The 56438-nt window shown below is 71.2% G+C and carries 53 protein-coding genes (1 of these 53 cut by a window edge); 37 read left to right on the top strand and 16 right to left on the bottom strand.

Going from position 1 to position 56438, the window contains the following annotated elements:
- The 10 genes from yvcK to pgi all read left to right on the top strand — a co-directional run.
- Positions 1-618, top strand: the 3' portion of a protein-coding gene (gene yvcK, locus ABZ937_RS15030) for a uridine diphosphate-N-acetylglucosamine-binding protein YvcK (protein WP_361691209.1). The gene continues 450 nt to the left of window position 1, outside the view; the window shows 618 of its 1068 coding nt (coding positions 451-1068); the start codon falls outside the window, past its left edge; it ends in the stop codon at positions 616-618.
- Complete coding sequence (gene whiA, locus ABZ937_RS15025; protein WP_014672011.1) at positions 609-1598, top strand: DNA-binding protein WhiA; 990 nt, start codon at positions 609-611, stop codon at positions 1596-1598. The genes yvcK and whiA overlap by 10 nt, the downstream gene beginning before the upstream one ends.
- Before the next feature lie 152 nt (positions 1599-1750).
- Positions 1751-4705, top strand: coding sequence for a M14 family zinc carboxypeptidase (locus ABZ937_RS15020; RefSeq protein WP_361691206.1), 2955 nt, complete (start codon positions 1751-1753; stop codon positions 4703-4705).
- A 298-nt stretch (positions 4706-5003) separates the two neighbouring features.
- The gene (gene gap, locus ABZ937_RS15015; protein ID WP_361691203.1) at positions 5004-6011 is read left to right on the top strand and encodes a type I glyceraldehyde-3-phosphate dehydrogenase; all 1008 of its coding nucleotides are present in this window, start codon (positions 5004-5006) and stop codon (positions 6009-6011) included.
- A 136-nt stretch (positions 6012-6147) separates the two neighbouring features.
- Positions 6148-7359, top strand: coding sequence for a phosphoglycerate kinase (locus tag ABZ937_RS15010; protein WP_361691200.1), 1212 nt, complete (start codon positions 6148-6150; stop codon positions 7357-7359).
- Positions 7360-7379: 20 nt separating this feature from the next.
- A complete protein-coding gene (gene tpiA, locus ABZ937_RS15005) occupies positions 7380-8156 on the top strand; it encodes a triose-phosphate isomerase (RefSeq protein WP_361691630.1) in 777 nt (258 codons plus the stop codon).
- 108 nt (positions 8157-8264) lie between these two features.
- Positions 8265-8501, top strand: coding sequence for a preprotein translocase subunit SecG (gene secG / locus ABZ937_RS15000; RefSeq protein WP_361691197.1), 237 nt, complete (start codon positions 8265-8267; stop codon positions 8499-8501).
- 246 nt (positions 8502-8747) lie between these two features.
- On the top strand, positions 8748-9083 hold the full coding sequence (locus ABZ937_RS14995; protein ID WP_003957010.1) for an RNA polymerase-binding protein RbpA: 336 nt from the start codon (positions 8748-8750) through the stop codon (positions 9081-9083).
- Between the two features lie 122 nt (positions 9084-9205).
- Positions 9206-10474, top strand: a complete 1269-nt coding sequence (locus ABZ937_RS14990; RefSeq protein WP_361691194.1) for an MFS transporter — start codon at positions 9206-9208, stop codon at positions 10472-10474.
- A gap of 56 nt (positions 10475-10530) precedes the next feature.
- On the top strand, positions 10531-12183 hold the full coding sequence (pgi, locus tag ABZ937_RS14985) for a glucose-6-phosphate isomerase (protein WP_361691191.1): 1653 nt from the start codon (positions 10531-10533) through the stop codon (positions 12181-12183).
- Positions 12184-12190: 7 nt separating this feature from the next.
- Here the strand turns inward: pgi and ABZ937_RS14980 are convergent, their stop codons facing one another.
- From ABZ937_RS14980 to ABZ937_RS14970, 3 genes are read right to left on the bottom strand one after another with little or no spacing between them, the layout of a single operon-like run.
- On the bottom strand, positions 12191-14473 hold the full coding sequence (locus ABZ937_RS14980; protein WP_361691627.1) for an FtsX-like permease family protein: 2283 nt from the start codon (positions 14471-14473) through the stop codon (positions 12191-12193).
- Between the two features lie 20 nt (positions 14474-14493).
- A complete protein-coding gene (locus tag ABZ937_RS14975; protein ID WP_361691188.1) occupies positions 14494-15246 on the bottom strand; it encodes an ABC transporter ATP-binding protein in 753 nt (250 codons plus the stop codon).
- Complete coding sequence (locus ABZ937_RS14970) at positions 15243-15749, bottom strand: PadR family transcriptional regulator (protein ID WP_361691185.1); 507 nt, start codon at positions 15747-15749, stop codon at positions 15243-15245. The genes ABZ937_RS14975 and ABZ937_RS14970 overlap by 4 nt, the downstream gene beginning before the upstream one ends.
- Before the next feature lie 123 nt (positions 15750-15872).
- Between ABZ937_RS14970 and ABZ937_RS14965 the strand changes: the two genes are divergently transcribed.
- The 5 genes from ABZ937_RS14965 to ABZ937_RS14945 all read left to right on the top strand — a co-directional run bounded on the left by ABZ937_RS14965 (position 15873) and on the right by ABZ937_RS14945 (position 22448).
- Positions 15873-17144 (top strand): ABC transporter substrate-binding protein, encoded by a 1272-nt coding sequence (locus ABZ937_RS14965; RefSeq protein WP_361691182.1) that lies wholly within the window; start codon positions 15873-15875, stop codon positions 17142-17144.
- A 135-nt stretch (positions 17145-17279) separates the two neighbouring features.
- The gene (locus tag ABZ937_RS14960) at positions 17280-18890 is read left to right on the top strand and encodes a glycoside hydrolase family 13 protein (protein WP_361691179.1); all 1611 of its coding nucleotides are present in this window, start codon (positions 17280-17282) and stop codon (positions 18888-18890) included.
- 32 nt (positions 18891-18922) lie between these two features.
- The gene (locus ABZ937_RS14955) at positions 18923-20248 is read left to right on the top strand and encodes an ABC transporter substrate-binding protein (RefSeq protein ID WP_361691176.1); all 1326 of its coding nucleotides are present in this window, start codon (positions 18923-18925) and stop codon (positions 20246-20248) included.
- Between the two features lie 11 nt (positions 20249-20259).
- Positions 20260-21612, top strand: a complete 1353-nt coding sequence (locus tag ABZ937_RS14950) for an ABC transporter permease subunit (RefSeq protein WP_361691173.1) — start codon at positions 20260-20262, stop codon at positions 21610-21612.
- A complete protein-coding gene (locus ABZ937_RS14945) occupies positions 21609-22448 on the top strand; it encodes a carbohydrate ABC transporter permease (RefSeq protein WP_361691170.1) in 840 nt (279 codons plus the stop codon). Before ABZ937_RS14950 ends, ABZ937_RS14945 begins: the two co-directional genes overlap by 4 nt.
- Before the next feature lie 47 nt (positions 22449-22495).
- Here ABZ937_RS14945 and pgl read toward each other — a convergent pair whose 3' ends face one another.
- From pgl to tkt, 5 genes are read right to left on the bottom strand one after another with little or no spacing between them, the layout of a single operon-like run.
- The gene (gene pgl / locus ABZ937_RS14940; RefSeq protein ID WP_361691167.1) at positions 22496-23278 is read right to left on the bottom strand and encodes a 6-phosphogluconolactonase; all 783 of its coding nucleotides are present in this window, start codon (positions 23276-23278) and stop codon (positions 22496-22498) included.
- The gene (gene opcA / locus ABZ937_RS14935) at positions 23275-24363 is read right to left on the bottom strand and encodes a glucose-6-phosphate dehydrogenase assembly protein OpcA (protein WP_361691163.1); all 1089 of its coding nucleotides are present in this window, start codon (positions 24361-24363) and stop codon (positions 23275-23277) included. Before opcA ends, pgl begins: the two co-directional genes overlap by 4 nt.
- Positions 24360-25898: a glucose-6-phosphate dehydrogenase gene (zwf, locus tag ABZ937_RS14930; protein ID WP_361691160.1), complete on the bottom strand. Its 1539-nt coding sequence runs from the start codon at positions 25896-25898 to the stop codon at positions 24360-24362. Before zwf ends, opcA begins: the two co-directional genes overlap by 4 nt.
- Before the next feature lies 1 nt (position 25899).
- Positions 25900-27018 (bottom strand): transaldolase, encoded by a 1119-nt coding sequence (gene tal / locus ABZ937_RS14925; protein ID WP_361691157.1) that lies wholly within the window; start codon positions 27016-27018, stop codon positions 25900-25902.
- Between the two features lie 33 nt (positions 27019-27051).
- Positions 27052-29139: a transketolase gene (gene tkt, locus ABZ937_RS14920; protein WP_361691154.1), complete on the bottom strand. Its 2088-nt coding sequence runs from the start codon at positions 29137-29139 to the stop codon at positions 27052-27054.
- A gap of 377 nt (positions 29140-29516) precedes the next feature.
- Between tkt and ABZ937_RS14915 the strand changes: the two genes are divergently transcribed.
- From ABZ937_RS14915 to ABZ937_RS14900, 4 genes are all read left to right on the top strand, one after another.
- Positions 29517-30470 (top strand): heme o synthase, encoded by a 954-nt coding sequence (locus ABZ937_RS14915; RefSeq protein WP_361691624.1) that lies wholly within the window; start codon positions 29517-29519, stop codon positions 30468-30470.
- Between the two features lie 58 nt (positions 30471-30528).
- Positions 30529-30849 (top strand): hypothetical protein, encoded by a 321-nt coding sequence (locus ABZ937_RS14910; RefSeq protein ID WP_361691151.1) that lies wholly within the window; start codon positions 30529-30531, stop codon positions 30847-30849.
- A 98-nt stretch (positions 30850-30947) separates the two neighbouring features.
- Entirely contained in the window at positions 30948-32054 is a 1107-nt protein-coding gene (locus ABZ937_RS14905; protein WP_361691149.1) for an amidohydrolase family protein, read from the top strand.
- A gap of 18 nt (positions 32055-32072) precedes the next feature.
- Positions 32073-32810 (top strand): nucleotidyltransferase, encoded by a 738-nt coding sequence (locus ABZ937_RS14900; RefSeq protein ID WP_361691146.1) that lies wholly within the window; start codon positions 32073-32075, stop codon positions 32808-32810.
- A gap of 1 nt (position 32811) precedes the next feature.
- Here the strand turns inward: ABZ937_RS14900 and ABZ937_RS14895 are convergent, their stop codons facing one another.
- From ABZ937_RS14895 to ABZ937_RS14880, 4 genes are read right to left on the bottom strand one after another with little or no spacing between them, the layout of a single operon-like run.
- On the bottom strand, positions 32812-33822 hold the full coding sequence (locus ABZ937_RS14895) for a COX15/CtaA family protein (RefSeq protein WP_361691143.1): 1011 nt from the start codon (positions 33820-33822) through the stop codon (positions 32812-32814).
- Positions 33823-33880: 58 nt separating this feature from the next.
- Positions 33881-34597 carry an ABC transporter permease gene (locus ABZ937_RS14890; protein WP_361691622.1) on the bottom strand — a complete coding sequence of 239 codons (717 nt, stop codon included), beginning with the start codon at positions 34595-34597 and terminating at the stop codon, positions 33881-33883.
- Between the two features lie 50 nt (positions 34598-34647).
- Positions 34648-35571 carry an ABC transporter ATP-binding protein gene (locus ABZ937_RS14885; protein WP_361691140.1) on the bottom strand — a complete coding sequence of 308 codons (924 nt, stop codon included), beginning with the start codon at positions 35569-35571 and terminating at the stop codon, positions 34648-34650.
- Between the two features lie 30 nt (positions 35572-35601).
- Positions 35602-36417: an AAC(3) family N-acetyltransferase gene (locus ABZ937_RS14880; protein WP_361691137.1), complete on the bottom strand. Its 816-nt coding sequence runs from the start codon at positions 36415-36417 to the stop codon at positions 35602-35604.
- Positions 36418-36600: 183 nt separating this feature from the next.
- On the opposite strand from ABZ937_RS14880, the gene ABZ937_RS14875 reads away from it, so the two are divergent.
- Genes ABZ937_RS14875 through ABZ937_RS14840 form a run of 8 tightly spaced genes read left to right on the top strand, consistent with a single transcriptional unit; the run spans position 36601 to position 43149 of the window.
- Positions 36601-37335: a metalloregulator ArsR/SmtB family transcription factor gene (locus ABZ937_RS14875; RefSeq protein WP_361691134.1), complete on the top strand. Its 735-nt coding sequence runs from the start codon at positions 36601-36603 to the stop codon at positions 37333-37335.
- Entirely contained in the window at positions 37332-38753 is a 1422-nt protein-coding gene (gene sufB, locus ABZ937_RS14870) for a Fe-S cluster assembly protein SufB (RefSeq protein WP_014671980.1), read from the top strand. Before ABZ937_RS14875 ends, sufB begins: the two co-directional genes overlap by 4 nt.
- A gap of 57 nt (positions 38754-38810) precedes the next feature.
- Complete coding sequence (sufD, locus tag ABZ937_RS14865; protein ID WP_361691131.1) at positions 38811-39995, top strand: Fe-S cluster assembly protein SufD; 1185 nt, start codon at positions 38811-38813, stop codon at positions 39993-39995.
- Positions 39992-40309, top strand: coding sequence for a non-heme iron oxygenase ferredoxin subunit (locus ABZ937_RS14860; protein WP_186281584.1), 318 nt, complete (start codon positions 39992-39994; stop codon positions 40307-40309). Before sufD ends, ABZ937_RS14860 begins: the two co-directional genes overlap by 4 nt.
- A 7-nt stretch (positions 40310-40316) precedes the next feature.
- A complete protein-coding gene (gene sufC, locus ABZ937_RS14855; RefSeq protein WP_361691128.1) occupies positions 40317-41081 on the top strand; it encodes a Fe-S cluster assembly ATPase SufC in 765 nt (254 codons plus the stop codon).
- Positions 41078-42334: a cysteine desulfurase gene (locus ABZ937_RS14850; protein WP_361691125.1), complete on the top strand. Its 1257-nt coding sequence runs from the start codon at positions 41078-41080 to the stop codon at positions 42332-42334. The genes sufC and ABZ937_RS14850 overlap by 4 nt, the downstream gene beginning before the upstream one ends.
- Before the next feature lie 18 nt (positions 42335-42352).
- A complete protein-coding gene (gene sufU, locus ABZ937_RS14845) occupies positions 42353-42820 on the top strand; it encodes a Fe-S cluster assembly sulfur transfer protein SufU (RefSeq protein ID WP_361691122.1) in 468 nt (155 codons plus the stop codon).
- On the top strand, positions 42817-43149 hold the full coding sequence (locus ABZ937_RS14840) for a metal-sulfur cluster assembly factor (RefSeq protein ID WP_031166063.1): 333 nt from the start codon (positions 42817-42819) through the stop codon (positions 43147-43149). Before sufU ends, ABZ937_RS14840 begins: the two co-directional genes overlap by 4 nt.
- 53 nt (positions 43150-43202) lie before the next feature.
- Here ABZ937_RS14840 and ABZ937_RS14835 read toward each other — a convergent pair whose 3' ends face one another.
- Positions 43203-43940, bottom strand: a complete 738-nt coding sequence (locus ABZ937_RS14835; RefSeq protein WP_361691119.1) for an AbfB domain-containing protein — start codon at positions 43938-43940, stop codon at positions 43203-43205.
- Between the two features lie 129 nt (positions 43941-44069).
- Here ABZ937_RS14835 and ABZ937_RS14830 point away from each other — a divergent pair, with 129 nt between their 5' ends.
- The 3 genes from ABZ937_RS14830 to dapD all read left to right on the top strand — a co-directional run bounded on the left by ABZ937_RS14830 (position 44070) and on the right by dapD (position 45977).
- The gene (locus ABZ937_RS14830; RefSeq protein WP_361691116.1) at positions 44070-44393 is read left to right on the top strand and encodes a multidrug efflux SMR transporter; all 324 of its coding nucleotides are present in this window, start codon (positions 44070-44072) and stop codon (positions 44391-44393) included.
- The gene (locus ABZ937_RS14825; RefSeq protein ID WP_361691113.1) at positions 44393-44926 is read left to right on the top strand and encodes a TetR family transcriptional regulator; all 534 of its coding nucleotides are present in this window, start codon (positions 44393-44395) and stop codon (positions 44924-44926) included. The genes ABZ937_RS14830 and ABZ937_RS14825 overlap by 1 nt, the downstream gene beginning before the upstream one ends.
- 64 nt (positions 44927-44990) lie before the next feature.
- Entirely contained in the window at positions 44991-45977 is a 987-nt protein-coding gene (dapD, locus tag ABZ937_RS14820) for a 2,3,4,5-tetrahydropyridine-2,6-dicarboxylate N-succinyltransferase (RefSeq protein WP_361691110.1), read from the top strand.
- A gap of 50 nt (positions 45978-46027) precedes the next feature.
- Here dapD and ABZ937_RS14815 read toward each other — a convergent pair whose 3' ends face one another.
- Positions 46028-46531 carry a hypothetical protein gene (locus ABZ937_RS14815; protein WP_361691107.1) on the bottom strand — a complete coding sequence of 168 codons (504 nt, stop codon included), beginning with the start codon at positions 46529-46531 and terminating at the stop codon, positions 46028-46030.
- Between the two features lie 140 nt (positions 46532-46671).
- Between ABZ937_RS14815 and ABZ937_RS14810 the strand changes: the two genes are divergently transcribed.
- On the top strand, positions 46672-47223 hold the full coding sequence (locus ABZ937_RS14810) for a SigE family RNA polymerase sigma factor (RefSeq protein WP_361691104.1): 552 nt from the start codon (positions 46672-46674) through the stop codon (positions 47221-47223).
- On the top strand, positions 47220-48473 hold the full coding sequence (locus ABZ937_RS14805) for a WD40 repeat domain-containing protein (RefSeq protein ID WP_361691101.1): 1254 nt from the start codon (positions 47220-47222) through the stop codon (positions 48471-48473). The genes ABZ937_RS14810 and ABZ937_RS14805 overlap by 4 nt, the downstream gene beginning before the upstream one ends.
- On the opposite strand, the gene dapA is transcribed toward ABZ937_RS14805, so the two are convergent.
- The gene (gene dapA, locus ABZ937_RS14800; RefSeq protein WP_361691098.1) at positions 48474-49373 is read right to left on the bottom strand and encodes a 4-hydroxy-tetrahydrodipicolinate synthase; all 900 of its coding nucleotides are present in this window, start codon (positions 49371-49373) and stop codon (positions 48474-48476) included.
- Between the two features lie 171 nt (positions 49374-49544).
- Here dapA and ABZ937_RS14795 point away from each other — a divergent pair, with 171 nt between their 5' ends.
- From ABZ937_RS14795 to ABZ937_RS14785, 3 genes are all read left to right on the top strand, one after another.
- Positions 49545-49685 carry a hypothetical protein gene (locus ABZ937_RS14795; protein WP_361691095.1) on the top strand — a complete coding sequence of 47 codons (141 nt, stop codon included), beginning with the start codon at positions 49545-49547 and terminating at the stop codon, positions 49683-49685.
- Positions 49682-50374, top strand: coding sequence for a hypothetical protein (locus ABZ937_RS14790; protein ID WP_361691092.1), 693 nt, complete (start codon positions 49682-49684; stop codon positions 50372-50374). Before ABZ937_RS14795 ends, ABZ937_RS14790 begins: the two co-directional genes overlap by 4 nt.
- A gap of 114 nt (positions 50375-50488) precedes the next feature.
- The gene (locus tag ABZ937_RS14785; protein WP_361691089.1) at positions 50489-51055 is read left to right on the top strand and encodes a DUF3618 domain-containing protein; all 567 of its coding nucleotides are present in this window, start codon (positions 50489-50491) and stop codon (positions 51053-51055) included.
- A gap of 69 nt (positions 51056-51124) precedes the next feature.
- On the opposite strand, the gene ABZ937_RS14780 is transcribed toward ABZ937_RS14785, so the two are convergent.
- Positions 51125-52951, bottom strand: coding sequence for an endonuclease/exonuclease/phosphatase family protein (locus ABZ937_RS14780; RefSeq protein WP_361691086.1), 1827 nt, complete (start codon positions 52949-52951; stop codon positions 51125-51127).
- A 266-nt stretch (positions 52952-53217) separates the two neighbouring features.
- On the opposite strand from ABZ937_RS14780, the gene ABZ937_RS14775 reads away from it, so the two are divergent.
- On the top strand, positions 53218-54645 hold the full coding sequence (locus ABZ937_RS14775) for a hypothetical protein (protein WP_361691083.1): 1428 nt from the start codon (positions 53218-53220) through the stop codon (positions 54643-54645).
- A gap of 202 nt (positions 54646-54847) precedes the next feature.
- Positions 54848-56296 carry an alkaline phosphatase PhoX gene (locus ABZ937_RS14770; protein ID WP_361691080.1) on the top strand — a complete coding sequence of 483 codons (1449 nt, stop codon included), beginning with the start codon at positions 54848-54850 and terminating at the stop codon, positions 56294-56296.
- The last annotated feature ends 142 nt before the right edge of the window (positions 56297-56438 follow it).

The following is a 56438-nucleotide window of genomic DNA, read 5'->3' as shown; positions in this document are numbered from 1 at the left end:
AAGCTGCTCGGCGCGCATGGGCGCGTGCTGCCCATGTCCGCCGTGCCGCTGGAGCTGCAGGCCCTGGTCAAGGGGCATGATCCGGAGCGCCCGGAGGACGTGGACACGGTGCGCGGGCAGGCCACCGTCGCCCTGACGCCCGGCGAGGTGCAGTCGGTGCATCTCGTGCCCAACGACCCGCCCGCCGTCCCGGAGGCCGTGGCCGCGGTCCTGGACGCGGACTGGGTGGTGCTCGGTCCCGGCTCCTGGTTCTCCTCGGTGATCCCGCACCTGCTCGTCCCCGAGCTGCTGGACGCCCTCACCGAGACCAAGGCGCGCCGTGTGCTCTCCTTGAACCTGGCGCCGCAGCCGGGAGAAACCGAGGGCTTCTCCCCGCAGCGTCATTTGGAGGTTTTGGGGCGACACGCCCCTAAACTCGCCCTGGACGTGGTGCTGGCCGACGAGGCCGCCGTGCCCGACCGCGACTCGCTCACCGAGGCCGCCAAGCGGCTGGGAGCCGCGGTCGAGCTGGCGCCGGTGGCCCGGACCGACGGATCACCCCGGCACGATCCGGAGCTGTTGGCCGCCGCGTACGACCGTATTTTTCGGATGCATGGAAGGATCGGCCCATGGCGATGACGGCAGCGGTGAAGGACGAGATCTCCCGGCTCCCCGTCACCCGGACCTGCTGCAGGAAGGCGGAGGTTTCCGCCATTCTGCGGTTCGCCGGCGGCCTCCACCTGGTGAGCGGGCGCATTGTGATCGAGGCGGAACTGGACACCGCGATGGCGGCGCGCCGGCTCAAGCGGGACATCCTGGAGATCTTCGGTCACAGCTCCGAGCTGATCGTGATGGCGCCCGGCGGACTGCGCCGCGGCTCGCGGTATGTCGTACGGGTCGTGGCGGGCGGTGACCAGCTGGCCCGGCAGACCGGTCTGGTCGACGGCCGGGGCCGGCCGATCCGCGGGCTGCCCCCGCAGGTGGTCTCGGGGGCCACCTGTGACGCGGAGGCGGCCTGGCGCGGGGCGTTCCTGGCGCACGGCTCGCTGACCGAGCCCGGCCGTTCCTCCTCCCTGGAGGTGACCTGCCCGGGCCCGGAGGCGGCGCTCGCGCTGGTCGGGGCCGCCCGCAGGCTGTCGATCGCCGCGAAGGCCCGCGAGGTGCGCGGGGTGGACCGGGTCGTCGTACGCGACGGTGACGCGATCGGCGCCCTGCTCACCCGGCTCGGTGCGCACGAGTCCGTGCTGGCCTGGGAGGAGCGCCGGATGCGGCGCGAGGTGCGGGCCACGGCGAACCGGCTCGCCAACTTCGACGACGCCAACCTGCGCCGTTCGGCCCGTGCCGCCGTGGCCGCCGGTGCCCGGGTCCAGCGCGCTCTGGAGATCCTCGGGGACGAGGTGCCCGAGCACCTCGCCGCCGCCGGCCGGCTGCGCATGGAGCACAAGCAGGCGTCCCTGGAGGAGCTGGGCGCGCTCGCCGACCCGCCGCTCACGAAGGACGCGGTCGCCGGCCGTATCCGCCGGCTGCTGGCGATGGCGGACAAGCGCGCCGCCGACCTGGGCATCCCGGGCACGGAGGCGAACCTCACCGAGGAGCTGGCGGACAACCTGGCGGGCTGATCCGAAACGCCGTCAACTCGCCGGTGCCGACGTCCGATCGGGTGGTCGGCACCGGCGTTTTCGTGTCTGTGAGGCACTCTTGACTCGATCATGGAGTGACATGAGCCTGGCAACCTGTTCGCCGCTGTGGCGGACCACCGGTAGGGGGGTTCATGAGACACAGAGCGAGATCGATCCTCGCTGTCGGCGCGCTTCTCCTCGGCGGAGCGAGCCTTGCACCCACAGCCCAGGCACAGAGCGGAACCCCGGCCCCGTCCGGGCCGGACGAGGTCAAGGTCTTCCGCGCCGAGGTCACGAAGCAGCAGGTACCCCTGCTGCTCAAGGCCGGCCAGGACGGCCATGAACTCGGTGAGCGGGTGACCGGACGCGGCAAGGCCGAGGTCGAGGTCTACCTGACCGACAAGCAGGCCGCCCAGCTGCGCAAGCAGGGCGTCGACCTCACCGAGCACACCCTCTCGGCCAAGGCGGTGGCCCGGGTCGAGGACGCCGCCCAGGGCGTGTTCCGCCCGTACAGCGGAAGCGGCGGTCTCAAGGAGGAGATCCTCCGGACCGCCCAGGCCCACCCCGGCCTCACCAAGGTCGAGTCCATCGGCAGGACCATCAAGGGCCAGGACATCCTCGCGCTCAAACTGACCAAGAACGCGAAGAAGTCGAAGGACGGCTCCAGGCCCGCCGTGCTGTACCTGTCCAACCAGCACGCGCGCGAATGGATCACGCCGGAGATGACCCGGCGGCTGCTGCACTACTACCTGGACCACTATCGGACCGACAAGCGCGTCAAGAAGATCGTCGACTCGACCGAGCTGTGGTTCGTGCTGTCGGCCAACCCGGACGGCTACGACTACACCTTCCAGGGCTCCGCCAACCGCCTGTGGCGCAAGAACCTGCGGGACGTCAACGGCGACGGCGTGATCAGCACGGGCGACGGTGTCGACCTCAACCGCAACTTCGCCTACAAGTGGGGCTACGACGACGAGGGTTCGTCCCCCAACCCCACCAGCCAGACCTACCGCGGCGCGAGCCCCGCCTCCGAGCCCGAGACGAGGGCCCTGGACGGCTTCGAGAAGCGCATCGGCTTCACCTACGGCATCAACTACCACTCCGCCGCCGAACTCCTCCTCTACGGCGTCGGCTGGCAGGTGGCCACGCCCACCCCCGACGACGTCGTCTACAAGGCGCTGGCCGGCACCCCCGACAACTCCGCCGTCCCGGGCTACCACCCGCAGGTGTCCTCGGAGCTGTACACCACCAACGGCGAGGCGGACGGCCACGCGTCGAACGTCAACGGGATGGCGATGTTCACCCCGGAGATGTCGACCTGTCAGACCGCGTCGGACCTCGACCCGGACGACGCCTGGAAGAGCCAGGACTGCCAGTCGGGCTTCAACTTCCCCGACGACGAGAAGCTGATCCAGCAGGAGTTCGCCAAGAACGTCCCGTTCGCGCTCTCCGTCGCCGAGACCGCCGCGCACCCCGACAAGCCGGCCTCCTCGGTCGGCCTGGACGCCGCCGACTTCACCCCGGCCGCGTTCGGCACCTCGTACTCCCGGGGCGCGGACCAGGAGGTCTCGGTCGTCGTGCGCAAGGCGATCCGGGACAAGGAACTCAAGTACCGCGTCAACGGCGGCCGTACGCTCGGCCAGGCGCTGAAGCCCTGGAAGGGCGGACAGACCTACGGCGGCGAGGACAACCTCTACTTCGACCAGTACCGGGCCAAGGTGCGGGACGGCGACCCGGGCGACAAGGTCGAGGTGTGGTTCACCGGTGAGACCAGGAACGGGAAGAAGGTCTCCAGCGACCGCTTCACCTACACCGTCGCCCGGCGGGCGAAGGCGGACACCCTCGTGGTCGCCGAGGAGGGCACGGCCGCCGCACAGGCGCGGACGTACGTGGACGCGCTCAAGGCCGCCGGGCACCGGGCCCTCGTCTGGGACGTGGCCACGCAGGGCGCGCCGGACGCGCTCGGTGTCCTCAAGCACTTCCGGACGGTCGTGCACTACTCCGGCGCGAACGGCCCCGGCAACGCCACCCAGCTCCAGCTGCGCGCCTACCTCAACGAGGGCGGACGGCTGATCGAGGCCGGCGAACTGGCCGGCGGCAGCGTCGACCTCGGCGACGGCACCCCGTCGGACGACTTCAGCCAGTACTACCTGGGCGCCTACAGCCGGACGTCGACCAAGGGGGCCACCGGCTTCACCGGCTCCGGCGCGCTCGACGGCTTCACCGCCGCGCTCGGTGACGCGCCCGGCAACCCGCTCGACAAGGCCGGTACCTACGGCGTCACCTCCGACGAGCTGCCGGTCGGCACGTACCCGCAGTTCAAGAGCGCGGGCGCGGGCACCTTCGCCGGGACCGTCAACCCGTACGGGCCGTACACGGGATCCGCCATGGCCGCCGCCGTGCACACCGACGACGCCTACAAGCGCCTCACCCGCACCATCGACCTCACCGGTGTCGGTGCGGCCGACAAGCCGACCCTGAGCACCCGGCTGCTGTGGGACACCGAGCCCGGCTACGACCACGCGGTGGTCGAGGCGCACACCGTGGGCGCCGACGACTGGACGACCCTGCCGGAGGCCGGAGGGGCCACGAAGACGGCCGTGCCGGCCGAGTGCGGGGGCGGGTTCCTGATCGGCGAGCACCCGTGGCTGAAGCACTACCTGACGATGACCGGCAACACCTGCACCGCGACCGGTACCACCGGTTCCTGGAACAGCCTCACCGGCAGCTCCTCCGGCTGGCAGCAGGTGAGCTTCGACCTGAGCGCGTACGCCGGGAAGGCCGTCGAGGTCTCGATCAGCTACGTCACCGACCCCGGCAGCGGCGGGCACGGCGTCCTCGCCGACGACGCCTCGCTGCTGACCGGCGGGGCGGTGAAGGAGACCGAGGGCTTCGAGTCGTCCCTGGGTGCCTGGAAGGCGGCCGGGCCGCCGGCGGGCAGCCCGGCGGTCCTGAAGGACTGGACGCGCACCGGGACCCTGTTCCAGACCCATGGAGCGGTCGCCACGGACGACACCGTGCTGCTCGGTTTCGGCCTGGAGCAGGTGCCGTCGGCGGCCGATCGGACGGCCCTGCTGAGGAAGGCGTTCGCCTCGCTCGACAGGTGAGCGGAACCCCCTCTCAACGGTGCGCCGACGGGGTGCACATCAAGTGAGCCGACCCGCTCACGAACGAGTGAAAACAGCGTCAAGAATGCCCGGCATTCCGTGACAAATACGGATGAATCAACTGCCGATCCGAGGCGGTCCGTACCCCTACTGGCGGGTACGGACTGCCTGCCCGTGTATGGGTCATCTCGATGTCACTCCGGGGGCCTCAGAGAGGTAGGGTCGGTGGTGGTCGGGGACATCCCAAACACAGCTCGCCGGCACCGCATGGCCGGCGTACCAACGAGGAGATCGGTTCGTGACGATCCGCGTAGGCATCAACGGCTTCGGCCGCATCGGCCGTAACTACTTCCGCGCGCTGCTGGAGCAGGGTGCTGACATCGAGGTTGTGGCTGTCAACGACCTGGGTGACACGGCGACCACTGCGCACCTGCTCAAGTACGACACGATCCTGGGCCGCCTCAAGCAGGAGGTCTCCCACACCGCCGACACCATCACCGTCGACGGCCACACCATCAAGGTGCTCTCCGAGCGCAACCCGGCCGACATCCCGTGGGGCGAGCTGGGTGTCGACATCGTCATCGAGTCCACCGGCATCTTCACCAAGAAGGAAGACGCCGCCAAGCACATCGCCGGCGGCGCCAAGAAGGTCCTCATCTCGGCTCCGGCCAAGGACGAGGACATCACCATCGTGATGGGTGTCAACCAGGACAAGTACGACCCGGCGAACCACCACGTCATCTCCAACGCCTCCTGCACCACCAACTGTGTGGCGCCGATGGCGAAGGTCCTCGACGAGAACTTCGGCATCGTCAAGGGTCTGATGACGACGGTGCACGCGTACACGAACGACCAGCGCATCCTGGACTTCCCGCACAAGGACCTGCGCCGCGCCCGTGCCGCCGCCGAGAACATCATCCCGACCACCACCGGTGCCGCCAAGGCCACCGCCCTGGTCCTCCCGCAGCTCAAGGGCAAGCTCGACGGCATCGCCATGCGCGTCCCGGTCCCGACCGGCTCGGTCACCGACCTCGTCGTCGAGCTCTCCCGCGAGGTCACCAAGGAAGAGGTCAACGCCGCCTTCCAGAAGGCCGCCGAGGGCGAGCTGAAGGGCCTCCTCGACTACACCGAGGACGAGATCGTCTCTTCCGACATCGTCAACGCCCCGGCGTCCTGCACCTTCGACTCCTCCCTGACCATGGTCCAGGAGGGCAAGAGCGTGAAGGTCATCGGGTGGTACGACAACGAGTGGGGCTACTCCAACCGCCTCGTGGACCTCACGGTCTTCGTCGGCAACCAGCTCTGATCGCAAACAGCAGGACCACGAAGTGAGAGCAGGGCTCGGGCAGCGCATGGCCGCGCTGTCCGGGCCCTGCTCTCACGTACTGACCACGCCCTTTTACGATCAGGTGCACCACGAGCCCTCCTCAGGAGTCCACTCAATGAAGACGATCGACGAACTTCTCGCCGACGGCGTGAGCGGCAAGCGGGTCTTCGTCCGCGCCGACCTCAACGTGCCGCTGGCCGACGGGACGATCACCGACGACGGCCGCATCCGCGCCGTTCTGCCCACCGTCAAGGCCCTCGCCGAGGCCGGCGCCAAGGTGGTCGTCGCCTCCCACCTGGGCCGCCCCAAGGGCGCCCCGGACCCCGCCTTCTCGCTGCTGCCCGCCGCCGAGCGCCTCGGTGAACTGCTCGGCGCCCCGGTCGCCTTCGCCCAGGACACCGTCGGCCCCGCCGCCCACGACGCCGTGGACGGCCTCCAGCCGGGCCAGGTCGCGGTCATCGAGAACCTGCGCTTCAACGCCGGCGAGACGTCCAAGGACGACGCCGAGCGCGGCGCATTCGCGGACCAGCTGGCGGCCCTCGCCGACGTGTACGTGGGTGACGGCTTCGGCGCCGTCCACCGCAAGCACGCCTCCGTCTACGACCTGGCGAAGAAGCTGCCGCACTACGCCGGCTACCTGATCGCCACGGAGGTCGGCGTCCTCAGGAAGCTCACCGAGGACGTCAAGCGCCCCTACGTCGTCGCGCTCGGCGGCGCCAAGGTCTCCGACAAGCTCGCCGTCATCGACGAACTGCTCGGCAAGGCCAACCGCCTGCTCATCGGCGGCGGCATGGCCTACACCTTCCTCAAGGCCAAGGGCTACGAGGTCGGCATCTCCCTCCTCCAGGAGGACCAGATCCCGGCCGTCACCGAGTACATGGAGCGAGCCGAGAAGCTGGGCGTGGAACTGGTGCTCCCGGTCGACGTCCTGGTGTCCCGGGAGTTCCCGGACATCAAGGGCCAGACGCCGGCCGACCACACGGTGGTCGCCGCGGACGCCATCCCCGCCGACCAGGAGGGCCTGGACATCGGTCCGGAGACCCGCGAGCTGTACGCCTCGAAGCTCGCCGACGCCGCGACCGTCTTCTGGAACGGTCCCATGGGCGTCTTCGAGCACCCCGACTTCGCCGGAGGCACCCGGGCCGTCGCCGAGGCACTCGTCGACTCGGACGGCTTCACCGTCGTCGGCGGCGGTGACTCCGCCGCGGCCGTGCGTACGCTCGGCTTCGACGAAAACGCGTTCGGACACATCTCGACCGGTGGCGGCGCCTCCCTCGAATACCTCGAGGGCAAGACGCTCCCCGGCCTCGCCGCACTGGAGGACTGACCTCAATGGCCGCATCCAACATTTCCGGGCGCACGCCGCTGATGGCGGGCAACTGGAAGATGAACCTCAACCACCTTGAGGCCATCGCACACGTCCAGAAGCTCGCCTTCGCCCTGGCGGACAAGGACTACGAGGCCGTGGAGGTCGCCGTCCTGCCGCCCTTCACCGACCTGCGCTCGGTGCAGACCCTGGTCGACGGCGACAAGCTCAAGATCAAGTACGGCGCCCAGGACATCTCGCAGCACGACTCCGGCGCCTACACCGGCGAGATCTCCGGTCCGATGCTGGCCAAGCTGAAGTGCACCTACGTGGTGATCGGCCACTCCGAGCGCCGCCAGTACCACAACGAGACCGACGAGCTGATCAACGCCAAGGTCAAGGCCGCCTACAAGCACGGTCTCACCCCGATCCTGTGCATCGGCGAGGAACTGGACGTCCGCGAGGCGGGCAACCACGTCACCCACACCCTCGCCCAGCTCGAGGGCGGTCTCAAGGACCTCCCGGCCGAGCAGGCCGAGACCGTCGTGATCGCCTACGAACCCGTGTGGGCCATCGGCACCGGCAAGGTCTGCGGTTCGGAGGACGCCCAGGAGGTCTGCGCAGCCATCCGCGCCAAGATCGCCGAGCTGTACTCGCAGGAGCTGGCCGACAAGGTCCGCATCCAGTACGGCGGCTCCGTGAAGTCGGGCAACGTCGCCGAGATCATGGCGCAGGCCGACATCGACGGCGCCCTGGTCGGCGGTGCCTCGCTGGACGCCGACGAGTTCGTCAAGATCGTGCGCTTCCGCGATCAGTGACACGAGCTGTGAGTAGGCGGTAGCGGCGATACGTCGTACCCTTGCGGGGGCACAGCCGAGGCGCTGTGCCCCCGTCGTCCATCCGAATCCGAGGAAGTTGGTCCAGCCGTGGTTTTGGGGTTCTCGATCGCCCTGATCGTCTTCAGCCTGCTGCTGATGCTGCTGGTGCTGATGCACAAGGGAAAGGGCGGCGGCCTCTCCGACATGTTCGGTGGCGGCATGCAGTCCTCCGTCGGCGGCTCCTCGGTCGCCGAGCGCAACCTCGACCGCATCACCATCGTGATCGGTGTGCTGTGGTTCGCGTGCATCATCGTCCTCGGCATCCTGATGAAGACCAGCAGCTGACGGAACAGCTGACGCGCGAACAGCGCAAACAGGGCGTACAGCCCGCACAATCCGCATATTCCACACGTAAAGCCCCATGTTGGGTACGTGCTCCCGAGCGCGGCCTATCATGGGGCTTGCGTCTGGATGTGGGGCCCGGTAACTCCAATCACTGGACGCGCGTTGGGCCTTACGTAGACTGAGGCGCTCGCAGCGAAGCGAAACGCCGACTCGCTTTGCGGCACCATCACGCAGGGAGTTACGACCGTGGCAAGTGGCAACGCGATCCGAGGAAGCCGGGTCGGGGCGGGGCCGATGGGCGAGGCCGAGCGCGGCGAGTCCGCGCCGCGTCTGCGCATCTCCTTCTGGTGCTCCAACGGGCACGAGACGCAGCCCAGCTTCGCCAGCGACGCGCAGGTACCCGACACCTGGGACTGCCCGCGCTGCGGCTTCCCGGCCGGCCAGGACCGGGACAACCCGCCGGACCCGCCGCGCACCGAGCCGTACAAGACGCACCTGGCGTACGTACGGGAGCGGCGCAGCGACGCGGACGGCGAGGCGATCCTCGCCGAGGCGCTCGCCAAACTGCGCGGCGAGATCTAGCAGTTTCACCGGCCGGGTGCCCGCGGGCGCCCGGCCGGAGCCATATCCGCCACTCGGCGCCGACCGATTGTCAGTGGTGCCCTCTACGGTTTTCGTGAAGGCGTGAACCGCGAGGGGGAGTTGTGACGGTGGCCGAGACGGCGGACAGGCGTGCGCCCGCGTGGCGCGGGGGCTTCGGGCGGCTGTGGAGCGCGGCCGTGCTCTCCAGCTTCGGTGACGCACTGCGCAGGGCCGCGCTGCCGCTGCTCGCCGCCTCGCTGACCGACCGGCCCCTGCTCATCGCCGCCGTGACCGCCTGCGGTTATCTGCCCTGGCTCGTCTTCGGGCTGCTCGGCGGAGCGGTGGCCGACCGCGTCGACCAGCGGCGCGCGATGTGGACGGTGGATGCGGTACGAGCGCTGCTCGTCGCCGCCTTCGCGGTCACCGTGGCCCTCGGCCACGCCTCGATCGCCCTGCTGATCGCGCTGGCCTTCGTACTGACCACGCTGGAGACCCTCTTCGACAACGCCGCCACGGCCCTGCTGCCCGCCCTGGTCGGCCCCGGGGCCCTCGGCAGCGCCAACGCCCGCCTCATGACGGGGCAGCGGGTGGCGGGCGGTCTGCTCGGGGCACCCGTGGTGCCGCTGCTGCTCGCCGCCGGGACCGCCGCGCCGTTCGCGGCCGACGCGGCCACCTTCCTGCTGGCCTCCGCCCTGGTCGCCTCCCTGCGCACCGGCGCACCCGAGCGAGAGCCGAGACCCGCGGGCAGCACCCTGCGCCGGGAGATCGCCGACGGACTGCGCACCCTGTGGCGCGACGGCGCCCTGCGCGGCCTGTGCGCCGCCACCGCCCTGTGCAACATCGGCGTCGGTGCCCTGGTCGCCACCCTGGTGCTACTGATCACCGGCCCGTTGCACGGGGGCACCGCGGGCTACGCGGCGGCGACCACCGCCTACACGCTCGGCAGCCTGGCCGGAGCCGCCGTGAACGGCAGGCTCGTCGCCCGCCTGGGCGGGGTACGGGCCGTCCTGCTCGCCGGGACGGTGCAGATCGGCGCCCTCGTCGTCATGGGGACCGTGCGCAGCCTGGCCGTCCTGGTGGCCGCCATGGCCGTGTTCGGCGTCATGGGCATGGTGTGGAACGTGACCACCACGACCCTGATGCAGCAGCGCACCCCCGCCGGGACGGTGGGCCGGGTGGCCGCCGCGTTCCGCACCCTCGGGGTCGCCGGAGCACCTGTGGGCGCGCTGCTCGGCGGCGCCGTGGCCACGGTGTGGGGCGCCGGCACCCCGCCCCTGCTGGCCGCCGTCTTCTTCGTCCTGTCCGTCACCGCGTTGATACCGGCGCGCCGGCCGGACGTACCTGTTGTTGCCCGCGAGGACAGCGTCTCGACCGCTCGTCCCGTGCGCTGATCAATTAGGTTGGGAACGGCAGCGGGACAGGTACCGAAAGAAGGCTGAAGTCGGAAATGAACGCAGACGGCCGTACCAGGCTCAACCAGACGCCCGAGTGGACCGCTCTCGCCAAGCACCGGGAAGAGCTCGCGGACACCCATGTGAGGGATCTGTTCGCCGCCGACCCCGCGCGCGGCACCGGGTACACGCTCCAGGTCGGCGACCTGTACATCGACTACTCGAAGCACCTGGTCACCGACGAGACGCTGCGCCTGCTGCGCGAGCTGGCCACCGCGACGGACGTCTTCGGCCTCCGCGACGCCATGTTCCGCGGCGAGAAGATCAACGTCACCGAGAACCGGGCCGTGCTGCACACCGCGCTGCGCGCCGCGCGGGACGCGGTGGTCGAGGTCGACGGTGAGAACGTGATCCCGGCCGTGCACGCTGTGCTCGACAGGATGACCGACTTCGCGAACCGCGTCCGCTCCGGCGCCTGGACCGGCCACACCGGCAAGCGCATCAAGAACGTGATCAACGTCGGCATCGGCGGCTCGGACCTCGGCCCCGCGATGGCCTACGAGGTGCTGCGCAGCTTCACCGACCGCGACCTCACGGTCCGCTTCGTCTCCAACGTGGACGGTGCCGACCTGCACGAGGCCACCCGGGACCTGGACCCGGCGGAGACCCTGTTCATCGTCGCCTCCAAGACCTTCACCACGATCGAGACCATCACCAACGCGACGTCCGCCCGCACCTGGCTGCTGGCCGCGCTCGGCGACGAGGCCGCGGTGGCCAAGCACTTCGTGGCGCTGTCCACGAACGCGGAGAAGGTCACCGAGTTCGGTATCGACCCGGCCAACATGTTCGAGTTCTGGGACTGGGTCGGCGGCCGGTACTCGTACGACTCCGCGATCGGCCTGTCCCTGATGATCGCCATCGGCCCGGACCGCTTCCGCGAGATGCTCGACGGCTTCCGGCTGGTCGACGACCACTTCCGCACCGCTCCCGCCGAGGCCAACGCGCCCTTGCTGCTCGGCCTGTTGGGCATCTGGTACGACAACTTCCACGACGCCCAGTCGCACGCGGTCCTGCCGTACAGCCACTACCTCTCCAAGTTCACGGCGTACCTCCAGCAGCTGGACATGGAGTCCAACGGCAAGTACGTCGCCCGTGACGGCAAGCAGGTCGACTGGCAGACCGGACCGGTGGTGTGGGGTACGCCCGGCACCAACGGGCAGCACGCCTACTACCAGTTGATCCACCAGGGCACCAAGCTGATCCCGGCGGACTTCATCGGCTTCGCCGAGCCGGTCGCCGAGCTGAGCGGTGAACTCAAGGACCAGCACGACCTGTTGATGGCCAACTTCTTCGCCCAGACCCAGGCGCTCGCCTTCGGCAAGACGGCGGAGGAGGTCCGCGCGGAGGGCGTCGCCGAGGAACTGGTCCCGCACAAGACCTTCCAGGGCAACCGGCCGACCACGACGATCCTCGCCCGCGAGCTGACCCCGTCCGTGCTCGGCCAGCTGGTCGCCCTCTACGAGCACAAGGTGTTCGTGCAGGGCGCGGTGTGGAACATCGACTCCTTCGACCAGTGGGGCGTGGAGCTGGGCAAGGTCCTCGCCAAGCGCGTCGAGCCCGCCCTCACCGAAGGCGCCGACGTCCCCGGCCTGGACGCGTCGACGAAGGCGCTGGTCGCCAGGTACCGGGAACTGCGCGGCCGGAGCTGAGACAGGCTCAGGCCACCGCGCTCAGCGTGTCCGCGAGGCGTCGGCGGGCCGCGCGGGCCGCGGGCAGCACGGACAGCGCCGCCGCGCCGAGCACGGCGGCCGAGCCCAGCAGGAGCAGCAGCCCGGGCGAGGGGGACTGGGCGATCCCGGCGCCGATGCCGCTGGAGCCGCCCTGGGCGTCGATCAGCCGGCGGGCCAGCGGCAGCCCCAGCGCCGTACCGGCGACGACCGCCGCCAGCGCCGTACAGCTCGTCGCGGTGACGGTGATCGCGGTGATCTGCCGCGGGGACATGCCGATCGCCCGGAGTGCCAGCACGTCCCGCTCGCCCTCGCGGACACTGCCGCCGATCGCGGTGAGCAGCTCGACCAGGCCGATCAGGGCCAGGACGGCGATCAGCCCGGCGACGACACCACGCAGCGGGGACAGCCCGTCGGCGGGGTTCGTCACGGGGTGCGCCTCCAGGTGACCACGGCCGGCGGAGGCGAGCGCGGTGGCCACGCGGTGCGGGTCGGCGCCCGGGCGCAGGCGCAGCTCGTAGAAGGCGGGGGACAGCTCCGGGTCGTTCTCGCGGAGGGTGTCCAGGGAGGTGGTCACGACCCGGCCGGCGTTGCGCGGTTCGATGGCGCGGCCCACGATGTGCAGGATCTGCGGCCGGTCGCCGACCGTCATCCGGACCCAGTCGCCGACCCGCGCGTGCAGCACGTCGAGCAGGCCCTGGCCGGCCACCGCCTCGTCCGGGCCGCGCGCGGGACGGCCCTCGGCGAGGGCGTAGGGGTAGGGCTCGGCGCGGGTGCCGACACCGCGCAGGGCGATGGTCCCGGTCTGGCCGGGGACCAGCGCGGCCACCTCGACGCCCGGATAGGCGGCGGCGACCCGGGGGTCGCGGGTCAGCACGGACCGTACGCCGGCGGCGTCCAGGGCGCCGTCCGAGCGGACCGTGAGCGCAGTCGGCAGGCCCACCCGCTCGGGGCTGCTGTGGAAGCGGTCGATCGTGGTCCACGCGCTGACCGCCACCACGATCAGCAGCAGGGGCAGGGTGAGCCGGGCCACGGTGGCCAGGGACCGGCCGCGCCCCGCGAACGCCTTGTGGCAGCCGAGGACCAGGGCGGCCGGCAGTCGCAGCCCGAGCGCCCGCCGGGCCGGCCCGGTCAGCCGCCCGCCCTTCGCCGCGGCCGGGCGCGGCACCGGAACCGGCGGCACCCGACCCGCCCGCCAGGCGGCGAGCCCTGTGGTCAGGGCGATGAACAGCACGGCGCCGGCGGGCACCGCGCCCAGCGCCAGGGTGTGCCCGGGCAGCCCCTGCCACACGCCCACCGCGTCCCCGAGCCGCCCGGGGATCAGGCTGCCCAGGCCCTCGGTGAGGCCCGCCGCGGCGACGGCGCCGAGCAGGGCGTACGCCAGGTGCTGGAGCAGGAAGATCCGTACGACCTGGCCGGGTGTGAAGCCGATCGCCTTCAGCACCGAGAGGTCCCGCAGATGCCCGCGGATCCGGGTGGCGATGGCGCCGTGCACCGCGAAGCCCGCGGCGATCAGGGCGCCCAGACCGAACAGGCCGAGCACCTGGCCCAGCAGCCGGCCCGCGCCCTGTGCCTCGGCGCGCGCCTGCTGCCAGGTGGAGACCTCGCCGACCGCGCCCGCGCCCAGCACGGTGACGGCGCGCTGCACGGCGTAGTCCGTGTCGGCCGCGTTGCCGAGCCGCAGCCCGATGACCTGGCCGGCCGGGGCGCGCACCGCGGACGGCAGCGCCCACACCAGGCCCGGCTGCTCGCCCGGCCGGTACGGGGGTTCTGCGCTGTCCGCGATGCCCTCGACGGTGAGGGTGCGGGCGGTGCCGGGCAGCGTCAGGGTGTCGCCGGGCTCCGCCAGCAGGGCCCGGGCCAGGCCGCTCTCCAGCACGACGCCGTCCGGCGCGGCCGGGTCCAGCCAGTGCCCGGAGGTGAGCAGGGGCCGGCCGACGGAGGGCTGATCAGGGGTGCCGCGCAGCTCCACGGAGGCGCGGGTGCCGCGGGCGGCGACGGTGGCGGACTCGGTGCGGTAGGGGCCGGCGACGGAGGTGACACCGTCCAGCCGGGCCAGCTTCCCGGCGTCGGCGGACAGCGCGGTGTGCAGCCAGACGTGGGCGCCGCGCGCCTCGGCGAAGGTCCGCTGCCACGGGTTCGTGGCGTACCCGAACAGGGCGGTGGCGAGCAGCAGCGAGACGACGATGCCGGCGGTCGCCAGCACCAGGAACAGCGCCTCGCCGCGATGCGTGCGCAGGTCGGAGTGCGCCCAGCGCAGGGTGGCCCGCATGTCCCTGAGATCCAGCACGGTCAGTCCCTCAGCTCCAGCACCCCGGAGATCCCGCCGCGCCGGGGCCGCGGGGCGCCGTCCAGGGTCGCGTCGTCGGCTATGCGGCCGTCGAAGAAGCTGATCACCCGGTCGGCGGCGCTGGCCAGCCGGGCGTCGTGGGTGACGAGGACGATGGTCTGGCCGCGCCCGTGGAACCGGGACAGCAGCCGCATCACCTCGCGGGTGCCCTTGCTGTCGAGGCTGCCGGCCGGCTCGTCCGCGAGGAGCAGCGGCGGGTGGTTGACCAGGGCCCGGGCGAGGGCGACCCGCTGCTGCTCGCCGCCGGACAGCTCGCCCGGCATGCTGCGCTCCTTGCCCTCCAGGCCCAGCTCGGCAAGGAGCGCCTCCCGCTCGGCGCGCGCCTTCTTCGGCGGGACACCGGCCAGCAGCGCGGGCAGCTCGACGTTGTCGGCGACCGACAGGTTCGACACCAGGTTGAAGAACTGGAAGACGATCCCGAGGGCCTTGCGCCGCTCCACCGCCCAGCGGGCCTCGCTGAAGGAGTCCGTGCACCGGCCGTCGAGCCAGACGCTGCCCTCGTCCGGCCGCTGCAGCCCGCCGAGCAGGTGCAGCAAAGTGGACTTGCCGGCTCCGGACGGTCCCGTGATCGCCACGAACTCGCCCCGGGCCACGCTCAGATCCACCCCGCGGACGGCGTGCGCGGGCGCGCCCTCGCCGTGGTGGGTCTTCACCAGACCCTCGGCCCGCAGCACCGGAGCGGCGTGCTCGCTCATTCCAGTTCCTCCTGGCACCGCTCCAGCCAGTCGAGGTCGGCCTGCAGGTGCAGCATCGCGCCCTCGATCAGCAGCTGGGCGATTCGGTTGTCCCGGTTCTCGGCCGCGGCCAGTTTCGACAGGCTGCGCATGATGTTGAGGTACTGGCGCCGCTGCCGGTTGATGAGGGCGATCTGGTCGGCGAGACCGGTCTGCGGGGCGAGGGCGAGCTTCACGAAGAACTCGTCCCGTACCCGCGGCTCGTCCTCGGTCTCCTCGAACCAGACGCGCAGCGCCTCACGCCCGGCCTCGGTGAGGTGGTAGACCTTCTTGTTGGGCCGGCTGGACTGCTCGACGTCCTCGCCCTCGATCAGCCCGGACTTCTCCAGACGGCCGAGGGTGACGTAGATCTGGCCGACGTTCGGCTGAGGGTACGCGGCGCCCAGCAGTTGCTCAAGGTCCTGCTTCAGCTCGTAGCCGTGGGCCGGGCCGCGGGCCAGGAGTGCCAGGAGGGCAAGGCGCACTCGTGCTCTCCTCCTGTCTGCTCCATGTGCTCCAGGCCCTAGTATCGCGCATACCTAACAGGTATACATGGCCTCTGTCCCCGGGCGAGGGTGCCCGGGGTGCCGGTGCACAAGGAGGAACCTATGCGGTGGATGCGCGCCGCCGGTAGGGGCCTCCTCGTTCTGGCCGTGATCATGACCGGGTACGTCGCCTCCGGCGCCCGCGCCGACGAGGGCGCCCGCGGTGCTCGCGGCCCGCTCACCCTGGCCACCGCCGGCGACCTCACCGGCTATCTGGGCCCGCTGCTCCAGGGCTGGAACCGCACCCATCCCGGCGAGCGGGTCACCCTGGTCGAGCTGCCGGACTCCGCCGACGAGACGCACGCGCAGATGACGACCGACCTGCGCGGCGGCGACCGGGGCCGGTTCGACGTCCTGAACATCGACGTCGACTGGACCTCCGAGTTCGCGGCGGCCGGCTGGATCCGCCCGCTGCCCCGCGACCGCTTCCCGCTGGCGAGCTTCCTGCCGCCGGTGGTGGACACGGCGACGTACGACGGACGGCTGTACGCGGTCCCGTACGTCACGAACGCCGGACTTCTCCTGTACCGCAAGGACGTCCTCGCCAAGGAGGGCGTGCCCCCGCCGCGCACCTGGGCCGAGCTGGAGCGGGACGCGAAGACCGTCGCGCCGAAGTACGGACTCGACGGTTACGCGGGCCAGTTCCTGCCGTACGAGGGCCTCACCGTGAACGCGGCCGAGGCGGTGTACTCGGCGGGCGGCACGATCCTCGGCGGCGAGGGCACCCGCGTCACCGTCGACTCGGCCGCCGCCCGCGAGGGCATCGGCTTCCTCGCCCGCGGCATCCGCGAGGGCTGGATCCCGCGGCGGGCGCTGACGTACAAGGAGGAGGAGTCCAAGCAGGCCTTCCAGGACGGCAGGCTGCTCTTCCTGCGCAACTGGCCCTACGCCTACGCCGTGGCCTCGGAGAAGGGCTCGAAGGTCGCCGGGAGGATCGGCGCCGTACCGCTGCCCGGGCCCGACGGGCCGGGGACGAGCGTCCTCGGCGGTTCCAATCTCGCGGTCAACAGCCATACCCGGCACCCGGACTCCGCCGCGCGCCTGATCGCGTACCTCACCAGCGCGCCCGTCCAGCGCCAGGTGCTCACGCGGGGCGCGCTGCCGCCCGTGCGCGCCGCGCTGTACGAAGACCCCGCGCTCATCAGGCGGTTCCCCTACCTGCCGACCCTGCGCACCGCCGTCCTCACCGCCCGTCCGCGGCCCAAGAGCCCGCACTACGACCAGGTCAGCCTGGCCGTGCAGGCGGTCGTGCAGGACGCGCTCACCGGGCGGCAGACGCCCGGGCAGGCCGTGCGCCGGCTGGCACGCGAACTCGACGCCATCGCCAACCGCTAGTTACTTGTTAGGTAACGCGGGCATCTCAACTGGCATCCACGTGCCCAGGTAAGTCCGTATTTGTCACCCCAACTCCTCGGTAACCATTGTTCTTTTCGTTGACACCGTCCTGACACGCCTACCTAACATGCATGCATGTTGAGTAAGTACCACTGGTGGCGGGACGCGGTGATCTACCAGGTCTACGTCCGCAGCTTCCTGGACAGCACCGGCGACGGCGTCGGCGATCTGGCCGGCGTCCGGGCCGGACTTCCGTACCTGAAGAAGCTCGGCGTCGACGGCATCTGGCTGAGCCCCTTCTACCCCTCGCCGCAGCACGACCACGGCTACGACGTGGCCGACTACCGCGATGTCGACCCGCTCTTCGGCGACCTCGCCGAGTTCGACCTGCTGATGGCGGCGGCCCGGCGGCTCGGCATCAAGGTGCTGCTCGACATCGTCCCCAACCACTGCTCCAGCGAGCACCCGTGGTTCCGCGAGGCGCTGGCCGCCGCGCCCGGCAGCCCGGCCCGCGCCCGCTTCCACTTCGCCGCCGGCCGCGGCCCGGACGGCAGCGAGCCGCCCAACAACTGGCACGCCATGTTCGGCGGCCCGGCCTGGACCAGGGTCGACGACGGCCAGTGGTACCTGCACATGTTCACGCCCGAGCAGCCCGACTGGAACTGGCGCAACCCCGAGATCCCCGACGAGTTCGACCGCGTCCTGCGGTTCTGGCTGGACCGGGGCGTCGACGGCTTCCGCATCGACGTCGCCGCCGGCCTCTACAAGCACCCCGGACTGCCCGACTCCGACGACCCGGAGGCCGACGCCCGCACCCGCGACTCGGTCAACCCGCTCGCCTGGAACCAGCCCGAGGTGCACGAGGTGTGGCGCCGCTGGCGCTCCATATGCGACGAGTACGCCGACCGGGACGGCCGCGAACGCCTGCTCGTCGGCGAGGTTTCCGTCCCCACCGCCCGCGAACACGCCCTGTACGTCCGCCCCGACGAACTCCACCAGGCCTTCTTCTTCGACCTGCTCGGCGCCCCCTGGGACGCCGACGCCTTCCGCAAGGTCATCTCCGAGGCCATGCAGGACATCGCCGGCACCGGCTCCACGGTCACCTGGGTCCTCAACAACCACGACCAGGTCCGCACCGTCACCCGCTACGGCGAACCCGCCCCCGAGGGCAGCGGCCTCGGCGCCGCCCGCGCCCGCGCCGCCGCGCTGCTGATGCTGGCGCTGCCCGGAGCCGCGTACATCTACCAGGGCGAGGAGCTGGGCCTGCCCGAGGTCGTCGACCTGCCCGACGACGTGCTCACCGACCCGATCTTCCGGCGCACCGGCAGCCGCGCCCGGATCCGCGACGGCTGCCGGGTGCCGCTGCCCTGGTCCGGGCAGGCCTCCCCGTTCGGCTTCACCTCCGGTGCGGAGGGCGCCAAGCCCTGGCTGCCGCAGCCCGACTACTTCGCCGAGTACGCCACCGACCGCGCCCTCGCCGATACCCGCTCCTTCTGGCACCTGTACCGCGACGGGCTCCAGCTCCGCTCCTCGTTGCCCCAGCTGGGCGAGGGCACGCTGGACTGGCTGGACGCCCCGCCGGGCGTCCTCGCCTTCGCCCGCGGCGACGGCCTGGTCTGCGCCGTCAACTTCGGTACCGCGGGCGCTCCCGCGCCGGTCCCCGGCACCCCCCTGCTCTCCAGCGGCCCCTGCCCGCCCGGCGTCCTGCCCGGCGCCACGGCGGCCTGGTGGCTCACCGACCTGTGATCACCCGTCCCTACAGGAAAGGTCCGTCAACGATGATGCGACGACGCACGACCCTGCTCACCGGCTGCACCGCCCTCGCGCTCGCCCTCGGCGCCACCGCCTGCGGCGGCGGACCCGTCTCCGCGGGCGGCGGCGACAAGGCCCTCAGCGGCCAGACCGTCACCGTGGCCGGCGTCTGGTCCGGCAGCGAGCAGAAGAACTTCCAGAAAGTCCTGGACGCGTTCACCGAGAAGACCGGAGCCAAGACCCGGTTCGTGTCCACCGGCGACAATGTCTCCACCGTCGTCGGCAGCAAGATCGAGGGCGGCAACGCACCCGACGTCGTCATGGTCCCGCAGGTCGGCGTGCTCCAGCAGTTCGCCGAGAAGGGCTGGCTCAAGCCGCTGTCCCCGGCCGCGCGGCAGACCATCGACGCCGACTACGCACCCGTGTGGAAGAAGTACGGCAGCGTCGACGGCACCCTCTACGGCCTCTACTTCAAGGCCGCCCACAAGTCGACGGTCTGGTACAGCCCCGACGCGCTCACCCAGGCCGGGGTCACGCCCCCCAAGACGTACGACGAGCTGCTCAAGGCCGGGCACACCGTCTCCGACTCCGGGCTCGCCGCCTTCTCGGTCGCCGGGCAGGACGGCTGGACCCTCACCGACTGGTTCGAGAACATCTACCTCTCCCAGGCCGGCCCCGAGAAGTACGACGCCCTCGCCGCCCACAAGCTCAAGTGGACCGACCCCACGGTGGTCAGGGCGCTCAGCACCCTCGGCAAGCTCTTCAAGGACAAGCAGCTCATCGCCGGCGGCCAGAAGGAGGCCCTGAACACCGACTTCCCCGGCTCGGTGGAGAAGGTGTTCGGCCCCAAGCCCGAGGCCGGCATGGTCTACGAGGGCGACTTCGTGGCCGGCGTCGCCCACGACCAGTACGGGAAGAGCATCGGCAAGGACGCGGACTTCTTCCCCTTCCCGGCGGTCGACGGCGGCACCGCACCGGTGGTCAGCGGCGGTGACGCGGCCGTCGTCCTCAAGGACGCCAAGAACGCCGGGGCCGGCATGAAGCTCCTGGAGTACCTGGCCACCCCCGAGGCGGCGGCCGTCTGGGCCAAGGCGGGCGGCTTCCTGTCCCCGAACAAGAAGCTCGACCTCGCCTCGTACGGCGACGAGGTCACCCGCGCCACCGCCAAGTCCCTGGTCGGCGCGGGCGATTCGGTCCGCTTCGACATGTCCGACCAGGCCCCGGCGGCCTTCGGCGGCACCAAGGGCACCGGCGAGTGGAAGCTCCTGCAGGACTTCCTGCGCGACCCTTCGGACCCGAAGGGCACCGCGGCGAAGCTGGAGTCGGCCGCGGCCAAGGCCTACCAGGGCTGACCGGCAGCACCATGACCGCCACCACACTCGTGAAACAGCAGGCGGGCCCGCGGGCCGCCGGCCCGGCGCCCGTGCGCCGCGGCCGGCGGCGCGCCCGGCTGATCGCCCTCCTCTTCGTCCTCCCCGCGCTGCTGCTGCTCGGCGCGCTCGTCGTCTACCCGGTGCTGTTCTCCGTCGGCCGCAGCTTCTTCGACGCCTCCGGCACCCGGTTCGTCGGCGGCGACAACTACACCGAGATGTTCCGCGACCCGGCCACCCTCAAGGCCATCCGCAACACCACCATCTGGGTCGTCGTCGCCCCCGCCCTCCTCACCGGCCTCGGCCTCATCCTCGCCGTCCTGGTGGAGAAGGTCCGCTGGGCCACCGCCTTCAAGCTGCTCCTCTTCATGCCGATGGCCGTGTCCTTCCTCGCCGCCGGCATCATCTTCCGGCTCGCCTACGACGAGGACCCGGACAAGGGCGTGCTCAACGCGGCCGTCGTCTCCGTCCACGACGCCTTCAAGGGCACGTCGGCCTACCCGACGGCCCGCGGCCGCACCGGGCTGCTCACCCAGGACCGGGACGGCTCCTACCGCACGACCGCCACCCCGGGCGACCCGGTCACCCTCCCGATGGTGGGCGTACTGCCCAAGGACCTGCCCGCCCGGGCCCGGCCCGCCCACCCGGTGACCGGCGGGAAGACCGGCCCCGGCGAACTGCGCGGTGTCGTCTACCTGGACTTCACCCCGGGCGGCGGAGGAGAGCAGGGCAGGATCGACCCGAAGGAGAGCGGCCTGCCCGGCATGAAGGTCGAGGCGGTGCGCGACGGGAAGACGGTCGCGAGCACGACCACCGCCGCCGACGGCTCCTTCCGCTTCCCGGGGCTCCACGACGGCTCGTACACGGTCAAACTCCCGAAGTCGAACTTCGCCCCGCCCTACCAGGGAGTCTCCTGGCTCGGCCCGACCCTCGTCACCCCGGCGATCATCGGCGCCTACCTGTGGATCTGGACCGGATTCGCGATGGTCCTGATCGGCGCCGGCCTCTCCACGCTCCCCCGGGACGCACTGGAGGCGGCCCGCATGGACGGCGCGAACGAGTGGCAGATCTTCCGCCGGATCACCGTCCCGCTGCTCGCACCCGTGCTCACCGTGGTCTTCGTGACCCTCGTGATCAACGTGATGAAGGTCTTCGACCTCGTCTACATCATCGCGCCCGGCCCGGTGCAGGAGGACGCCACCGTCCTCGCCACGCAGATGTGGCTGGTGTCCTTCGGCGGCGGCAACGACCAGGGCCTCGGCAGCGCCCTCGGCGTGCTGCTCCTGCTCCTCGTCATCCCCGCCATGGTCTTCAACGTCCGCCGTTTCCGAAGGAGTCAGCGATGAACGCCGTGCGGCGCGGCCTGGGCAACGGTCTCGTCCAGGCATCCCTCGTGGTGATCGGCCTGATCTGGCTGACCCCGCTGGCCGGTCTGTTCCTGTCGTCCCTGCGCTCGGCCCAGGACACCGCCAAGGGCGGCTGGTGGACGGCGCTGTCCGGCCCCGGCCGGCTGTCCTTCGACAACTACTCGGCGCTGCTGAAGAACGCGGGCATCACCCAGGCGTTCTGGAACACCGTGCTGATCTCGGTGCCGGCCACCACCCTGGTCGTGGTCCTCGCGGCCCTCGCCGGATACGCCTTCGCCTGGCTGGACTTCCCGTTCCGGGAGCCCCTCTTCCTGCTGGTGGTGGCCCTGCTGGTGGTACCGGTGCAGATCGGCCTGCTGCCCGTCGCCAAACTCTTCGGGCAACTGGGCCTGTTCGGCACCATCCCCGGCGTCGTCCTCTTCCACGTCGCCTACGGCCTCCCCTTCGCCGTCTTCCTCCTGCGCAACTACTTCGCGGAGATACCGAAGGAGATGCTGGAGGCGGCCCGGATGGACGGCGGCAGCGAGTGGCGGATCTTCACCCGGCTGGTCCTGCCGGTGGGCCGCCCCGCCCTCGCCTCGCTCGCCATCTTCCAGTTCCTGTGGGTCTGGAACGACATGCTGGTCGCACTGCTCTTCGCGGACAGTTCGTCCCAGCCGCTGACCGTGGAACTCCAGTCCCAGATCCGGCAGTTCGGCAGCAACATCGACGTGCTCGCCCCGGGCGCGTTCCTGTCGCTGATCGTGCCGGTGGCGGTGTTCTTCGCCTTCCAGCGGCACTTCGTGCAGGGCGTGATGGCGGGGTCGGTGAAATAGCGGAGGCGGGGGCCGAAGCCCCCGCCTCCCTCACTTCCGGCCCGGCCTCACGGAGACGCCGGCGGATACAGCGACCGAGGCAGCTGGGAAGCCGCCGCCGCGTCCAGCAGCCACAGCGTGCGCTGCCGGCCGTACGCGCCCGCCGCCGGGGCCTGGATCTCGCCCGCGCCCGACAGCGCGATGGCCGCGGCCTCCGCCTTGTCCTCGCCGGCCGCGAGGAGCCAGACCTCGCGGGCCGCGCGGATCGCCGGCAGGGTGAGCGAGATCCGGGTGGGCGGGGGCTTGGGCGCGCCGTGCACCCCGACCACCGTGCGCTCGGTCTCCCGTACGGCCGGCAGCTCCGGGAAGAGCGAGGCCACATGGGTGTCCGGGCCGACGCCCAGCATCAGCACGTCGAAGGTCGGCACCGGGCCATGGTTCTCGGGACCGGTCGCCTTCGCCAGCTCCGCCGCGTACGCCTCCGCCGCCGCGTCGACGTCGGCGCCGTACGGGCCGTCGGAGGCGGGCATGGCGTGCACGCGCTCCGGATCCAGCGGTACGGAGTCCAGCAGGGCCTCGCGGGCCTGCGTGACATTGCGCTCGGGGTCGCCCTCGGGCAGGTAGCGCTCGTCGCCCCACCACAGGTCGAGACGGCCCCAGTCGATGGCGTCGCGGGCGGGCGCCGCCGCCAGCGCGGCCAGCAGACCGTTGCCGTTGCGGCCGCCCGTGAGGACCACGGACGCGGTGCCCCGGGAGGCCTGCGCGTCCACGATCTTCGTGATCAGGCGGGCCGCGGCGGCCTGCGCCATCAGCTCCTTGTCGTGGTGGACGACCAGCTGCGGAGTGCTCACTTCGCCGTCGCCTTCCTCGCCGGTGCCTTCTTCGCGGTCTTGGCCGCCGCCTTCTTCGCGGGCGCCTTCGCGGCCTCCTCGACCGGCTCGGGCACCGCGACCGGCTCGGCCGACTCTCGCGCGGGCTCCTGCTCAGCCGCTTCGGAAGCCTGGTCGGGAACCGTGCTCAGCCGCTCCACGCCGTAGCGCAGCGCCGACGCGTAGGTGTCGTCCGGGTCCAGCCGGCGCAGCTCCTCCGCGATCAGCTCGGCGGTCTCCCGCCGCTTCAGCGCCACCGCGCGGGCCGGCTGACCCGCGATGGCCAGCGTGGCCAGCGAGCCGTCGGCCCGGTCCAGCACGATCGCGCCCTCACTGGTGTCCATGCGGACCGCCGTCAGGCCGGGCCCGGACGACAGCGAGCGCTTCACGGGCACGTCCAGCCGGTCCGCGAGCCACATCGCCAGCAGCTCACAGCTCGGGTTGAACTCCTCGCCCTCCACCTCGACGGCCCGCACCTCGCAGGTCACCTGGTCCAGGGCTGCCGCGAGCATGGAGCGCCACGGGGTGATCCGGGTCCAGGACAGGTCGGTGTCGCCGGGCGTGTAGGCATCGGCACGGGCGGACAGCTCCCGCACCGGCTGCTCGGCGGCGTAGGTGTCGGTGACCCGGCGCTGGGCGAGCGCGCCCAGCGGGTCCTTCGCCGGGTCGGTCGGGGCGTTCACCGGCCACCACACGACCACCGGGGCGTCCGGCAGCAGCAGCGGCAGGACCACCGAGTCGGCGTGGTCGGCGACCTCGCCGTAGAGACGGAGGACGACCGTCTCACCGGTGCCCGCGTCCGCGCCCACCCGCACCTCGGCGTCCAGACGCGAGGACGTACGGTCGCGCGGGGAGCGGGAGACCCGCTTGATGACCACCAGCGTGCGCGAGGGGTGCTCGCGCGACGCGTCGTTGGCGGCCTTCAGGGCGTCGTAGGCGTTCTCCTCGTCGGTGACGATGACGAGGGTCAGGACCATGCCGACGGCGGGGGTGCCGATGGCGCGGCGGCCCCGCACCAGCGCCTTGTTGATATCGCCGGCGGTGGTGCCGGTCAGGTCTATCTTCATGGCCGGCGCCAGCTCCGTCCGTCTCGTGCGAGCATCTCGTCCGCCTCGGCGGGACCCCAGGTGCCCGACGGGTACTGCGCGGGCCGGCCGTGCTTGTCCCAGTACTCCTCGATCGGGTCGAGGATCTTCCAGGACAGCTCGACCTCCTCCGTGCGCGGGAAGAGGTTGGCGTCGCCGAGCAGCACGTCCAGGATCAGGCGCTCGTACGCCTCCGGGCTGGACTCCGTGAACGACTCGCCGTAGGCGAAGTCCATGGAGACGTCCCGGATCTCCATCGAGGTGCCCGGCACCTTGGAGCCGAAGCGGACCGTGACGCCCTCGTCCGGCTGGACGCGGATGACGATCGCGTTCTGGCCCAGCTCCTCCGTCGCCGTGGTGTCGAAGGGGGAGTGCGGGGCCCGCTGGAAGACGACCGCGATCTCCGTCACCCGGCGGCCGAGGCGCTTGCCGGTGCGCAGGTAGAAGGGGACGCCCGCCCAGCGGCGGTTGTCGATGCCCAGCTTGACCGCGGCGAAGGTGTCGGTCTTCGACTTCGGGTCGATGCCGTCCTCTTCGAGGTAGCCGATGACCTTCTGGCCGCCCTGCCAGCCGGCCGCGTACTGACCGCGGACGGTGTCGGTGCCCAGGTCCTTCGGCAGCCGGACGGCGCCCAGCACCTTTTCCTTCTCCGCGGCCAGCGCGTCCGCGTCGAAGGAGGCCGGCTCCTCCATGGCCGTGAGGGCCATCAGCTGGAGCAGGTGGTTCTGGATGACGTCCCGGGCGGCGCCGATGCCGTCGTAGTAGCCGGCCCGGCCGCCGATGCCGATGTCCTCGGCCATGGTGATCTGGACGTGGTCCACGAAGGACCGGTTCCAGATCGGCTCGAACATCGTGTTGGCGAAGCGCAGCGCCAGGATGTTCTGGACGGTCTCCTTGCCGAGGTAGTGGTCGATCCGGAACACCTGGTCCGGCTCGAACACCTCGTGCACGACCTTGTTCAGCTCCTCGGCCGACTTCAGGTCGTGACCGAACGGCTTCTCGATGACCGCGCGCCGCCAGGAACCGCCGGTCTGGTCGGCCAGACCGTGCTTCTTCAGCTGCTGGATGACCACCGGGAAGGAGCGCGGCGGCACGGACAGGTAGAAGGCGAAGTTGCCGCCCGTGCCCTGTGCCTTGTCCAGCTCCTCGATGGTGGCCCGCAGCCGCTCGAACGCGTCGTCGTCGTCGAAGGTGCCCTGGACGAAGCGCATCCCCTGGATGAGCTGCTGCCAGACCTCTTCACGGAAGGGGGTGCGCGAGTGCTCCTTGACCGCGTCGTGGACGACCTCGGCGAAGTCCTCGTGCTCCCAGTCGCGGCGGGCGAAGCCCACCAGCGAGAAGCCCGGCGGCAGCAGACCCCGGTTGGCGAGGTCGTAGACCGCGGGCATGAGCTTCTTGCGCGACAGGTCGCCTGTGACACCGAAGATGACCAGGCCCGACGGCCCCGCGATACGCGGGAGCCGTCGGTCGGCCGGGTCACGAAGCGGGTTCGCTCCGGAACCGGAAACGGGTGACAACTCAGCCCTCCGAAGGGGCCAGGCGCTCAAGCTCCGCCTGGGTCGACTTGAGCAGGTCGTTCCAGGACGCCTCGAACTTCTCGACGCCCTCGTCCTCCAGCACCTGCACGACGTCGTCGTACGAGATGCCGAGCTTCTCCAGCGCGTCGAGATCGGCACGCGCCTGCTCGTACGTGCCGGCGACGGTGTCACCGGTGATCTCGCCGTGGTCGTCGGTGGCCTCCAGCGTGGCCTCCGGCATGGTGTTGACCGTGTTCGGCGCGACCAGCTCGGTGACGTACAGCGTGTCCGGGTAGGCCGGGTCCTTCACACCCGTCGACGCCCACAGCGGACGCTGCTTGTTGGCGCCCGCGTTCTCCAGCGCCTGCCAGCGGTCGGAGGAGAAGACCTCCTCGTACGCCTCGTAGGCGAGCCGGGCGTTGGCGACGGCGGCCTTGCCGCGCAGCGCCTTCGCCTCGTCGGTGCCGATCGTGTCCAGGCGCTTGTCGATCTCGGTGTCCACACGGGACACGAAGAAGGACGCCACGGAGTGGATCAGCGACAGGTCCAGGCCGCGCTCCTTGGCCTTCTCCAGGCCCGTGAGGTACGCGTCCATGACCGCGCGGTAGCGCTCCAGCGAGAAGATCAGCGTGACGTTGACGCTGATGCCGTGACCGATGGTCTCGGCGATCGCCGGCAGACCCGCCTTGGTGGCCGGGATCTTGATCAGGGTGTTGGGGCGGTCGACCAGCCAGGCCAGCTGCTTGGCCTCGGCGACGGTGGCCTTGGTGTTGTGCGCCAGGCGCGGGTCGACCTCGATCGACACGCGGCCGTCCTTGCCGCCGGTGGCGTCGAAGACCGGGCGCAGGATGTCGGCGGCGTCCCGGACGTCCGCCGTGGTGATCATGCGGATGGCCTCTTCGACGGTGACCTTGCGGGCCGCGAGGTCCGAGACCTGCTGCTCGTAGCCGTCGCCGCCGCTGATCGCCTTCTGGAAGATCGTCGGGTTGGTGGTGACGCCCACGACGTGCTGCTGGTCGATCAGCTCGGCGAGGTTGCCGGACGTGATCCGCTTGCGCGACAGGTCGTCCAGCCAGATCGCGACGCCTTCTTCGGAGAGGCGCTTGAGTGCGTCTGTCATGGAATTACATCTCCTACGTGTCGTGTATGAGCGTCAGCGCTGGGCGGCGGCGATGGATTCCCGGGCCTTGGCAGCCACGTTCTCGGCAGTGAAGCCGAACTCGCGGAAGAGCACCTTGCCGTCGGCGGAAGCACCGAAGTGCTCCAGGGAAACGATGCGGCCGGCGTCACCGACGTAGCGGTACCAGGTCAGGCCGATGCCCGCCTCCACGGCGACCCGGGCCTTCACGGACGGCGGCAGCACGGAGTCCCGGTACCCCTGGTCCTGCTCCTCGAACCACTCCACGGACGGCATCGACACCACGCGGGTGGGGACGCCCTCGGCCTGGAGCCGCTCGCGCGCCTCGACGGCGACGTGCACCTCGGAACCGGTGGCGATCAGGATGACCTGAGCCTCGCCGCCCTCGGCCTCGAACAGGACGTAGCCGCCCTTGGCCGCGTCCTCGTTGGGCTCGTACACCGGCACACCCTGCCGGGTCAGCGCCAGACCGTGCGGCTGGCCCTTGCCGAACTCCTTGGTGTAGCGCTTGAGGATCTCGCGCCAGGCGATGGCGGTCTCGTTGGCGTCCGCCGGGCGGACGATGTTCAGACCCGGGATCGCGCGCAGCGAGGCCAGGTGCTCGACCGGCTGGTGGGTGGGGCCGTCCTCGCCGAGGCCGATGGAGTCGTGCGTCCACACGTACGTCACCGGCAGGTGCATCAGGGCCGACAGGCGCACGGCGTTGCGCATGTAGTCGGAGAAGACGAGGAACGTGCCGCCGTAGACCCGGGTGTTGCCGTGCAGGGCGATGCCGTTCAGCTCGGCGCCCATGGAGTGCTCGCGGATGCCGAAGTGGATCGTGCGGCCGTACGGGTTGGCCTCCGGCAGCGGGTTGCCCTCGGGCAGGAACGAGCTGTCCTTGTCGATGGTCGTGTTGTTCGACCCGGCGAGGTCGGCGGAGCCGCCCCACAGCTCGGGGATCACCGCGCCGAGCGCCTGCAGCACCTTGCCGGACGCGGCACGCGTCGCGACACCCTTGCCGGGCTCGAAGACCGGGAGCTTCTCCTCCCAGCCGGCGGGCAGCTCGCCCCTGCTGATCCGGTCGAACTCGGCGGCGCGCTCCGGGTTGTTGTCCCGCCACACCTGGAGGGACTTCTCCCACTCGGCCTTCGCCTCGGCACCGCGCTCCAGCGCCTTGCGGGTGTGGGCGATGACCTCGTCGGATACCTCGAAGGACTGCTCCGGGTCGAAGCCGAGGACGCGCTTGGTGGCCGCGACCTCCTCGTCGCCCAGCGCCGAGCCGTGCGCGGCCTCGGTGTTCTGCGCGTTCGGGGCCGGCCAGGCGATGATCGAGCGCATCGCGATGAAGGAGGGACGGTCGGTGACCTTCTTGGCCTCCTCGACCGCGGCGAAGATCGCCGCCGGGTCCAGGTCGCCGTTGTCCTGGGCCTCCACGCGCTGCACGTGCCAGCCGTAGGCCTCGTACCGCTTGACGGTGTCCTCGGAGACCGCCGTCTCGGTGTCGCCCTCGATCGAGATGTGGTTGTCGTCCCACAGCAGGATCAGGTTGCCGAGCTTCTGGTGGCCGGCCAGCGAGGACGCCTCGGCGGAGATGCCCTCCTGGAGGCAGCCGTCACCGGCGATGCAGTAGACGAAGTGGTCGAAGGGCGACTCGCCGGCCGGGGCCTCGGGGTCGAACAGACCGCGCTCGTAGCGGGCGGCCATCGCCATGCCCACCGCGTTGGCGACACCCTGGCCCAGCGGGCCCGTGGTGGTCTCGACGCCCTTGGTGTGCCCGTACTCGGGGTGACCCGGGGTCTTCGAACCCCACGTCCGGAACGCCTTCAGGTCGTCCAGCTCCAGGCCGAAGCCGGCCAGGTAGAGCTGAGTGTAGAGAGTCAGGGACGAATGTCCGGCGGACAGCACGAAGCGGTCGCGGCCGGCCCACTCCGGGTCGGCCGGGTCGTGCCGCATCACCTTCTGGAAGAGGGTGTAGGCGGCCGGGGCCAGGCTCATCGCCGTACCGGGATGGCCGTTGCCGACCTTCTGTACGGCGTCTGCGGCCAGGACACGGGCGGTGTCCACGGCCCGCTGGTCCAGCTCGGTCCACTCAAGGTCTGTGGTGGTCGGCTTGGTGCTCACCCTGGGTCAGGGCTCCTCTCCACATGTCGGTCGCCGGTCTTCGGGGCATGCGCCCACCCGGCCGCCGGTGCACTTCTGCCCACCGGCCGATGTTGAGCCTACCCCCGTAAGGACGTGCATTTTTTCGAGTGATTCCAGACTGCCGGGAGTCCGTGCGATCCGCCTCCCGACTGGCCGAGACGGCTTTTGGCACATGAATACGGAGCCGGTCATCTGAGCGCTCAATCGAGTGCCGGGTCACCTCTTATGGGGTGTGTGCCAACACGACCCCACCCCCGCGAAGGCCGGGGTATGGGCAACGTCTAAAGTGGCGTGGTACGCGCGAGCCTTTACCCGGACTTCACACGGGGAGGCTTGCTGGGATGTCTCTGTCAGGGGTGTGCGTGACGGCCGTCGAATCCCGTCCAGCCGGTGGGCTCGGGACGAGCCAGAGCCCGGTTCACCGGCCGTTCGGGGCCCGTGTCAAGGCGTTCGTGGCTCTTACCAAGCCGCGGATCATCGAGCTGCTGCTCATCACCACCGTTCCGGTGATGTTCCTGGCCGAGCAGGGTGTGCCCGACCTCAAGCTGGTCCTGCTCACCTGCGTCGGCGGGTACCTCTCCGCGGGCGGCGCCAACGCGCTGAACATGTACATCGACCGGGACATCGACGCCCTGATGGACCGCACCTCACAGCGCCCGCTGGTCACCGGGATGGTCAGCCCGCGCGAGTGCCTCGCCTTCGGCATCACCCTCGCGGTCGTCTCGACGCTGCTCTTCGGGTTGACCGTCAACTGGCTGAGCGCCTGGCTGTCACTCGGAGCGCTCCTCTTCTACGTCGTCGTCTACACGATGATCCTCAAACGGCGTACCTCGCAGAACATCGTGTGGGGCGGCATCGCGGGCTGTCTGCCGGTGCTGATCGGCTGGTCCTCGGTCACGAACTCGATGTCGTGGGCGCCGATCGTCCTCTTCCTCGTCATGTTCTTCTGGACCCCGCCGCACTACTGGCCGCTGTCCATGAAGGTCAAGGAGGACTACGCGCGCGTGGGCGTGCCGATGCTGCCGGTCATCGCCTCCAACAAGGTCGTCGCGCGCCAGATCGTCATCTACAGCTGGGTGATGGTCGCCGTCTCCCTGCTGCTCACCCCCCTCGGCTACACCGGCTGGTTCTACACGGCCGTCGCCCTCGCGGCCGGCGGCTTCTGGCTCTGGGAGGCGCACGGGCTGCAGAACCGGGCGAAGGCCGAGGTGACCGGCGCCAAGCTGAAGGAGATGCGCCTCTTCCATTGGTCGATCACCTACGTGTCGATCCTCTTCGTCGCGGTCGCGGTGGACCCGTTCCTGCGCTGACGTACGTCACAGCGGTCTGCCCTCGCCAGTCGATCTACTCGTGAGTAGCATCCTGGTCATGGCAGACACGCAGCAGGTTGACCCGAAGGCCGAGCGCACGGTGGCGAAGCTCGCCCGGCAGATCAGCGCCTTCTCCAAGGCCCACGGCGGCGCCGAGGGCCAGGTGGCCCACATCGGCGAACGCGGCGCCCGCATCGTCCTCGTCGGCGAGGACGGCGGCTGGGGCGACCTGGTGGCCCCCAGCACGGAGATCGCCGGGAAGGCCGTCGAGCGGGCGGGCATCACGGTCCACGAGTCCTTCGACGGCGAGTTCGCGGCGAAGGTGACGACGGGGCCGTACGAGTGGAAGCGGATGGCCGGCATCCAGATCGGCGGCTGACGCCGTACGAGCGCACCATCCGAGCCGGGGCGCGACCTCACACCCCGTTCACCCGTTAGGACGTGTAAGGCAGCACGCGTCCCACGGGGGAGTCCCGGATGATCGAAACGCCGTCCCTCGTGGACCAGTACTGCCACGGCGTACTGCGGACGGAACTGGGCCTCGGCACCTTCGAGGCCCAACTGGCCCGCACCGAGGGACCGCCCGCAGCGGGCACCACCCTGTTCGACACGCAGACGGGGTTCGCCGTACGGCGCTGGTGCCCACCCCTGCTCGGTCTCGAACCGCACTGCCCGCCCGCCCGCTATCTGGCCCGGCGCCGGGAACTGGGCGTCCTGGAGTCCGGCCGCAGGCTGCTGCGCGGCAGCGGCATCACGACCTATCTGGTCGACACCGGTCTGCCGGGCGACCTCACCAGCCCCACCGAACTGGCCTCCGCCGGAGCGGCCGAGGCCCGGGAGATCATCCGGCTGGAGCAGCTCGCGGAGCAGGTCGCCGACACCTCCGGCACCGTCGAGTCCTTCCTCGCCAACCTCGCCGAGTCGGTGCACGGCGCCGCGTCGAACGCCGTCGCCTTCACCTCCGTCGCGGGCCTGCGGCACGGCCTGGCGCTCGCGCCGGAGCCGCCGGGGCCGGGGGAGGTGCGGGGCGCGGCGGGCCGCTGGCTGGCCGGGCGGCGGGTCGGCGGAGCGCTCACCGACGCCGTGCTGCTCCGGCACCTGCTGTGGATCGCGGTCGCGTCGGGCCTGCCCCTGCAACTGCACGCGGGCCTCGGCGAGCCCGGCTCCCGGATCGACCGCACGGACCCGGTGCTGCTCACCGACTTCGTCCGCGCCACCGCGGGCCTCGGCACCGACCTGATCCTGCTGCACGGCTATCCGTACCACCGGCACGCCGCCCACCTGGCCGGGGTCTTCCCGCACGTCTACGCCGACTCGGGTGCAGCCCTGGTCCGCACCGGCGCCCGCGCGGCCACGATCCTCGCCGAGATCCTGGAGCTGGCCCCCTTCGGCAAGATCCTCTTCTCCACCGGCGCCCAGGGCCTGCCCGAGCTGCACGTCGTCGGCGCCCGCCTCTTCCGGGAGGCCCTGGCCCGCGTCCTGGGCACCTGGGTCGCCGAGGGCGCCTGGTCCCTGGAGGACGCCCAGCGGGTGGCCCGGCTGATCGCGGCGGGCAACGCGCGCCGGGTTTACGGGCTCGGGTGAGCTGCCCACACTGAACGGATGCCGACCGAAGCGCTGCTCGACTCGTTCCTGCGCGACCTCGCGCCCTTACGTCCCCTCGCCCTGTGGGCCCACGGCTCCCTGGCCGGCGGCGACTACCAGGAGGGGCGCAGCGACCTGGACCTCATCGCCGTACTGCCCGGCCCGCTCGGTCCCAGGCAGGCCTGGCGGGTGGCGACCCTGCACCGCAGGCTGCGCGCCGCGCCGCTCGCCGCGAAGCTCCACTGCAGCTATCTGACCCCGGACACGCTCGCCGACCCCGAGCGGTCGCACCTCACCTGGGCGCACAACGGTCTGCTGCGCCGCCCGGTCACCCCCGTCACCCGGCGCGAACTGCACGACTTCGGGCGCGTGCTGCACGGGGACGCCCCGGCCGCGCTGCTCCCGCCGGTACCGGACCTCCAGCTGGACGACTTCGTCGTCCGCGACCAGCGCGACTTCTGGCGGCCGGCGGTGGACAAGGCCCGGCTGTGGCGGCAGGACGTCTGGGTGGACCTGGGGTTGCTGACCTTCGCCCGGGCCACCGTGACCCTGCGGGACGGGCGGCTGATCTCCAAACGGGAGGCCCTGACCGAGCTGGCGGCACTCGGCGCTCCGGCCGAGGTCGTCGAGGACATCACCCGCCGGCGGTACGACACCCCGGCCCCGGCCGACGCCGACCGGCCGGCCCGCCGGGCCGAGCTGACCCGTGCCTACCTGGGCCCGGCGATCGACGCGCTGGTCACCACGTACGGGTGACTCACGCGCGCGCGGCGACCGTCACCTCGGCCGAGGGGCCCGGCAGGTCCGGGGCGGCCTCCGGGCGCTCGCGCAGCGAGAGCAGGACGCGCAGCACCCAGATCCACATCACCGTGGAGCCGAGCATATGGGCGGCCACCAGGGCCTCCGGGAGGTGCGTGAAGTACTGGACGTAGCCCACGGCGCCCTGGCACAGCAGCACGACGAACAGCTCCCGCGTCCGCGCCAGCGGACCCTTCGGCGCGTCGACCGCCTTCAGGACGAACCACAGCGCGAACGTCAGCGTCACCACGATCCAGGCGAGCACCGCGTGCAGCTTGGAGACCGTCTCCCAGTCGATCGGGATGCGCTCGACCTCGCTGGAGTCGCCCGCGTGCGGCCCGGCCCCGGTCACCACCGTGCCGACCGCGATGAGCAGCACGGACGCGATCACCAGGAACCACACCAGCTGCTGCACCGCCTTGCCGACCAGCGGACGCGGCTCCGCGTCGCCCTCCCGCGTGCGCTGCCACATCACCGTGGCGATGGCGATCAGGGCCGTGGAGAGCAGGAAGTGCGCGGCGACCGTGTACGGGTTGAGGCCGACCAGCACGACGATGCCGCCGAGCACCGCGTTGCCCATGACCACCCAGAACTGCGCCCAGCCCAGCCGGGTCAGGTCGCGCCGCCACGGCTTCTGGGAGCGCGCCGCGATGATGGCCCAGCCGACGGCCGCGCAGAGCACGTACGTCAGCATGCGGTTGCCGAACTCGACGACCCCGTGGAAGCCCATGGCCCGGGTGGTGGTCAGCGAGTCGTCGGTGCAGGTGGGCCAGGTCGGGCAGCCGAGGCCCGAGCCGGTCAGCCGGACGGCGCCGCCGGTGACGACGATGACCACCGCCATGACGAGTGCGGCGAGGGCCGCCCGCTGTACGGTCCGTGGGTCCGGGGTCCAGCGGTCGGCGATGAAGGCGAGCGGGTTGCGCAGGGCCGCTACGGCGTCGGCGCGGGTCAGCTTTGGCACGCGCACCATCGTAGGCCGCCGCTTGTGCACGCGTTCACGAGGGTCACCCCCGTGGGTGCGGCGCGCGTCACTCCCAGCGGAAGAACTTCCCGGCCGCGGCCAGCCCGGCCACCGCCCACACGGCGAGGACCCCCAGGTCCCCCCAGGGCATGCCGGCGCCGTGCTGGAGCACGTCCCGCAGGCCGTCCGACAGCGCGGAGATCGGCAGCAGGCCGAGCGCGTGCTCGCCCGCCGAGCCGAACTTCTCCAGCGGCACGATCACCCCGCCGCCCACGAGCAGCAGCAGGAAGACCAGGTTGGCGGCGGCCAGTGTGGCCTCCGCCTTCAGCGTGCCCGCCATCAGCAGGCCGAGCCCGGAGAAGGCGGCGGTGCCGAGGACGAGCAGCAGCAGGACGGCGGCCAGGTTGCCGTGCGGGGACCAGCCCAGCGCGAAGGCGATGACGGTCAGGAGGACGATCTGGAGGATCTCCGTGACCAGCACCGACGCGGTCTTCGCGGCCATCAGGCCCCAGCGGGGCAGCGGCGAGGAGGCGAGCCGCTTCAGGACGCCGTAGCGGCGCTCGAAGCCGGTGGCGATGGCCTGGCCGGTGAACGCCGTCGACATCACGGCCAGGGCCAGGATGCCGGGGGCGAGGAAGTCGACGGCCTCGCCCTTGCCGGTGTCCACGATGTCGACCGCGCTGAAGAGCACCAGCAGCAGGGTCGGGATGACGACCGTCAGCAGCAGCTGCTCGCCGTTGCGCAGCAGCATCCTCGTCTCCAGCGCCGCCTGCGCCGCGATCATGCGGGGGAGCGGGGCGGCTCCGGGCTTCGGGGTGTACGTACCCGCCGTGGTCACGAGCGCAGCTCCTTACCGGTCAGCTCAAGAAAGACGTCCTCCAGCGTGTGCCGCTCCACCGAGATCCGGTCCGGCATCACCCCGTGCTGGGCGCACCAGGAGGTGACGGTGGCGAGCAGCTGGGGGTCGACCTTGCCGACGACCCGGTAGGCGCCCGGGGTCAGCTCGGCGGCCGTGCAGTCGGCCGGGAGGGCCTTGAGCAGGGAGCCGACGTCGAGCCCGGGGCGGCCGGTGAAGCGCAGGGTGTTCTCGGCGCCGCCCTTGCACAGCTGCTCCGGGGAGCCCTGGGCGATGACCCGGCCGCCGTCGATGATCGCGACGTCGTCGGCGAGCTGCTCGGCCTCGTCCATGTGGTGCGTGGTGAGGATCACCGAGACGCCGTCGGCGCGCAGGTCCCGCACCAGGTCCCAGGTGGCCCGGCGGGCCTGCGGGTCGAGGCCGGCGGTCGGCTCGTCCAGGAACACCAGTTCCGGGCGGCCCACGACGGCCATGGCGAGCGCGAGCCGCTGCTGCTGGCCGCCGGACAGCCGGCGGTAGCTGGTGCGACCGCAGGAGCCGAGGCCGAGGCGGTCGACGAGCGCGTCCACGTCCAGCGGGTGCGCGTGCAGTTTCGCCACGTGCCGGAGCATCTCGTCCGCGCGGGCGCCCGAGTAGACGCCGCCGGACTGGAGCATCACGCCGATGCGGGGTCGCAGCTCGGCGGAGTGCCGGACCGGGTCGAGGCCCAGGACGCGCACCGTGCCGGAATCCGGCTTCCGGTACCCCTCGCAGGTCTCGACCGTGGTCGTCTTCCCCGCCCCGTTGGGGCCGAGGACGGCGGTCACGCCGGGCTGGGCCGCCAGGTCGAGGCCGTCCACCGCGGTCTTCGTGCCGTACCGCTTCACCAGGGCCTGGACCTGGACCACGGGCTCACTTCGCATGGGCCAGAGTCTAGGGAGAACGCGTACCGGTCAGGTGGCCGGGTGGGGGAAGTCCGTCTCGCGGGGGCGGTGCAGCGGGAGCCACCGCTCGGCATAGGCCACGGCGTCCGCCACCGGGAAGAGGCGGGCGTTCGCGGCGCCCACCCGGCCGCGGACGACGGGCCGGTCCCGTTCGAAGTCGTGCCCCAGTTCGTCGAACCGGTCGGAGGTGATCGATATCTCGATCACCGTCTCCCAGCCGCCGCCGGGAGCAGGCCGGCCGACCCGCACCTGGGGCGACGGTATGCGGTATTCGGCCAGGTGGAAGGCGGTGCAGGTGGCGTAGCCGGCGCCGAGCAGCAGCACCCGGGCGCCCAGCTGTTCCAGCCGGGCGAGCGGGCTGCGCTCGCCGAGCCGGCAGTCGGGGGCGTGGCCGTCGGTGATCTCCCGCGCGCGGGGGCCGAGCGCGGCGAAGGAGGTCTGCGGGTGCGCGCTGCGCAGGGCGCCGGGCCAGGTCCGCACGGTCTCCGGGATGACGCCGACCCCGCGCGCGGGGGTGATCAGCGGGTCGTACGGGGGCATGGTGGCGCGGATCCGGTCCCACCACTCCTCGGGCACCGGCGGGTTCCCCCACACGGCCGGATCGGACTGGTCGCCGGTCTGGGTGGGGACGACGAGCGTGCCGGTCGGGCCGAGTGCGTCGAGGAGTCCCTGGACGACGGCGACCGGGCCTCCGTTCACCCACCCGAGGGAACTGAGCGAGGAGTGCACGAGAAGGGTCTCGCCGGTCTCGACACCGAGCAGTCGCAGCTGGGCGGCGAGGGTGTCGCGGGTGACAAGAGGGCCGGTCGGAGGGGGTGCGGACATGGTTCGGGAGTCTTCCGGACGGGGCCTCGGGCCGCCACCGAATTGGCCGCGCGAGGGACCGGAAATGATCGATCAAAGATCGTTTTCGCAGGTCAGATTAGGTATGCCTAAGTGACGCAGGGCACCGTCCGATGATCCGGACGGCGCTTGTCAGGCTTCGCGGAATTACGCAACAATGGCGTTGTGAAAAACGTCGGCGAGGCTCGGGAGACCCCCACGGGGGCCCCGCAGGAGGAGCTAGCGACCGGTGAGCGTTCGACGCGCAACCGGGTCGCTCGGTCCATCCTGGACCACGGGCCGTCGACCGTCGCCGAACTCGCCGGCCGCCTGGGACTGACCCAGGCCGCCGTCCGGCGTCACCTGGACGCGCTGGTCGCCGACGACGTCGTGGAGGCACGCGAGCAGCGGGTGTACGGCACGCGCACGCGTGGCCGCCCCGCGAAGGTCTTCGCGCTCACCGACTGCGGCCGGGACGCCTTCGACCAGTCGTACGACAAGCTCGCCGCGGACGCGCTCCGCTGGATCGCGGAGCAGGGGGGCGGCGCCGAGGCGGTCTACGCCTTCGCCCGCGCCCGGATCGCCGCCCAGGCGAGCGCGTACCGCAAGGCGATCGAGTCCGTGACCCCGGACAAGCGCGCCGAAGCGCTGGCCAAGGCCTTGAGTGTGGACGGGTACGCTGCTACGGCGCGCAGCGCACCGGTCGGCGAGCAGCTCTGCCAGCACCACTGCCCGGTCGCCCATGTCGCGGAACAGTTCCCGCAGCTGTGCGAGGCGGAGACGGAGATCTTCGCCGAGCTGCTGGACACCCACGTCCAGCGACTGGCGACCATCGCGCACGGCGACGGCGTCTGCACGACGTTCATCCCCAAGATTTCCACTGACGCACCTGCAAGCACGGCCGGGAGGAACCCCGCATGACTCTCCCCACGGAGACTGCTCACCCCGAACTTGAGGGTCTGGGCAAGTACGAATACGGCTGGGCCGACTCCGACGTGGCCGGTGCCTCCGCCAGGCGCGGCCTCAACGAGGACGTCGTCCGCGACATCTCCGGCAAGAAGTCGGAGCCGGAGTGGATGACCAAGCTGCGCCTGAAGGGCCTGAAGCTCTTCGAGAAGAAGCCGATGCCGAACTGGGGCTCGGACCTCTCGGGCATCGACTTCGACAACATCAAGTACTTCGTGCGCTCCACGGAGAAGCAGGCGGAGTCCTGGGAGGACCTGCCCGAGGACATCAAGAACACCTACGACAAGCTGGGCATCCCGGAGGCCGAGAAGCAGCGCCTCGTCGCCGGTGTCGCCGCTCAGTACGAGTCGGAGGTCGTCTACCACCAGATCCGCGAGGACCTGGAGGAGCAGGGCGTCATCTTCCTCGACACCGACACCGCGCTGAAGGAGCACCCGGAGCTCTTCAAGGAGTACTTCGGGACCGTCATCCCGGCCGGTGACAACAAGTTCGCCGCGCTGAACACCGCCGTGTGGTCCGGCGGCTCCTTCATCTACGTCCCGAAGGGCGTGCACGTCGAGATCCCGCTCCAGGCCTACTTCCGGATCAACACGGAGAACATGGGCCAGTTCGAGCGGACCCTGATCATCGTCGACGAGGGTGCCTACGTGCACTACGTCGAGGGCTGCACGGCGCCGATCTACAAGTCGGACTCGCTGCACTCCGCGGTCGTCGAGATCATCGTCAAGAAGAACGCCCGCTGCCGCTACACGACCATCCAGAACTGGTCGAACAACGTCTACAACCTGGTCACCAAGCGCGCCGTGGCCTACGAGGGCGCGACCATGGAGTGGATCGACGGCAACATCGGCTCCAAGGTGACGATGAAGTACCCGGCCGTCTACCTGATGGGCGAGCACGCCAAGGGCGAGACCCTGTCCATCGCCTTCGCGGGCGAGGGCCAGCACCAGGACGCCGGCGCCAAGATGGTCCACATGGCGCCGAACACGTCGTCCAACATCGTCTCCAAGTCGGTCGCGCGCGGTGGCGGTCGTACCTCCTACCGCGGTCTGATCGAGATCGGCGAGGGCGCCGCCGGCTCGAAGTCGAACGTGCTGTGCGACGCGCTGCTGGTCGACACCATCTCCCGCTCGGACACGTACCCGTACGTCGACGTCCGCGAGGACGACGTCTCCATGGGCCACGAGGCCACCGTCTCCAAGGTCTCCGAGGACCAGCTCTTCTACCTGATGAGCCGCGGCCTCTCCGAGGACGAGGCGATGGCGATGATCGTGCGCGGCTTCGTCGAGCCGATCGCCAAGGAACTCCCCATGGAGTACGCGCTGGAGCTCAACCGGCTGATCGAGCTGCAGATGGAAGGCGCGGTCGGCTAAGACCCGCACCCATCGCCAGCAGACGTCTTACTCAGGAAAGAGAGCACTACGACAGCCATGGCTGAGGCCCAGAACATCCCGGTGGGTTCCACCACCGCCGGCTCGATCGCGGTCGCCGCGGAGTCGACCGTCGTCTCGCGCATGAGCGCGCCTCCGTCCTTCGACGTGGCGGACTTCCCGGTCCCGCACGGCCGTGAGGAGGAGTGGCGCTTCACCCCGCTGGAGCGCCTGCGCGGGCTGCACGACGGCACCGCCGTCGCCGACGGCGACGGTGTGAAGGTCGACGTCCAGGCCCCCGAGGGCGTCACCGTCGAGACCGTCGGCCGCGACGACGCGCGCCTCGGCAAGGCGGGCACCCCCGTGGACCGCATCGCCGCCCAGGCGTACTCCGCCTTCGAGCAGGCCTCGGTCGTGACCGTCCCCAAGGAGACCGTCCTCACCGAGCCGATCCGCATCGCCGTGCACGGCCAGGGCGGCACCGCCTTCGGCCACCAGGTGATCGAGCTGGGCGCCTTCGCCGAGGCCGTCGTGGTCATCGACCACACCGGTGACGCGGTGCTCGCCGCCAACGTCGACTACGTCCTGGGCGACGGCGCCAAGCTGACCGTCGTCTCCGTCCAGGACTGGGACGACAAGGCCGTCCACGTCGCCCAGCACAACGCGCTGGTCGGCCGGGACGCCTCCTTCAAGTCCGTGGTCGTCACCTTCGGCGGCGACGTCGTGCGCCTGCACCCGCGCGTGGAGTACGCCGGCCCCGGCGGCGAGGCCGAGCTGTTCGGCCTGTACTTCACCGACGCCGGGCAGCACCAGGAGCACCGCCTGCTGGTCACCCACAACACCCCGCACTGCAAGTCGAACGTCGTCTACAAGGGCGCGCTCCAGGGCGACGACGCGCACGCGGTCTGGATCGGCGACGTGCTCATCGAGGCCAAGGCCGAGGGCACGGACACCTACGAGATGAACCGCAACCTGGTCCTCACGGACGGCGCGCGCGTCGACTCGGTGCCGAACCTGGAGATCGAGACCGGCGAGATCGTCGGCGCCGGCCACGCCTCCGCCACCGGCCGCTTCGACGACGAGCAGCTCTTCTACCTGATGGCCCGCGGCATCCCGGAGCACGAGGCCCGCCGCCTGGTGGTCCGCGGCTTCTTCGCCGAGCTGGTCCAGCAGATCGGTGTCGCCGACATCGAGGAGCGCCTGCTCGCCAAGATCGAGGAAGAGCTGGAGGCATCGGTCGCATGACCTTCGTACGCGCCTGTGGGCTGAGCGAGCTGGAGGACGACACCCCGAAGCGGGTGGAACTCGACGGCACGCCGGTCTCGGTCGTGAAGACCGAGGGCGAGGTGTTCGCGATCTACGACATCTGCTCCCACGCGAACGTCTCCCTCTCCGAGGGCGAGGTGGAGGACTGCCAGATCGAGTGCTGGCTGCACGGCTCCTCCTTCGACCTCCGCACCGGCAAGCCGTCCGGCCTCCCGGCCACGCGCCCCGTCCCCGTATACCCCGTAAAGATCGAAGGCGACGACGTTCTCGTCTCCCTCACCCAGGAGTCCTGAGGCACCCATGGCAACGCTTGAAATCCGAGACCTGCACGTCACCGTCGAGGCCGACAACGCCACGAAGGAGATCCTCAAGGGCGTCGACCTCACCGTGAAGCAGGGCGAGACGCACGCCATCATGGGCCCCAACGGCTCCGGCAAGTCGACCCTCGCCTACTCCCTCGCGGGTCACCCGAAGTACACGATCACCAGCGGCACGGTCACCCTGGACGGCGAGGACGTCCTGGAGATGTCCGTCGACGAGCGTGCCCGCGCGGGCCTGTTCCTGGCGATGCAGTACCCGGTCGAGGTCCCCGGCGTCTCGGTCTCCAACTTCCTGCGCACCTCCGCCACCGCGATCCGCGGCGAGGCCCCCAAGCTGCGCACCTGGGTGAAGGAGGTCAAGGAGGCCATGGAGCGCCTCAACATGGACCCGTCCTTCGCCGAGCGCAACGTGAACGAGGGCTTCTCCGGCGGTGAGAAGAAGCGCCACGAGATCCTTCAGCTGGAGCTGCTCAAGCCGAAGGTCGCGATCCTGGACGAGACCGACTCCGGCCTGGACGTCGACGCTCTCCGCATCGTGTCGGAGGGGGTGAACCGCGTCCGTGAGACGGGCGAGGTCGGCACCCTGCTGATCACGCACTACACGCGCATCCTGCGCTACATCAAGCCCGACTACGTCCATGTCTTCTCCGGCGGTCGCATCGTCGAGTCCGGTGGCGCCGAGCTCGCCGACAAGCTGGAGGACGAGGGCTACGAGGCATACACGAAGGGTGGCGCATCCGCGTGACACAGCTGCCGGGCCTCCTCGACACCGAGGCGATCCGCAAGGACTTCCCCGTCCTGGACCGAGTCGTCCACGACGGCAAGAAGCTCGTGTACCTGGACAACGCGGCGACCTCGCAGAAGCCGCGCCAGGTGCTGGACGCCCTGAGCGAGTACTACGAGCGCTACAACGCCAACGTCCACCGCGGTGTGCATGTGCTCGCCGAGGAGGCCACGGCGCTGTACGAGGGCGCGCGCGACAAGGTCGCCGAGTTCATCAACGCGCCCAGCCGCGACGAGGTGATCTTCACCAAGAACGCCTCCGAGTCGCTGAACCTCGTGGCGAACATGCTGGGCTGGGCCGACGAGCCCTACCGGGTGGACCACGAGACCGAGATCGTCATCACGGAGATGGAGCACCACTCCAACATCGTGCCGTGGCAGCTGCTGGCGCAGCGCACGGGCGCGAAGCTGAAGTGGTTCGGCCTCACCGACGACGGCCGCCTGGACCTGTCCAACATCGACGAGATCATCACGGAGAAGACGAAGATCGTCTCCTTCGTGCTGGTGTCGAACATCCTGGGCACGGTCAACCCGGTCGAGACGATAATCCGCCGCGCCCAGGAGGTCGGCGCGCTCGTCTGCATCGACGCCTCCCAGGCCGCTCCGCACATGCCGCTGGACGTGCAGGCCCTGCAGGCCGACTTCGTGGCCTTCACCGGCCACAAGATGTGCGGCCCGACCGGCATCGGCGTCCTCTGGGGCCGCCAGGAGCTGCTGGAGGACCTGCCTCCGTTCCTCGGCGGCGGCGAGATGATCGAGACGGTGTCGATGCACTCGTCGACGTACGCCCCCGCCCCGCACAAGTTCGAGGCGGGCACCCCGCCGATCGCCCAGGCGGTCGGCCTCGGCGCCGCGATCGACTACCTGAACTCGATCGGCATGGACCGGATCCTGGCCCATGAGCACGCGCTGACGGAGTACGCGGTGCAGCGGCTGACGCAGGTCCCCGACCTGCGGATCATCGGCCCGACGACGGCCGAGGACCGAGGAGCGGCGATCTCCTTCACCCTCGGTGACATCCACCCGCACGACGTGGGCCAGGTGCTGGACGAGCAGGGCATCGCGGTCCGGGTGGGCCACCACTGTGCTCGCCCCGTCTGCCTCCGCTACGGAATTCCTGCGACCACGCGAGCGTCGTTCTATCTGTACTCCACGCCGGCCGAGATCGACGCTCTGGTCGACGGCCTGGAGCACGTACGGAACTTCTTCGGCTGAGAGGCGTGAGCTGAGACCGTGAAGCTGGATTCGATGTACCAGGACGTCATCCTGGACCACTACAAGAACCCGCACGGGCGTGGTCTGCGGGACGGTGACGCCGAGGTGCACCATGTGAACCCGACCTGCGGCGACGAGATCACCCTGCGCGTGAAGTACGACGGCACGAAGATCGAGGACGTCTCGTACGAGGGCCAGGGCTGCTCGATCAGCCAGGCGAGCGCTTCCGTGCTGAACGAACTCCTCGTCGGCAGGGAGCTGGCCGACGCGCAGAAGATCCAGGAGACCTTCCTGGAGCTGATGCAGTCCAAGGGCCGGATCGAGCCCGACGACGCCATGGAGGAGGTCCTGGAGGACGCGGTCGCGTTCGCCGGAGTCTCCAAGTACCCGGCCCGGGTCAAGTGCGCCCTCCTGAGCTGGATGGCGTGGAAGGACGCGACGGCCCAGGCGCTGGGTGGCGCCGACGCCGAAAGGAAGACGGCATGAGCGAGACCGCTGAGATGAAGCCGGCCTCGGAGGAAGAACTCCGTGAGGCGCTGTACGACGTTGTCGACCCCGAGCTGGGCATCGACGTCGTCAACCTCGGTCTGATCTACGGCATCCACATCGACGACGCGAACATCGCGACGATCGACATGACCCTGACGTCGGCGGCCTGCCCGCTGACGGACGTCATCGAGGACCAGGCCAAGTCCGCCACGGACGGCCTGGTCAACGAACTGCGCATCAACTGGGTCTGGATGCCCCCGTGGGGCCCCGACAAGATCACGGACGACGGCCGCGAGCAGCTTCGGGCGCTCGGGTTCAACGTCTGACACAGAGCCTGTGAAAGGGGCCGCGGCCGTGTGCCGTGGCCCCTTCGGCATGCTCAGGCCAGTCCGTCCACCAGAAGGAACGCCGAGTCCGCGCGGAAGAGACCGGTGTTCTCGTAGGCGGCCAGCTTCAGCCGGAAGTTCTGGTGACGGAGGAAGCGGCCGGGGTAGTTCACCGACTCCAGCATGGTCGCGCCGCTGAAGGAGGACCCGCGGGGGCAGAACGTGGCGTCCTGCTCGAAGAGGCGGGAGCCGTCGTCGGAGTCGGCGCGGAGCAGGAAGTCGCGGTGGCGGAGGTAGGTGCCGTCGGACGTGGCGAAGGAGTAACAGCGGGCGTCGGCCAGGCCCTTGACGAGGGTGAAGGTGGCCGCGCGGCGGTCCGGGGCCGAGGTGACCGGGTCGAGCCTCACCAGGCCGTCGCCGAGGTGCCAGTAGCGGTCGGGGTAGTTGACGGAGCGGACGGACGTCCCGTGGCGGGCCGGCTTCGGGGAACCGGAGTGCGGCGCGGGGGACTTGGCAGGGGACGGGGCCGCGGGGGAAGCGGTCCTGGTGGGCGGTGCCGACGGCGACGGCGTGGCCGAGGCGGGCTTCGGCGGAGGCGTCGCGCTCGCCGGAGCGGTGGACGGGGAGGCGAAGGAGAGCAGCCCGGGGCCGTTGTCCGGCGGTGTGACGGTGGCTGTCTTCGCCGGGGGATCGTCGTGCAGGGCCATCGCCGTCACGCAGGCGGCTGCGGCCGCGAGGGCCAGTGCGGCGGCCGGCCAAAGTCTTCGTATGCGGGGGGTGTTGTGTGACACGGAGCCGCACAGTAGTGGAGGCGGAGGCCCCTCGGGGCCGTTTCGGCGAGCGATTTCTATGAAACTGAAACTTTCTTGCGGCAGCGCCTTGTGTACAGGCGTACGCAAGCGTTGTGTACGCTCGTACACATGGGATACCTGCTGCTCGCCGGCGCCATAGCCGCCGAGGTCGCCGCCACGACGGCGATGAAGTACACCGAGGGCTTCAGTCGGCTCTGGCCCTCGCTCGTGACCGCGCTCGGATACGTCGTCTCGTTCGCGCTGCTCGCCCAGACGCTGAGGACCGTCCAGATCGGCACGGCGTACGCCATCTGGTCCGGCGTGGGCACCGCGGCCATCGCCGTCCTCGGCCTGCTGCTGTTCGGAGAGGGCCTGAGCCCGGCCAAGGTCGCCGGGATCCTGCTGATCATCGCGGGAGTGGTGGTGCTCAACCTGGGCGGGGCGAGCCACTGATGCCCCGCCGCCACGACCCCGAGCGCCGGCAGCGGCTCATCGACGCGGCGATCCGTGTCGTCGGCCGGGACGGTATCGCCGGGCTGAGCCACCGCACGGTCGCCGCCGAGGCCGACGTACCGCTCGGCTCCACGACGTACCACTTCGCCACCCTGGAAGAGCTGCTGGTGGCCGCGCTGCGGCAGGCGAACGAGGGCTTCGGCAGGGTGCTGGCCGAGCTGCTGCCGCAGGACGGCGGGGGCGACCTCGCCGCGGATCTCGCCCGGGTGCTGGGCGAGTGGCTGGCCGGTGAGCGGACCGGCGTGGAGCTGGAGTACGAGCTGTACCTGGCGGCGCTGCGCCGCCCGGCGCTGCGTCCCGTCGCCGCCGAGTGGACCGAGCAGGCGGCGGTGCTGCTGGCCCGGCGCACGGACCCGGTCACCGCGCGGGCCCTGCTCGCGCTGATGGACGGCATCTGTCTCCAGGTGCTGCTCACGGGCGGTTCCTACGACGAGGAGTACGCCCGTGCCGCGCTGGCTCGGCTGATCCCCTGAACCCGCGCCCGGCACGTGAGACGCGGTTCGCCCTGACCACCCCGCCCACGTTAGGTTTTCTCCCATGACCGACTCTGCTTCCCGTACCACCGGCGCCGTCGCCGCCGGCCTCGCCACGATCGCCTCCGACGGCACCGTTCTCGACACCTGGTTCCCGGCCCCCGAGCTGGTCGAGGAGCCGGGCCCGGCCGGCACCGAGCGGCTGACCGCCGAGCAGGCGGCCGAGCTGCTGGGCGGCGGCGCGACCGCGGCGACCGGCCCGGACGCCCGCCGGGGCGTCGAGGTGGTCGCGGTCCGCACGGTCATCGCCTCGCTGGACGAGAAGCCGATCGACGCGCACGACGTCTACCTGCGCCTGCACCTGCTCTCGCACCGCCTGGTCAAGCCGCACGGCCAGAACCTGGACGGCATCTTCGGCCACCTCGCCAATGTCGCCTGGACCTCGCTCGGCCCGGTCGCCGTGGACGACATCGAGAAGGTGCGCCTGAACGCCCGCGCCGAGGGCCTGCACCTCCAGGTGACCTCGGTCGACAAGTTCCCGCGGATGACGGACTACGTCGCCCCGAAGGGCGTGCGCATCGCCGACGCCGACCGGGTCCGCCTGGGCGCGCACCTCGCGGCGGGCACCACGGTCATGCACGAGGGCTTCGTCAACTTCAACGCCGGTACGCTCGGCACCTCCATGGTCGAGGGCCGGATCTCCGCGGGTGTCGTGGTCGGCGACGGCTCGGACATCGGCGGCGGCGCCTCCACCATGGGCACCCTGTCCGGCGGCGGCAACGTGATCATCTCCATCGGCGAGCGCTGCCTGATCGGCGCCGAGGCGGGCGTCGGCATCGCCCTCGGCGACGAGTGCGTGGTCGAGGCCGGCCTGTACATCACCGCGGGCACCCGCATCACCATGCCCGACGGCCAGATCGTCAAGGCCCGCGAGCTGAACGGCGCCTCGAACATCCTCTTCCGCCGCAACTCGGTCACCGGCACCGTCGAGGCCCGCCCGAACAACGCGGTCTGGGGCGGCCTGAACGACATCCTGCACAGCCACAACTGACGGCACCGCACCGCCGGAGCGCCCTTCACCACGTGGTGGAGGGCGCTCCGTCATGCGGGCAGAGTCTGCGCGAACTCCCGTAGCGCCGTGAAGTCGGGCTCGCGCAGGCCGAGCCTCGGGTTCACGTGATGGAGCAGGGCGGGGCCGGGATGGCGGGCCCTGACGTACAGCGTGTCCGCCGGGCTCTGCTCGTCGTCCACCCAGGCGAACGGGCGGCCCCCGGCGTACGCCACGATCGCCTCCGTCTTCCAGTGCACGCCGTCCGGGCGCTCGGCGAACAGGCCGGTGCCGAAGTCGACGTAGGGCAGCGCGGGCAGGCCGACGACCGGGGCGATCCAGGTGTTGGCCTCGGCCATCCAGCTCGTCGCCCAGCACAGTTCGTAGCCCAGCCCGAGCAGGGCCGGGCCGTGGTCCGGGTTCAGCCAGACCCGTAGCGGGCGCCGGGAGAACAGGGGCACCCGGATCGTCGTGTAGCCCTCGGGCCGGCGTTCCGGCTGGGCCGCGTACGGGTTGAGGGGGCCGTCGACGTCCAGGAACAGCAGGGGGCGGCTCACGGGGACACCGTACGGCAGCGCAGCCCGCCGGCCGTCGGAAATTTCTTCGGGCGGCAGGCATAGTGGCGGGCCGGTGCACACGTCAGGAGGGGTGCAGGGCCCGGACAACCAGGTGCGGCCCGGGGGAAGAGAAGGTGACGATGGATGCCGAAGCGCAGGAGAGTTTCCGGGAGTTCGTGGCCGGCAGGTCGTCCGCGCTGCTGAAGACCGCCGTCCTGCTGACCGGCGGGGACCGGCACGCGGCCGAGGATCTGCTGCAGAACGCGCTGGTCAAGGCGGCCGGCCGGTGGCAGCGGATCGACGAGCCGGAGGCGTATGTCCGGCAGATCCTGTACCGGCAGCAGATCAGCCGCTGGCGGCTGAAGTGGCGGCGGCGGGAGGTCACGGTCGCCCGGCCGCCGGAGGGCGGCCACGCCCCGGACGCGTCGGGCGCCGCCGAACTGCGGATGCTGGTGCGCACGGCTCTGTCCCGGCTCACCGCCCGCCAGCGCACCGTGCTGGTGCTGCGCTACTTCGAGGACCTGCCGGAGGCGGAGGTGGCCCGGATCCTGGGCTGCTCCGTGGGCACCGTACGGTCCACCACCCACCGCTCCCTGGCCAGGCTCCGTGACCTGGCGCCCGAGCTGTCGGCGGTCGGGCCCCGGCCGCAGCAGCCGTCCCGTGACCTGTCGCCCGTGGAGGTGCGTCCGTGAACGTCGAGGAACTCGTGCGCGAGGCGCTGTGGGAGCAGGCCGACGCGCAGCCGCCGGCGGCGGCGGGATTCGCCGACCGGGTGCTCGGTGCGCGCCGGCGCCGCCGCAACCGCCGGTTCGCGTCCGTCGCCGCGGCCACCGCCGCCGTGGTGGCGATCGCCGTCGGGGTGCCGCTGCTGGACTCCGGCCACCGGACGGACGCACGGCCGGCCGGCGTGCCGGACTCCGGTGAGGTCCGGGCGCACCCGGACCAGGCGCCGCCGCGCGAACTGATCGGGGCCGGGGACACCGTGCTGGCCGCCTACTACACGGCGCGGATCCAGCAGCAGACCGCCGAGCGGGCCGTCGCGGCGCGCACCTACTGGCTGCTCGACCCGAAGACCGGGACGTACAAGAAGGACTCCCGCTGGTCCTTCGTCGCCGTCGCTCCCGGCCTGAAGACCGCCGCCGTGCTGGAGCGGACCCTGCCCGCGCACCGGATCGGCCTGCTCGACCTCGCGACGGGGGAGGTCGAGCGGTGGATCCCGGTCCAGCACGGCGTCGGCGGGCTCGCGTACTCGTACGACGGCACCGGGCTCGTGGCGACGACGTACGACGAGAACCCCGATCTGCGGGTCAGGGAGAAGATGGCCAGCGGGAACGGGAAGAAGCCCAAGGAGGAGTGGATGTGGGCGGCCCCGTACGGCCGTTCCAGCCGGTCCGGGTTCTACGACCTCGACGTCGCCTCCGGCAGGGGCTCCTGGAGCCCGGTCGCATCCGGCCGCGACCTCAACTCCCGCGCTGACTTCGCCTTCAGCCGCACCGGTGACTTCGTCTACGGGCAGTACATCGGCGGCCGGGACGGCATGCAGCAGTTCTACGACCTCAAGGGCGACAAGGTCAGCCCGCCCGCGGACGAGAAGTACCTGCGGTCGGACGTCCCGGCGCGGCTGTCGCCGAACGGCAGGCTCGCCGCCCTCGGCCTGACCAAGGAGGTCGCCGGCAACCCCGGCAGGTCCTACTCCTCGATCCGTGATCCCCGTACCGGCAAGGAGATCACCAAGGTCCGCGGCAGCCACCTCCTCGCCTGGACCGACGACAAGCACCTCATCGCCTGGGAACGGGTGACGAGCCTGGAGGAGGAGTACCGGCCCCGGCTCGTGCTGGTCACCCTCGGCAGCGACAAGGTCGTCCCGCTGAGCGGTGTCCAGGAGCCGTGGCAGCCCACCGACACGCAGTACGCGTGGGAGCCCGTCTTCGCCCGCCGCTGATCAGCCCGCGATGAGCGCCTCGTACGCCGCCAGCAGCCCGTCGGCCGTCTCCCGGCCGGCGGGCAGCAGCGGTGCGCGGAGCGGGCCCGCGGGCAGGCCGAGGCGGGCCAGGAGGGCCTTCGCGGTGACCGTGCCGGGCAGGCCCGCGCCCATCATCGCCTCGATCAACGGCATGGCCGCCAGCTGGAGTCGGGTCGCCCGCGCGGTGTCGCCCGCGTCGAACGCCGCGAGGATCGAGGCGATGTGGGCCGGTACGGCGTTCGCGACCGTGCTCACACAGCCCGCCCCGCCCACCGCGTACAGCGCCAGGACGTGCTCGTCGCAGCCCGCGTAGTACGCCAGGTCCGTCCGCGCCAGCACCTTCTGGGCGCCGAGGAGATCGTAGGAGCAGTCCTTGACGGCCACGATCCGCGGGTGCTCCGCGAGGCGGATCATCGTGTCCGGCTCGATCCGGGTGCCGGTGCGGCCCGGGATGTCGTAGAGCATCACCGGCAGCTCGCTCGCGTCGGCGACCTGGCGGAAGTGGGCGGCCACGGACTCCTGCGGCGGCTTGCTGTAGTACGGCGTCACCACCAGGACGCCGTCCGCGCCCGCCTTCCCGGCCGCGAGCGCCAGCTCCGCCGTGTGCCGGGTGTCGGAGGTGCCCACGCCCGCGACCAGGGCGACCCCGTCGCCGACCGCCTCCCGGACGGCCGTGACCAGCCGCGCCTTCTCCTCGTCGGTGGTGGTGGGCGACTCACCGGTGGTGCCGTTCAGGACCAGGCCGTCGCAGCCCTGGGACACCAGCCGCGCGGCCAGCCGCTGGGCGCCGCCCAGGTCGAGCGCGCCCGCCTCGGTGAAGGGCGTGATCATCGCGCAGAGGGTGCGGCCGAAGGGCGGGGACTTGCGTGTACTCGTCATGGGAGTAGTCTCGGCAGCGCATCGATGAAGCTCTACTTAATTCTTCTTCGGGATATCTCTAAGAGATTCTGATGAGTCCGCGGATGTGGCCGAGGCCCTGTGTCCAACTCGGCACCGGATGGGTCACTATGGCCGGAGGGTCACCGACGTCGTCAGGTCATGGGAGGCGCCATGAAGCTCGGCAAGGCACTGGCCACCGGGGTCGCCGAGGAGCGACCGCTCGTCCACGAGGAGGAGCTGCCGCTCCCCGAGGGGACCGTCCGCACCGAACCGGCCGAGCCGGCCCGCGAAGAGGCCCCGGCCGCCCGATGAGGCTGCGGCTCCCGGCGGAACGCCCGACGGAGCCGCCGACCGGCTACAAGATCGCCCACCCGGTGCTGTCCCAGGACGGCACCCGGGCCGGGTTCACCGGTGTGTCGCTCGGCGGCGCGCTGCCCTACGCCGTCCTCGACGACGCCTCCTGCGTCTACGGCCTGCGGCACCGCCCGCCCGCGCGCCGGTGCGACTGCGGCTTCCACTGCGTGCACGACCGGGCTGCCGCCGAGGCCCTGCTGTGCACCGCCGAACACCGGGCGGCGGTCCTGCTGGACGTCTCCGTCCTCGGCGCCTACATCCGCTTCGAGCGCGGCTTCCGCTACGCCCGGCAGCGGGTGCGCTCGGCCACGGCCGGGCCCTGCGGCTGCGGCGCCCGGGCCGCCGCGCTGGCCGACGCCGGCTGGGGCCGGCCGGGCTGGCGGGTCCTGGCCCCCGCCTGCGGGGGCTGCGTGCGCGGACGTCCGTCCGTCTCCCTCGCGGGGTTCGCCCGGCTGGCCGGGCACGGGCTCCGCGTGCTCGCCGGAGGCGGCGGTACGGGCCTCACGTCCGCCGAGTCGGCCGCCGCCGCCGGGCTGGGTGTGCCCGAACTCGTCGCCGAGGCCGCCCTGTTGCAGGCCCGTCTCGACTGGTTCCAGACCCAACTCGCGCGCCTCGGCGAACGCGGGGCCGACGGCGCGCAGGGCTGAGGAGCCTCCGTCCGGGTACCCGGACGTTCCGCGGAGAGAGGAGGCGGAACACACACCGTGACCGGCCCAGCCGCCGTGCGCCGGACTCGGCGCGATCAGGGAAAGGGCACACCGATGAGGCACAGGAACCCGCACCGCTCGGGCGCCAAGGGCCCCGACGAGCTGCGGCAGCAGATCGAACACACCCGGCACCGGCTCGGCGACACCGTCGCCCACCTGGTGGGCCGGGCCGACATGAAGGGCCGGGCCCGGACGCGGGCCGACGACCTGATGGACAAGGCCGGCGCCATGACCGTACAGCTGCGCGCCGGCGCCGCCCACGCGGGGCACGGCATGCAGGACCGGGCGTCCAGGGCGGGGCATCTGGTGCAGGACCGCGCCGTGCGGACCGGGCACCGCGCGCAGGAACGGATGACCAAGGCCGGCCACCTGATGCAGGAGCGGGCCGGGCACGGCGGGCACACGCTGCAGGACCGGGCGGTCCGGGCCGGGCACGTCCTGCAGGACCGGGCGGTCACCGCCGGGCGCACCGTGGAGCACGACCTGCGGGTGCCGCGGCCGGTGCGGCTCGCCGTGGGCACCGCGAGGCAGCATCCACGGCCGGCACTGATCGTGGGCGCGGCGGTCGCCGCCGTCGTCGGCGCGGCCGTGATCTGGCGCCGGATCGACCGCCACCGGTAGCGCCGCCGGCGGCGGGAAGGCAACGGCGGGACCGGCCGGGCTCGACGCCCGGCCGGTCCCGCCACCGGGTCACGGCCGGAACCGCAGCACCTGCGGGTCGTGGTCGCTGATCTGGTCGTTGAACTCCGAGTTGACGTGCACGCTGTCGTACTCGAAGTCGCAGCCGCGCCGGATCGACGGGCTGATCAGGATCTGGTCCAGGACCTGCTGGTTGCCCTGGTAGTCGTAGGTGTAACGCTCGCTCTTCGGCAGCGACTTGATCGCCGACCACAGCGCGCCGTCGCCTTCGAGGATCTTCGTGGTCCCGGAGAACTCGAAGTCGTTCATGTCGCCGAGCGCGATGACGTCCGCGTTCTTCTGGGCGGCCAGGATGTCCTTGACGAACGCGTTCACCGCGGTCGCCTGGGCGTGCCGCTGGATCTCCGAGCTGCGCACCGGCGGCTGGTACTGGGAGGTCAGACCCTGGTCGCCGCCCTTGGAGTTGAGGTGGTTGGCGATCACGAAGACGGTCTTGCCGCGGAAGACGAACTCGCCCGCGAGCGGCTTGCGGCTGCTCTTCCAGGCCGCGTTCGCCGGGTCGATCCGGCCCGGGGAGGCCGTCAGCCGGGCCTTGCCCTGCTCCTTGGTGACGCCGACCGCGGTGGTCGAGTCGCCGCCCGCGCGGTCCGTGAAGGAGACCCGCTCCGGGTTGAACAGGAACACCTGGCGGATGTTGCCGCCGGGCTCGCCGCCGTCCTGGTCGTTGACCGGGTTGATCGAACGCCAGTCGTACTTCGGGCCGCCCGCCGCGACGATCGCGTCGATCAGCTTGGTGACGGTCTCGTTCGCGTCGACCGTGCCGTCGTCCTTGGCGCCGTTGTTGTCCTGGATCTCCTCCAGGGACACGATGTCGGGCGACTGGAGGTTGTGCACGATCGCCGAGGCGTGCTGGTCGAAGGTGCCGTCCGACGGGTCGAGGTTCTCGACGTTGTACGTCGCCACCGCCAGCTCGCCGCGCGACTGCCGCTGCGTCGTCTCGCGCTCCAGGCCGCCGCTGTCCAGCGTGCCGAGCTTGCTCGCGACGAGGGTGTAGCCGCCGAACTGGTTGAAGTCCAGCGGGCCGGTGGTGGCGCCCTCCAGGGTGTCGCCGACGTTCGCCTTCGGGAAGTCGGCGGTCGCGCCCAGGGACTGGATCTGCAGCCGGCCGGTGTTCTGCGCGTCGTAGGAGCCGTAGACCGTGCCACCGCGGCGGCTGCGGTGCTCCCACGGCTTCACCGTGGCCCACAGCTCGCTGTAGGGGTCGGTCGCGGTGACCACGCGGACGTCCTCGACCTGGACGTTCATGCCCTCAAGGGACTCGTAGTAGTCCAGGGCGTACGCCGACGGGTCCAGGGTGAGGGCGTTGACCGAGTTGGCCGCGGCGGCGTCGCCCTCCGGGGCGTACGCGTCCGGCACCGCGTCCTCGTCGACCGTGACCGGCGCCGGGACCGCGTTGCCCGTGGAAACAGTGGTGACCACCGGCTTGGTGATCTCCGTCACCGACTGGTTGCCGGACGATGCGCCGCCCGGGACGTACTCGGAGACCGTGCCGGTCACCGTCACCGAGTCGCCGACCGCGACCTTCGGCGCGGAGCCGGTGAAGACGAACACGCCCTCGCTGGTCGCCGGGTTGTCGTCCGGGGTCGGGTCCTGGAGCCAGAAGCCCTTGGAGGAGCCGTAGGCGCGGGTGGCCGTGACGATGCCGGGCACGTCCGTGACCTTCTGGCCCGCGTAAGGCGATATTCGGGTCGTGCCCTGGACGTCGTGGACGCGCACCGAGTCGGCGTGCGCGGGCGAGGTGAGGACGACTGCGGACGTCGCGCTGCAGACGGCGGCGACGGTGAGCGCGGCGAGGCGCGCGGAAGACCTGCTCGGCAAGGGTTCCCTCCGGGGACGTGCGTGAGCGCCGGGACGAGGGTGGAACGGAAGCGTGCGGGGCTCGTAGCCCTCAGTGACACGCGTAGAGCAGAGTGAACAGTTGTCCCCCCAACTTCTACGCGCGTCAATCTCCTGCCTGGCGCCGGGAGTTGTCAAGGTTTCGGCCATGTACGGCCGCTTGCCGGGAGATGAACCGGGCGGCATGGGTGGAAATCCGTCTAGGCTGAGCGGCTGAGCCCGTTTCACGGTCCGAGGAGAACCAGCCGATGTCAGACAGCTCCCCCCTGCCGCCCGCGCGGCTGCACCCCGAAGCGGAGCTGGCGCGCGCCGCGCTGTCCACGCCGTTGCTCTCCCGGGCCGCCCGTCTGGCCCGCTGGGCCGGGCCCGAGACCCGCGTGGACGCCGGCGGCGGACTGGCCGAGGAGCAGCTCCCGGCCGCCGCCGACCTGCTCGGACTCACCGGCGACGACGCCGCCGCGTACGCGAGCGAGGCCTGGCGCGTCGCCGTGGACGCCGGCCTGGTCGAGATCGTGGACGAGGAGGCCGGCACCGTCCGCGCGGGCGAGGAGCTGGCGCTGCTCACCGGCGGCTCCCCGCGGGACGTGCTCACCGTATGGCTCGCCGCGCTGGAGACGGTCCTCGCCGACGCGGGCGTGCCCGACCTGGACGACCTGGTCGACGCGCTGGACGAGGGCGGAGAGGTCGATTTCTCGTCACTCGGCTGGGACCCCGAGGCCGAGGCGGAGTTCCTCGACGGCGTCCTCGGCAACCTCTACCTGCTGACCGTCAGTGAGGACGGCGCCGGCGAGGGTGCCGTCCCGCTGCCCGCCCTCGCCGCCTCCATGATCGTGCCCGACGACATGGGCGAGCCGACCAACGACGTCCTGGAGCAGGTCTCCGACGCGATGATGCGGCTGGACGACCAGTTCCGGTTGCTGGAGCCGGTCGGGCTCGTGGCGTACCGGCCGGTGGACGAGGCGCTGATGGCCGACGCCGACGAGGAGCCCGCGGCGCCGGTCGACGACACCGACGTCGCCCGGTACGGCATGGTCCGGCTCACCCCGCTCGGTGTGTACGGGCTGCGGGCGCGGCTGCTGGAGGCCGGGTTCGAGGCACCGGCCGTCGGCGACCTGGTCGACAAGGGCGCCGACGTGCTGCTCGACGGCACCGCCCGGTTCGGCCCGTCCGCCGCCCGGGACGAGACCGAGCAGTGGCTCGTCCGCCGCGAACCGCTCGCGGCGGCACGGGAACTGCTCGCGGCGGCCCGCGGCGCGGACCCCGGGGCCCCGCTGCGCAGGCTGCGCTGCCAGCAGGCGCTGACGCTGGTGGGCGCCGAGGCCGAACCGGCGCTGCGCGAGGTGCTGGGCGACCCCGAACTGGGCGGGCTCGCCCGGGTGTGGCTGAGCGAGCGGGGCGCCGCGGGGGTGCCGGCGCCGTCGCAGGACATGGTGTTCTGGCTGACCATCGACACCCTGGCCGCGCAGCTCCAGGCCGAGGGCAACTCCGAGGAACTGCAGGCCCTGGTGGAGGGGCTGGCCGCGCAGCACAGCGGGTTCTTCGCCGCGGCCTGGCGGGTGGAGCACCCCGCCACCGCCGAGGTGCTGGACGCGATGGGGCGGCTGCATCCGGACAAGAAGGTGGCCAAGGAGGCCCGGAAGGCGGCCTTCAAGGCGCGCTCCCAGCAGGCCGGTTGAGCCACGGGGACGATTCCCGGCAGCGGGTGACGACAGCCAGTGCTTGGGCCGCTCATGGGGTGACGCGTACGGGTTCATGGAACGGGGGTCCCGGAAGTAGCCGGGCGTTCAACTCCCGTTCAGCGGTTGGCGGAAACGTGTGCGCCGAAACCCGAGGCCCCCCACCCTCCACGGCACTTCCACCGTCGTCACAGGAGACACCATGTCGCTCACCCGCAGGGACTTCGCCAGAAAATCCGCGATCACCGGTGCCGGGGTCGCCCTGGCGGGCAGTGTCGGCGCCCTCGCCACCGCGCCGAACGCCCTCGCTGCCACGGAGACCGGGAGCGCCGAGGGCGAGTCCGAGCACGGGGGCCACCACGGCGTCGGCTACGGCCCGCTGATCGCCGACCCGGACGGCATCCTCGCCCTGCCCGCCGGCTTCGAGTACAAGATCATCACCTACAGCGGCCGGACCACCCTGGAGTCCGGCGAGTTCACCCCGTCCAACCACGACGGTACGGCCACCTTCGAAGGCCCCCGCGGCGCCACCCTGCTCGTCAACAACCACGAGCTGGCCGGCGCCCGCGCCAAGTGGCCGCACCCGGTGCCGCTCACCGAGGGACTCGTCTACGACCCGGCGGCGGCCGGCGGCTGCACCGTCGTCGAGGTCCGCCGCGGCGGCGAGGTCGCCGAGTGGGTGGGGATCGCCGGCACCGCCACCAACTGCGCGGGCGGCAGTACCCCGTGGGGCACCTGGCTGACCTGCGAGGAGACCGAGGACAAGGCCGGCAAGAACGGCTTCACCAAGGACCACGGCTACGTCTTCGAGGTCGACCCGGAGGACCGCCGGGCCAACCGCGACCCCAAGCCCATCAAGGCCCTGGGCCGCTACGCCCACGAGGCCGTCGTGGTCGACCCCAGAAGCGGCCACCTCTACCTCACCGAGGACGCCTCCGGCCCCAACGGCCTGCTGTACCGCTGGACCCCGCCGGAGGACTTCCGCCACGGCCGCGGCAAGCTGCGCACCCTCGCCGACGACGCCGGCGTGCTCCAGGCGTTCAGGTGCTTCGACTCCGGCGGCAAGTTCGTGGACGACCTGTCCCGCGCCACCAGGATCGGCACGGTGTTCGGCGTCGACTGGGTGGACGTCCCCGACCGTGACGCCAGGACCGTCTCGGTGCGCAAGCAGTTCACCGACGGTCAGGTCACCCGCGCCCGCAAGCTGGAGGGCATGTGGTGGGGCGACGGCGGCGTGTACGTCGTCTCCTCCTTCGCCCGCACCGAGAGCCCCGTCCAGCACGACGGCGCCGTCTGGTTCTACGACCCCAAGCGCCGCACGCTGACGCTGAAGGTGCTGCTCGGCGTGAACCCGGACCCGGCCGAGGACGGCGCCTTCGACGGCCCCGACAACATCACCGTCTCCCCGTACGGCGGCCTGGTCATCGCCGAGGACGGCGAGGGCGTCCAGCACCTGTTCGGCGCCACCGAGAGCGGCCGGACCTACCCGATCGCCCGTAACGAGCTGAACATCGGCACCGAGGAGGAGCCGGAGTACAGCGAGTTCACCGGCGTCACCTTCTCGCCCGACGGCAGGACCCTGTACGCCAACATCCAGACGCCCGGCATCATGCTCGCCATCACGGGCCCCTGGAAGCGCCACAAGCGGTAAGTAATTCGCTGGCCCGACCCGCGGCCGTCCTCCTAAGCTGACGTACGTCCAGGTGCGACAGGCAGGACCTACTTCCACTCTTAATGGGGAGGCCGCGGGTTCGAATCCCGCCACCGGCTCCGACAGGCCGGTGTAGCTCAGG

This window comes from Streptomyces sp. NPDC046727, from assembly GCF_040645635.1.
Classification (GTDB): domain Bacteria; phylum Actinomycetota; class Actinomycetes; order Streptomycetales; family Streptomycetaceae; genus Streptomyces.
Note: the sequence above shows the minus strand (reverse complement) of the source record. Positions and strands in the feature narration are given on the sequence as shown.

Excerpts from the sequence above, each read along its gene's own strand:
- opcA (WP_361691163.1), bottom strand. The coding sequence starts at position 24,363 with ATGAAGATAGACCTGACCGGCACCACCGCCGGCGATATCAACAAGGCG.
- ABZ937_RS14860 (WP_186281584.1), top strand. The coding sequence starts at position 39,992 with ATGACCTTCGTACGCGCCTGTGGGCTGAGCGAGCTGGAGGACGACACC.
- ABZ937_RS14795 (WP_361691095.1), top strand. The coding sequence starts at position 49,545 with ATGAAGCTCGGCAAGGCACTGGCCACCGGGGTCGCCGAGGAGCGACCG.
- sufB (WP_014671980.1), top strand. The coding sequence starts at position 37,332 with ATGACTCTCCCCACGGAGACTGCTCACCCCGAACTTGAGGGTCTGGGC.
- ABZ937_RS14790 (WP_361691092.1), top strand. The coding sequence starts at position 49,682 with ATGAGGCTGCGGCTCCCGGCGGAACGCCCGACGGAGCCGCCGACCGGC.
- ABZ937_RS14880 (WP_361691137.1), bottom strand. The coding sequence starts at position 36,417 with ATGTCCGCACCCCCTCCGACCGGCCCTCTTGTCACCCGCGACACCCTC.
- ABZ937_RS14890 (WP_361691622.1), bottom strand. The coding sequence starts at position 34,597 with ATGATCGCGGCGCAGGCGGCGCTGGAGACGAGGATGCTGCTGCGCAAC.
- ABZ937_RS14895 (WP_361691143.1), bottom strand. The coding sequence starts at position 33,822 with ATGGTGCGCGTGCCAAAGCTGACCCGCGCCGACGCCGTAGCGGCCCTG.
- tal (WP_361691157.1), bottom strand. The coding sequence starts at position 27,018 with ATGACAGACGCACTCAAGCGCCTCTCCGAAGAAGGCGTCGCGATCTGG.
- ABZ937_RS14945 (WP_361691170.1), top strand. The coding sequence starts at position 21,609 with ATGAACGCCGTGCGGCGCGGCCTGGGCAACGGTCTCGTCCAGGCATCC.
- ABZ937_RS14910 (WP_361691151.1), top strand. The coding sequence starts at position 30,529 with ATGGCAGACACGCAGCAGGTTGACCCGAAGGCCGAGCGCACGGTGGCG.
- ABZ937_RS14950 (WP_361691173.1), top strand. The coding sequence starts at position 20,260 with ATGACCGCCACCACACTCGTGAAACAGCAGGCGGGCCCGCGGGCCGCC.
- ABZ937_RS14770 (WP_361691080.1), top strand. The coding sequence starts at position 54,848 with ATGTCGCTCACCCGCAGGGACTTCGCCAGAAAATCCGCGATCACCGGT.
- dapD (WP_361691110.1), top strand. The coding sequence starts at position 44,991 with ATGACCGACTCTGCTTCCCGTACCACCGGCGCCGTCGCCGCCGGCCTC.
- ABZ937_RS14785 (WP_361691089.1), top strand. The coding sequence starts at position 50,489 with ATGAGGCACAGGAACCCGCACCGCTCGGGCGCCAAGGGCCCCGACGAG.
- ABZ937_RS14965 (WP_361691182.1), top strand. The coding sequence starts at position 15,873 with ATGCGGTGGATGCGCGCCGCCGGTAGGGGCCTCCTCGTTCTGGCCGTG.
- sufD (WP_361691131.1), top strand. The coding sequence starts at position 38,811 with ATGGCTGAGGCCCAGAACATCCCGGTGGGTTCCACCACCGCCGGCTCG.
- ABZ937_RS14885 (WP_361691140.1), bottom strand. The coding sequence starts at position 35,571 with ATGCGAAGTGAGCCCGTGGTCCAGGTCCAGGCCCTGGTGAAGCGGTAC.
- ABZ937_RS14830 (WP_361691116.1), top strand. The coding sequence starts at position 44,070 with ATGGGATACCTGCTGCTCGCCGGCGCCATAGCCGCCGAGGTCGCCGCC.
- ABZ937_RS15020 (WP_361691206.1), top strand. The coding sequence starts at position 1,751 with ATGAGACACAGAGCGAGATCGATCCTCGCTGTCGGCGCGCTTCTCCTC.
- whiA (WP_014672011.1), top strand. The coding sequence starts at position 609 with ATGGCGATGACGGCAGCGGTGAAGGACGAGATCTCCCGGCTCCCCGTC.
- ABZ937_RS14810 (WP_361691104.1), top strand. The coding sequence starts at position 46,672 with ATGGATGCCGAAGCGCAGGAGAGTTTCCGGGAGTTCGTGGCCGGCAGG.
- pgi (WP_361691191.1), top strand. The coding sequence starts at position 10,531 with ATGAACGCAGACGGCCGTACCAGGCTCAACCAGACGCCCGAGTGGACC.
- sufC (WP_361691128.1), top strand. The coding sequence starts at position 40,317 with ATGGCAACGCTTGAAATCCGAGACCTGCACGTCACCGTCGAGGCCGAC.
- ABZ937_RS15010 (WP_361691200.1), top strand. The coding sequence starts at position 6,148 with ATGAAGACGATCGACGAACTTCTCGCCGACGGCGTGAGCGGCAAGCGG.
- ABZ937_RS14960 (WP_361691179.1), top strand. The coding sequence starts at position 17,280 with ATGTTGAGTAAGTACCACTGGTGGCGGGACGCGGTGATCTACCAGGTC.
- ABZ937_RS14825 (WP_361691113.1), top strand. The coding sequence starts at position 44,393 with ATGCCCCGCCGCCACGACCCCGAGCGCCGGCAGCGGCTCATCGACGCG.
- ABZ937_RS14840 (WP_031166063.1), top strand. The coding sequence starts at position 42,817 with ATGAGCGAGACCGCTGAGATGAAGCCGGCCTCGGAGGAAGAACTCCGT.
- ABZ937_RS14975 (WP_361691188.1), bottom strand. The coding sequence starts at position 15,246 with ATGAGCGAGCACGCCGCTCCGGTGCTGCGGGCCGAGGGTCTGGTGAAG.
- ABZ937_RS14980 (WP_361691627.1), bottom strand. The coding sequence starts at position 14,473 with ATGCGGGCCACCCTGCGCTGGGCGCACTCCGACCTGCGCACGCATCGC.
- dapA (WP_361691098.1), bottom strand. The coding sequence starts at position 49,373 with ATGACGAGTACACGCAAGTCCCCGCCCTTCGGCCGCACCCTCTGCGCG.
- ABZ937_RS14955 (WP_361691176.1), top strand. The coding sequence starts at position 18,923 with ATGATGCGACGACGCACGACCCTGCTCACCGGCTGCACCGCCCTCGCG.
- ABZ937_RS14900 (WP_361691146.1), top strand. The coding sequence starts at position 32,073 with ATGCCGACCGAAGCGCTGCTCGACTCGTTCCTGCGCGACCTCGCGCCC.
- ABZ937_RS14905 (WP_361691149.1), top strand. The coding sequence starts at position 30,948 with ATGATCGAAACGCCGTCCCTCGTGGACCAGTACTGCCACGGCGTACTG.
- ABZ937_RS14775 (WP_361691083.1), top strand. The coding sequence starts at position 53,218 with ATGTCAGACAGCTCCCCCCTGCCGCCCGCGCGGCTGCACCCCGAAGCG.